Origin of the sequence: Chryseobacterium sp. SSA4.19 (genome assembly GCF_022601875.1) — a bacterium.
GTDB lineage: Bacteria > Bacteroidota > Bacteroidia > Flavobacteriales > Weeksellaceae > Chryseobacterium.
The window spans coordinates 128,947-186,617 of sequence record NZ_JAKVIP010000003.1; the positions used below are offsets into that span (position 1 = coordinate 128,947).

General features: G+C 39.3%; 38 protein-coding genes (2 of these 38 only partly in view). 18 read left to right on the forward strand and 20 right to left on the reverse strand.

What is annotated here, in order from left to right:
- The 14 genes from MKJ01_RS02990 to MKJ01_RS03055 form a co-directional block, all read right to left on the reverse strand.
- On the reverse strand, positions 1–544 hold the 5' end (the start) of the coding sequence (locus tag MKJ01_RS02990; protein WP_241611560.1) for a xanthine dehydrogenase family protein molybdopterin-binding subunit. Its footprint begins 1,694 nt before the window's first position; 544 of the gene's 2,238 nt are visible here — the first part of the coding sequence; the start codon lies at positions 542–544; its stop codon lies beyond the left edge, outside the window.
- A gap of 18 nt (positions 545–562) precedes the next feature.
- The gene (locus tag MKJ01_RS02995; protein WP_241611558.1) at positions 563–1,582 is read right to left on the reverse strand and encodes a xanthine dehydrogenase family protein subunit M; all 1,020 of its coding nucleotides are present in this window, start codon (positions 1,580–1,582) and stop codon (positions 563–565) included.
- Positions 1,575–2,057 carry a (2Fe-2S)-binding protein gene (locus MKJ01_RS03000; RefSeq protein ID WP_241632466.1) on the reverse strand — a complete coding sequence of 161 codons (483 nt, stop codon included), beginning with the start codon at positions 2,055–2,057 and terminating at the stop codon, positions 1,575–1,577. The genes MKJ01_RS02995 and MKJ01_RS03000 overlap by 8 nt, the downstream gene beginning before the upstream one ends.
- Before the next feature lie 118 nt (positions 2,058–2,175).
- The gene (gene glp / locus MKJ01_RS03005; RefSeq protein WP_241611556.1) at positions 2,176–3,375 is read right to left on the reverse strand and encodes a gephyrin-like molybdotransferase Glp; all 1,200 of its coding nucleotides are present in this window, start codon (positions 3,373–3,375) and stop codon (positions 2,176–2,178) included.
- Complete coding sequence (locus MKJ01_RS03010) at positions 3,332–3,937, reverse strand: NTP transferase domain-containing protein (RefSeq protein ID WP_241611554.1); 606 nt, start codon at positions 3,935–3,937, stop codon at positions 3,332–3,334. The genes glp and MKJ01_RS03010 overlap by 44 nt, the downstream gene beginning before the upstream one ends.
- Positions 3,937–4,917, reverse strand: coding sequence for a GTP 3',8-cyclase MoaA (gene moaA, locus MKJ01_RS03015; RefSeq protein ID WP_241611552.1), 981 nt, complete (start codon positions 4,915–4,917; stop codon positions 3,937–3,939). Before moaA ends, MKJ01_RS03010 begins: the two co-directional genes overlap by 1 nt.
- A gap of 1 nt (position 4,918) precedes the next feature.
- Positions 4,919–6,040, reverse strand: a complete 1,122-nt coding sequence (locus MKJ01_RS03020; RefSeq protein ID WP_241611550.1) for an XdhC family protein — start codon at positions 6,038–6,040, stop codon at positions 4,919–4,921.
- The gene (locus MKJ01_RS03025) at positions 6,037–8,232 is read right to left on the reverse strand and encodes a xanthine dehydrogenase family protein molybdopterin-binding subunit (protein ID WP_241611549.1); all 2,196 of its coding nucleotides are present in this window, start codon (positions 8,230–8,232) and stop codon (positions 6,037–6,039) included. Before MKJ01_RS03025 ends, MKJ01_RS03020 begins: the two co-directional genes overlap by 4 nt.
- A gap of 6 nt (positions 8,233–8,238) precedes the next feature.
- Positions 8,239–9,219: a xanthine dehydrogenase family protein subunit M gene (locus MKJ01_RS03030; RefSeq protein ID WP_241611547.1), complete on the reverse strand. Its 981-nt coding sequence runs from the start codon at positions 9,217–9,219 to the stop codon at positions 8,239–8,241.
- The gene (locus MKJ01_RS03035; RefSeq protein WP_241611545.1) at positions 9,216–9,836 is read right to left on the reverse strand and encodes a (2Fe-2S)-binding protein; all 621 of its coding nucleotides are present in this window, start codon (positions 9,834–9,836) and stop codon (positions 9,216–9,218) included. The genes MKJ01_RS03030 and MKJ01_RS03035 overlap by 4 nt, the downstream gene beginning before the upstream one ends.
- A 503-nt stretch (positions 9,837–10,339) precedes the next feature.
- Positions 10,340–11,176, reverse strand: a complete 837-nt coding sequence (locus tag MKJ01_RS03040; RefSeq protein ID WP_241611544.1) for a phosphatase PAP2 family protein — start codon at positions 11,174–11,176, stop codon at positions 10,340–10,342.
- A 299-nt stretch (positions 11,177–11,475) separates the two neighbouring features.
- A complete protein-coding gene (locus MKJ01_RS03045; RefSeq protein ID WP_241611543.1) occupies positions 11,476–12,471 on the reverse strand; it encodes a phosphotransferase in 996 nt (331 codons plus the stop codon).
- Between the two features lie 420 nt (positions 12,472–12,891).
- Positions 12,892–13,770: an NAD(P)H-binding protein gene (locus tag MKJ01_RS03050; protein WP_241611542.1), complete on the reverse strand. Its 879-nt coding sequence runs from the start codon at positions 13,768–13,770 to the stop codon at positions 12,892–12,894.
- 79 nt (positions 13,771–13,849) lie between these two features.
- Entirely contained in the window at positions 13,850–14,419 is a 570-nt protein-coding gene (locus MKJ01_RS03055; protein WP_241611541.1) for a Crp/Fnr family transcriptional regulator, read from the reverse strand.
- A gap of 483 nt (positions 14,420–14,902) precedes the next feature.
- On the opposite strand from MKJ01_RS03055, the gene MKJ01_RS03060 reads away from it, so the two are divergent.
- Together MKJ01_RS03060 and MKJ01_RS03065 are read left to right on the forward strand one after the other, a co-directional pair.
- Entirely contained in the window at positions 14,903–16,906 is a 2,004-nt protein-coding gene (locus MKJ01_RS03060) for a S9 family peptidase (protein ID WP_241611540.1), read from the forward strand.
- A gap of 311 nt (positions 16,907–17,217) precedes the next feature.
- Positions 17,218–17,523 (forward strand): hypothetical protein, encoded by a 306-nt coding sequence (locus tag MKJ01_RS03065; protein ID WP_241611539.1) that lies wholly within the window; start codon positions 17,218–17,220, stop codon positions 17,521–17,523.
- Positions 17,524–17,535: 12 nt separating this feature from the next.
- Here MKJ01_RS03065 and MKJ01_RS03070 read toward each other — a convergent pair whose 3' ends face one another.
- The 3 genes from MKJ01_RS03070 to MKJ01_RS03080 are packed head-to-tail and all read right to left on the reverse strand — an operon-like array spanning position 17,536 to position 20,206.
- Entirely contained in the window at positions 17,536–18,459 is a 924-nt protein-coding gene (locus MKJ01_RS03070) for an AraC family transcriptional regulator (protein ID WP_241611538.1), read from the reverse strand.
- A gap of 18 nt (positions 18,460–18,477) precedes the next feature.
- Positions 18,478–19,215, reverse strand: a complete 738-nt coding sequence (locus MKJ01_RS03075) for an SDR family oxidoreductase (protein WP_241611537.1) — start codon at positions 19,213–19,215, stop codon at positions 18,478–18,480.
- A gap of 13 nt (positions 19,216–19,228) precedes the next feature.
- Positions 19,229–20,206 carry an aldo/keto reductase gene (locus MKJ01_RS03080; protein ID WP_241611535.1) on the reverse strand — a complete coding sequence of 326 codons (978 nt, stop codon included), beginning with the start codon at positions 20,204–20,206 and terminating at the stop codon, positions 19,229–19,231.
- A 245-nt stretch (positions 20,207–20,451) separates the two neighbouring features.
- On the opposite strand from MKJ01_RS03080, the gene MKJ01_RS03085 reads away from it, so the two are divergent.
- The 4 genes from MKJ01_RS03085 (at position 20,452) to MKJ01_RS03100 (ending at position 25,344) form a co-directional block, all read left to right on the forward strand.
- Entirely contained in the window at positions 20,452–20,967 is a 516-nt protein-coding gene (locus MKJ01_RS03085) for a DUF2975 domain-containing protein (protein WP_241611533.1), read from the forward strand.
- 1 nt (position 20,968) lies between these two features.
- A complete protein-coding gene (locus MKJ01_RS03090; protein WP_241611531.1) occupies positions 20,969–21,175 on the forward strand; it encodes a helix-turn-helix transcriptional regulator in 207 nt (68 codons plus the stop codon).
- 117 nt (positions 21,176–21,292) lie between these two features.
- A complete protein-coding gene (locus tag MKJ01_RS03095) occupies positions 21,293–22,165 on the forward strand; it encodes an ABC transporter ATP-binding protein (RefSeq protein ID WP_241611529.1) in 873 nt (290 codons plus the stop codon).
- A 2-nt stretch (positions 22,166–22,167) separates the two neighbouring features.
- Positions 22,168–25,344 carry a M1 family aminopeptidase gene (locus tag MKJ01_RS03100; RefSeq protein WP_241611527.1) on the forward strand — a complete coding sequence of 1,059 codons (3,177 nt, stop codon included), beginning with the start codon at positions 22,168–22,170 and terminating at the stop codon, positions 25,342–25,344.
- A gap of 23 nt (positions 25,345–25,367) precedes the next feature.
- On the opposite strand, the gene MKJ01_RS03105 is transcribed toward MKJ01_RS03100, so the two are convergent.
- Entirely contained in the window at positions 25,368–27,713 is a 2,346-nt protein-coding gene (locus MKJ01_RS03105) for an outer membrane beta-barrel family protein (protein ID WP_241611524.1), read from the reverse strand.
- 124 nt (positions 27,714–27,837) lie between these two features.
- Entirely contained in the window at positions 27,838–30,153 is a 2,316-nt protein-coding gene (locus MKJ01_RS03110; RefSeq protein WP_241611522.1) for an outer membrane beta-barrel family protein, read from the reverse strand.
- A 192-nt stretch (positions 30,154–30,345) separates the two neighbouring features.
- Between MKJ01_RS03110 and MKJ01_RS03115 the strand changes: the two genes are divergently transcribed.
- Complete coding sequence (locus MKJ01_RS03115) at positions 30,346–32,040, forward strand: AraC family transcriptional regulator (protein ID WP_241611521.1); 1,695 nt, start codon at positions 30,346–30,348, stop codon at positions 32,038–32,040.
- Positions 32,041–32,145: 105 nt separating this feature from the next.
- Entirely contained in the window at positions 32,146–32,574 is a 429-nt protein-coding gene (locus MKJ01_RS03120) for a hypothetical protein (RefSeq protein ID WP_241611520.1), read from the forward strand.
- 116 nt (positions 32,575–32,690) lie between these two features.
- On the opposite strand, the gene MKJ01_RS18915 is transcribed toward MKJ01_RS03120, so the two are convergent.
- Positions 32,691–33,665 (reverse strand): AraC family transcriptional regulator, encoded by a 975-nt coding sequence (locus tag MKJ01_RS18915; RefSeq protein ID WP_241611518.1) that lies wholly within the window; start codon positions 33,663–33,665, stop codon positions 32,691–32,693.
- Positions 33,666–33,751: 86 nt separating this feature from the next.
- Between MKJ01_RS18915 and MKJ01_RS03130 the strand changes: the two genes are divergently transcribed.
- The 10 genes from MKJ01_RS03130 to MKJ01_RS03175 form a co-directional block, all read left to right on the forward strand.
- On the forward strand, positions 33,752–34,924 hold the full coding sequence (locus tag MKJ01_RS03130; protein WP_241611516.1) for an FAD-dependent monooxygenase: 1,173 nt from the start codon (positions 33,752–33,754) through the stop codon (positions 34,922–34,924).
- Positions 34,925–34,927: 3 nt separating this feature from the next.
- The gene (locus MKJ01_RS03135; protein WP_241611515.1) at positions 34,928–35,317 is read left to right on the forward strand and encodes a hypothetical protein; all 390 of its coding nucleotides are present in this window, start codon (positions 34,928–34,930) and stop codon (positions 35,315–35,317) included.
- A gap of 310 nt (positions 35,318–35,627) precedes the next feature.
- Positions 35,628–36,104: a hypothetical protein gene (locus MKJ01_RS03140; RefSeq protein WP_241611514.1), complete on the forward strand. Its 477-nt coding sequence runs from the start codon at positions 35,628–35,630 to the stop codon at positions 36,102–36,104.
- Positions 36,105–36,672: 568 nt separating this feature from the next.
- On the forward strand, positions 36,673–39,051 hold the full coding sequence (locus MKJ01_RS03145) for a PAS domain-containing sensor histidine kinase (protein ID WP_241611513.1): 2,379 nt from the start codon (positions 36,673–36,675) through the stop codon (positions 39,049–39,051).
- Positions 39,052–39,493: 442 nt separating this feature from the next.
- Entirely contained in the window at positions 39,494–39,850 is a 357-nt protein-coding gene (locus tag MKJ01_RS03150; protein ID WP_241611512.1) for a hypothetical protein, read from the forward strand.
- A gap of 55 nt (positions 39,851–39,905) precedes the next feature.
- Positions 39,906–40,232, forward strand: a complete 327-nt coding sequence (locus MKJ01_RS03155; RefSeq protein WP_241611511.1) for a hypothetical protein — start codon at positions 39,906–39,908, stop codon at positions 40,230–40,232.
- Between the two features lie 39 nt (positions 40,233–40,271).
- Positions 40,272–43,928, forward strand: a complete 3,657-nt coding sequence (locus MKJ01_RS03160) for a hypothetical protein (RefSeq protein WP_241611510.1) — start codon at positions 40,272–40,274, stop codon at positions 43,926–43,928.
- Between the two features lie 193 nt (positions 43,929–44,121).
- Positions 44,122–45,417 (forward strand): hypothetical protein, encoded by a 1,296-nt coding sequence (locus MKJ01_RS03165; RefSeq protein ID WP_241611509.1) that lies wholly within the window; start codon positions 44,122–44,124, stop codon positions 45,415–45,417.
- A gap of 13 nt (positions 45,418–45,430) precedes the next feature.
- Positions 45,431–56,371: a LysM domain-containing protein gene (locus MKJ01_RS03170; protein WP_241611508.1), complete on the forward strand. Its 10,941-nt coding sequence runs from the start codon at positions 45,431–45,433 to the stop codon at positions 56,369–56,371.
- Between the two features lie 561 nt (positions 56,372–56,932).
- Positions 56,933–57,671: the beginning of a hypothetical protein gene (locus MKJ01_RS03175; protein WP_241611506.1), read on the forward strand. Its footprint extends 1,190 nt past the window's final position; the window shows 739 of its 1,929 coding nt (coding positions 1–739); its start codon is at positions 56,933–56,935; its stop codon lies off the right edge, out of view.

The following is a 57,671-nucleotide window of genomic DNA, read 5'->3' on the forward strand; positions in this document are numbered from 1 at the left end:
TGTCGGTTTGTACAAATGAATTATTATATACCTTTTCAAAATCTCCGGTTGGTTTTGGCGGCGGCGGTTTCAGTAAAGAAGCAAGACCTTTTTTAGGATCCCTGGACTTGTCAAGGTTGTGTTTCAGATCTGTTTCAAACTCTTCGGTTTCGTACACCACTTTTATTTTGGCGGCAGCATAACGGGCCATTTCAAATGACTCAGCAACAACCAGCGCAATAGGCTGCCCATTATATTTGATCTCTCCGTCTTTAAGCGGTTTAAAAACAATTCCCGGAGGTGCGTCCATATCCGCATACTGAAAATCGAACCATGCGGTAGAAGGCCGGTTTTTATGGGTAAAAACTTTAATAATTCCATCCAGTTGTTCAACTTCTTTTATATCAATCGATTTTATCTTGCCTTTTGTAATGGTACTGTTGACGATGTAGCCGTAAAGAAGATCATCTGCTTCGTATTCACCTGCATATTTTGCGGCTCCGGTTACTTTAAGATGACCTTCCAGCCTGCTGACCGGTTTTCCTATGATGGGTGCGTTTTCCATACTTACATTTTTGTTAAATTATAAAGACGGTTTTGCACCGGGCCTTTGTGATTCGGGATAAAGAGCCATTACACAGTTTCTGATAATCGCTTTTTTTGCCAGACTAACTTTAAAACTGTTGTGTTCAAACCCAACGGCTCCGTTCAATATGATATCTGCAGCCTTACCGAAATTCTCTTTATTCGGCTCTTTTTCTTTAAGAAACTCTTCTGCGTCAATGACGCGCCAGGGCTTATGGGAAACACCTCCCAAAGCAATCCGGGCCTCTGTTATTATATTATTTTCAATCTTAAAAGCAGTGGCAACGGAAACCAGAGCAAAAGAATACGAATTTCTGTCCCTGAGTTTCAGATACGAGTAATTATCAGGAAAGCCTTTTTCAGGAAGATCGATTCCGGTAATCACTTCATTATTTTTAAGATTATTATCAATTTCCGGAGTATTGCCCGGAAGCCTGTGAAAATCTTTAAAATCAATTTTTCTGTCACCCTCCGGACCTGAGATATTGATTACCGCTTCAAGTGCTGCCAAAGCGACACACATATCTGAAGGAAACACGGCAATACACTGATCGCTATGTCCCAAAATAGCATGGATCCGGTTATATCCTTTCATTGCAGAGCATCCTGATCCTGGCTCTCGTTTGTTGCAAGGCGTTACAGGATCGTAAAAATAATAGCATCTTGTCTTCTGGAGTAGATTTCCGCCATTGGTTGCCATATTCCTGATCTGTGCTGACGCTCCCGCCAAAATTGCTTTTGATAACAGCGGATAATTTTTTTCAATTTCGGGATGATAGGCTGTTTCTGCATTGGTGAGCAAAGCCCCGATTCGTAAACCATTGTTATCAATCTTCATTACATCCCTCATTGCTGCAGTGGGATTGATATCAATAATGGTATCAGCTTCTGTAACAAAATATTTAAGGAGATCAACCAGATTTGTACCTCCGGCTATTATTTTATTTCCAGGGTTTTCCGTTAATAATGAAACGGTATCATCAACATTATGCGCCTTTTTGTAAGAAAAATTATTCATAAGAATCCTGTTTTACCGCCATAATAGCATTAATAATTCCTCTGTTGGCTCCGCAACGGCAAAGGTTACCGCTCATCAGCTCCTGAACTTCCTCCCTGGTTTTTGCTTTTCCTTCATTCAACATTCCCACTGCACTGCATATCTGTCCTGGTGTGCAGTATCCGCATTGAAAGGCATCATGTTCAATAAATGCTTTCTGTACAGGATGAAGCTCTTCGCCATTTGAAATTCCTTCAATGGTTGTAATTTCCGCACCGTCCTTCATCACGGCAAGGGTAAGACAGCTCAGGACCCGCTTTCCATCCACTAAAATCGTACAGGCGCCACATTGTCCGTGATCGCATCCTTTTTTCGTGCCTGTTAAATGGATATGTTCCCGCAGAGCATCTAAAAGAGAAACCCATGGCAACAACTGCAATTGCTGTTCCCGGCCATTCACTGTTAAAACGATGGATTGTTTTTCGCTGGTCATCATAAGCCTTTGATTTGGTATACCTACAGCGATACAAAAAAGGAACCGCAATTACATTTAAAAATTAAATATGGTACCTATATGCCTAATTAGTAATGGATATAAATAAGAAGTCTGAAAATTATACCGGTAAAAGATGAACCTTTACTTCCTCTCCTGTCTGGCATCCCATAGAATTTTCATCCAATACGATAAAGCAGTTAGCCTGGGCAAAAGAATGCAGCCGATATGACTCCTGGGCATGTAAAGGCATTACTTTTCCATGATCATAGAATCCTTTCAAAAAATGAGTAAAACCTGGAGGTTTTATATAGTCATTTGTCACAATTGCTGTTGTTTCTGTTAAAGAATTTCTTAAGCCCATGCACTTTTCCAGCGCAGGAAGAACATATTCATAGAAGCAGGTTAATGAGGATGACGGATTTCCGGGCAGGCCAAAAACAAGTTTTTCATCCTTTGTTCCAAAAAACAGCGGTTTCCCGGGTTTCTGCCTGATCTTATGAAATTGTTGTTTAATTTTGCATTTTTCCGCTGCCTGGGTTACAAAATCATAATCCCCAACACTTACGCCTCCATTCAAAAGAACCACGTCATTTTCCATCAGGGCTTTTTGTAAAACATTGTATAACAATTCAGGATGATCTTCCGCAGTATAAATATCGATATTCTGTATGCCTGTTTTTTTTAATGCAGCAGTCAGCTGAAAAGAATTTGCTTCATAGACCTGACCAAATTCCAATGGCTGACCGGGACTTTGCAATTCGTTTCCAGTGAGAATCAGCGCTACTCTCGGAGGTAGAAAGACAGGAACCTCAATACAGCCAATACCCGCAAGAAATCCAATGGTGGCAGGAGAAAGATAGGTATCCGAGTCCATTGCGGACACTCCGGATTTAATCTCAGAGCCTCTCGGCCGGACATTCAATCCAACCGATATCTTCTGATCCAATACGACCAAAATGCCATTTTCAACCCTAACTTTCTCCTGCATAACGACGGTATCTGCGCAGTCCGGTAAGGGTGCACCGGTAAATATTCTTGTTGCCTCCCCTTTTTTGATCTTTAGCGTCCGGGAACTTCCTGCAGCCATTTCTCCAACGATGCGGAGAGGCTGATCCCTATCTTCAAACCTGATAGCATAGCCATCCATTGAAGACTGTGCAAAATTCGGAATATCAACAGAAGCAAATATCTCATCAGCAGTCACAAATCCGGAGGCTTCTGAAATAGGCAAAATCCCTTTTCTCCTGGGCAGTAAAGTGTTGTGAATTATATTTTTAGCAACCTGTACTGATATCATGATGCTGGATAAGTTGTTCATAATCGTCTTTTGTATCAATATCAATACGGCCTTTTTCAAAATCAACAGCTCCTACATCCTGGGAAAACCGGAGTAATAATTTCTTTGCACCTTCATTACCGGAAAGTCCGGACAGTTGATCGAAATACTTCCTGTCAAAAAGTACCGGAGTCCCCAAGACACCGTCGTAAGAGGAGGCAATAATTTTTTTTTGACTTTCCCGGCTTCTTGTCATTAATTCAGAAAATACAGAAGAATCAATAAATGGCTGGTCACAAACAGCAATAATGAGGTTTCCGATGTTCGGAAATTCATGTAATATACTCTTGACACCTATTCGTATGGATGAGCCCATTCCCTCCTGCCAGTCAGGATTGTAAGCAGTGAACAATTGAAGATTTTTGATTTCATTTTCGATTGAAATCTTTTCAAAACCCGTTACGGCAATTACAGCATCAGTAACCTTTAACGCTTGTTGGGCAACATGATACAGCAAACTTTTCCCGCTGTACTTCAGCAATTGTTTTGGGGTTCCCAATCTGGAAGAATTGCCTGCCGCCAATATGATGATTCCTGTTTTCATTAGCCTCCTATCGTGATCATACTTCTGTTTTCCAATGTATTTACGTCAATATCATCAAAAACACCGCTGAATTGTCCCCCCAGTGCTTTAGCTTTGCCCATAATTGTCTGCCCGATTAACGGAAGAATATCTTCTCCTCTTCGTAAAGCTCCTAACAGATCTGTTTCTCCTTTAGAAAAAAGACAGTTCTTCAGTTTACCGTCAGCAGTCAGACGTATCCGGTTGCAGGTATCACAAAACGGGGCACTCATCGTACTGATCACGGCAAATGAACCTGTATGCCCGGGGATGGAATATCTTTTGGCGGTATCATTCGCTACCGGCTTCTGGGGAATGATCTCATATCGGCTTGAAATTTTCAATATGATTTCCTCGAGCGATAAGACCTGATTGCTCGTCCACCGGTTGCCGCTGAATGGCATAAATTCAATAAAACGTACTTCTATATTCTGATATTGGGTTAATGCGATAAAATCTACTATTTCATCGTCGTTAAGGCCTTTCATGACCACGACATTCAATTTTACCCGGATGTTATTTTTTACTGCCAGCTCTATATTACTTCGTACGCGTTGGAAAAGGTCTCTTCTGGTAATCCTGAAGAATTTATCCTGCTGCAGGGTATCGAGGCTGATATTGAGGGTTTTGATTTTTGCTGACTTTATTTCTTCGAGCATCTCATCAATCCTTACCCCATTTGTTGTCATGGCAAGTTCAATTCCCAGTTTCCCTAAAGACTGCAGTATTTTCGGCGCGTCTTTACGAACCAGCGGTTCACCACCGGTCAGCCGTATTTTTTTAACTCCGTTGTCAACGAAAAGCCTGGCTATGGTTTCAATTTCATCTGCCTGCATTAATTTGGAAACAGGTGCAAAAGCATATTTTTCTTCCGGCATGCAGTAAAAACAGCGCAGGTTGCAATGATCTGTCAATGAGATCCTGAGATAATCATGGACACGCCCGAAAGAATCTTTAATCATTTTAATTGTATATCGTAAATATTGAACGGTGTATTTTTTCTTTTTTATCGCGCAGTGAACTTCCATCCCTGTTTTCCATAATGGCTTTGATTTCTGCTACTACGGACAATGCAATTTCTTCAGAGGTTTCTGCTCCAATATCCAGACCAACGGGCCCGTAAATTTTATTTAATTGTTCATCAGTGAGCAACCGTCCGGCATTTTTTAAATCATCAAGCATCCGGTTGAGTTTCTTTTTTGGCCCTAAAACTCCAATGTACCTACAATTCTGAGTAACCATTTGTTTTAAAACTTCGAAATCATAGGTATAATTATGGGTCATCAGCACTACACAGGTCCGTGAATCTACTACAATATGGTTAATGAATTCTTCAGACTTTATGATAAGTATTTTTTTAGCTTCAGGAAATCTCTTTTGAGTAGCATGCGTCACCCTTCCTTCCGCAACCGTCACTTCCCAACCTAATAGATCAGCCATTTTAGAAAGAGGCTGGACATCATTTCCCGCACCGACAATGATAAGTGAAAGCGGAGGAGGGATATATTCTATCAAAACAGTCTGTTCTTCACCTTCTGTCTCCAAATTTGTAATTAATGATAATTTATCAAGAAAAGCCTGTCTTACCTTATTGATCAGACCCTTTTGGATATTGCCAGTGTTTTCATCACTATTGTAAACTGCTGAAGTACCGACCTGGACAGCGTTTCTTTTTAAAGAAAATACCGTCACAATCACATGATCATCACGGGAATTTTCAACTTTTTGAAGCAGTGCAACAGGATTTTCAGAATTTTCAGGATCAATATATTCAAAAAGAATATGAACGATGCCGTTACAGCCCAACTGGACACCAATTTCTACAGCGTCCTCATCACTGGTATCATACGTGACCAGTTTGTTTTGTTTTTGATGAATGGCGAGCAGGGCTTTACGCAGAGCATCCCCTTCAAGACATCCTCCGCTGATGGCTCCGGTTAATATCCCGTCTTCATTAACCAGCATCCGTGCTCCGGGCTGACGGTATGAGGAACCTTCAACTTTAACCACGGTGGCCAAAGCAGCCTGCTTCCCTTCTGAATTTGCCTGTCTGTAGGAGCTGATAATCTTGCTTAATTCCGTCATTTTTTAATCAATATTTTATCAAGCGTAATCGGCAGGTCCCTTACCCTGTTTCCTGTAGCATTAAAGACTGCATTGGCAATGGCCGGTGCCATTCCTACAAGGGCTGTTTCGCCAAGGCCTTTTGTACCCATAGGATTACTGTAGGGATCTTTCTTATTCACAAAGAAAACTTCCTGCTTAATAATATCGGCATTTACCGGTACATGGTAATCGGCTAAATTATTATTAATCGCCCTTCCAAAACGATGATCAAATTCCAGTGCTTCATGCAATGCCATTCCGATACCGCCAACAGCACCTCCATACATCTGGCCTGCAGAAGTTTTTTCGTTAATTACCGTACCGATATCTGCACAGGAGACAACGTGGGCAAGCTTGATTCTGCCAATAGCAGGATTAACGAGAACTTTTACGAAGTGTACAGAATAAGAATAGATGGAATATTTTTTAGCCTCTTCACTGTCTTTGGAATCCACCTCTGCTGTCAGTACGCTTAATCCGTTGTTGGAAAGCAATTGGGCTGAATTTAAACGCTTTGCTCCGTTACCATTAACAATTTCACCATTGGAAAATTTCAGTTGATCAGCAGGAACACTTTTGAAAACAGGATCTTTTGATGCCAGATTTAAAATACTCTCATTAAGCTTAGTACATGCTTCAAACACGGCTGAGCCTACTGATGAAGTAGTCGCAGATCCTCCCTGCGTGGGACCTTTCGGTAAACCGCTGCTTCCCATGGTAATAATGATCTTCTCGGCCGGTATTCCTGAAATTTCACTTCCGATTGCCGTCATCATCGTTGCCGTACCCGGCCCCATATCATTAACGCTGCATTCCAGTTCCAGCCTGCCATCCTGCAAAAGTTTCGCTCTGACAGAAGTTTTATTACGCCCCGATCCAAAGGTTCCGGTGCCCATGCCGTATCCTACCAGCCAGCCATCTTCCCTATTGGTGCCGGGCGTGTTCTTCCTGTTTTCCCATCCTATACGTCTCATTCCTTCCTCATAACATTCCAGGACATGCTTGCTGCTCCAGGGTTTATTTCTTTCCTGGTCTTTATCTGCGTGATTTCTTTTCCGGAACTCAATAGGATCTAAACCAAGCTTATGAGCCATTTCATCCATTGCCGATTCGAGAGCAAAAGCTCCGGTAGCTTCGCCGGGTCCACGCATCCAGATAGGCGATCCTACGTCGATAGGTGCAATTCTATACTTAGTGGCAACGTTGGCACAATCATATAAAAAACGTGACATGTTCACGGTTGCTTCGGTAAAATCTTCATATGTTGAAGTCTGACCTGTTGCTTCATGGCTCAGTCCGGTAAGTTTTCCGTCTTTTGTAGCACCAATTCCTATTTTTTGTATCGTGTAAGGCCTGAATCCTACATTGGTAAACATCTGTTCCCGATGAAGCACCAGTTTAACAGGTTTTTTCAGTTGTTTCGCGGCAACCAGCGCAGCAATCTCGTAAGGCCAGGTATGAAGTCCCATTCCAAAGGCACCACCTACAAATTCTGAATGAACAGTTACTTCTTCAGAATCGATTCCAAATACATTCCCTACACTCTTTCGGGTTCCTTCCACCCCCTGGCTTTTTGTATAAAGTACCGGCTTTTCATTTTCCCAAATGGCAATGATATTGGCCAGCTCCATGGGATTATGCACATCGGCAGGCATTACATATTCAAGCTCCAGACTGACTTCGGCATTTTTATAAGCTTCAGCATTACCGCGGGAATAATCCTTGGACTGCTCTCCCTCAGGCATTTTTCTTTTATCCAGTGCCTGGTGAAGGTCTGTAATATGTTTTTCCGCTGTATATTCTGCTTTAATAAGGCTTGCAGCGTAACGCATCCGTTCAAAAGAATCTGCAATGACAATGGCAATAGGCTGATCATAGTAGGCAATGGTCTCATCTTTTAAAATCTGCTGAGGCTGCCCAAAGTTCCGGGCCTCTTTCTGTTTTTGATACCCCGCAGGCTTGTCGATATTTTTATGAGTGATTACAGCCAATACGCCTGGTGCCTGCTCTGCTTTTTTTGTATCGATATTTTTGATTTTTCCCTTTGCGATGGTGCTGCCGACAAGGCATGCATAGGTGACACCGGGGATTTTATATTCGGCTGAATACGTAGCACTGCCAGTCACTTTGGCAAAGCCGTCCACCCTGTTTAAGTTTTGTGTTTTACTCATAGTAAATTATTTTGAGGCAGCAATGGTCAGTGCTTCAATTATAGAGTTGGGAGCTAAGGTAAGTTTAAAGTCATTGCCGCCATAGCTTTTAGCTCCTGTCATTGCAAGTTTTGCCGCTTCTTTGAAAGTTCCTGCATCAGCCTTTTTCCCTTTCAGAAATGTCTCAACCTCATTCAGCCTCCACGGCTTATGTGATACTCCTCCCATGGCGAGCCGTGAATCGGCAATTAATCCGTTTTGCATGTCTAATGCTACAGCCACGGATACCAGAGCAAACGCATAGCTGGTCCGGTCACGCACTTTAAGATAGTGTATATTTTTAGTAAAATTGTGATCCGGGATTTCAATCGCTGTGATCAGCTCATTATGTTCCAGTATCGTATCTTTTTCTGGTGAATTACCCGGCAACCGGTGAAAATCCACAAAATTGATCTGCCGGTTGCCTTTCGGCCCGTTGGTAAAAATAACGGCATCCAATGCTGCTAATGCGACACACATATCGCTGGGATGCACGGCAATGCAACTTTCAGAAGCTCCAAAGATAGCATGCATCCGGTTATACCCTTCTTTTGCACCACAGCCACTATCCTGTACCCGTTTATTACAAGGAAGATCGGTATTATAAAAATAAGAACACCGCGTGCGTTGCAGCATATTACCTCCAACAGTAGCCATATTGCGTATCTGTTGGGAAGCGCCCGCAGCAAGGGCCAGAGAAAGCAGCGGATGTTTACGCATGATGGTTTTATCTTCTGCCACATGGCTGTTTTTTGCCAGTGCTCCGATCCGGGTTTTCCCCTCTCCCTGTAAGATTTCTTTTAACTGAAGACCGTTAATGTCAATAAGTTTATCAGGCGTGGAAACATTTTTTTTCATCAGGTCTACGAGGTTGGTTCCTCCTGCTATGAACTGAGCATTCTGATCTTTCTTAATAGCCGCCACAGCAGATGCGGGACTGGTCACTTTAAGCAACTGGAAATTTCTCATACTTTCTCACCATTTTTTTTAACTTCCTGAATGGCATCCACAATATTGTGATAAGCACCACAACGGCAGATATTCCCACTCATATACTCACTGATTTCTTCCCTGCTGTTGGCATGCCCTTCCTTAATACAGGCAATGCCGCTCATGATCTGCCCTGAGGTACAGTAGCCACACTGGAAACCGTCATGTTTAATAAATGCTTTCTGCATGGGATGCAGCTTCCTGCCTTCTGCAAGACCTTCAATCGTTGTTACCTTTGTATTCTGCTGCATGGACGCAAGCGTAAGGCATGATAAAACACGCACACCGTCAACATGCACCGTACAAGCACCGCATTGACCATGATCACAGCCTTTTTTACTGCCTGTCAGCTGAAGGTCTTCCCTTAGGAGGTCCAGTAAAGTTTTGCGAGGTTCCACTTTCAGGGAATGTTTTTTCCCGTTAATTTCTATAATCAATTGAACCGTTTCAAAATATTCAGCCACTTTCTCATCCCATTTTTTGTCCAGTGCTGCCACCAGGGAAGTGGGAGTAAGGGCTAAAGCAGTCAGTACGCCTGATTTCTTCAAAAATTCCCGCCGGGAATTTTCGCTGTTTCGTTCTTTTTCTGGTTCCATATCAAATTTTGTTTATATATAACTGAGGGTCAGTAAATGTGCTAATGCCCATAACGGATCCTAATGTTCAATTTTTAGTCTCTTCAGATCAATAATTTTTTTTACCTGGTAATGATGATCTATATAAGATTATCAGGAAAAAAATGATTATTATGTATTGAGGAAAGCATGTATTCAATGCATGACTATAGATTGACCAGTGTTAAATATAAGGATAATTTCTTATAAAAAGATTGATTTGAATCTTGGAAAATTAATCATTTAAAATGGACCCTATCTTTAGAGATGATATTTCTTATATGTTGAAATCATAATTTATAACAAATGAAAACAACATTTATAATGGGCATCCTATTTCTTCAGGCATAAGAAAGGACATGAATAATGTTTCTCTGGTGGCTGTAACTTAGAAAGATAATATTTTCCCTATAAACGACTGTAAACGCATAAAGACCTCTATAAATAATGCCGGCCGTTTTTGAGAGTATGACCTTAACAAAACTTCAGATCTTAATTTTCCCCCGATTGACAAATATTTTGCTTTTTATCAAAACAAACAGAGATAAATTACTGCTGTTTTTCTGGTGATAATATCCGATGATAATTGCTATTAATGCAGGTAATAAAATTATTAATCCTTCAACACTCATATATTGATTCAGAAAAAGAGCAGCTGAAATGAAAATCCAGCCTAATAGAAAATAATAATTTGCCCACCGGAAATTTTGTTGTTCAGGATTATTTTTATGGTAAGGAATGATGATAAAGCTAACATGTGCAAGGGTGGCTCCGGTTAATACATCAATTACATGATGCTGATAAGTGGTCAAGGTTGAAATTCCAACAAGTACCAGAGAGATCATTAAGAAAATGCGCCACCTTGAAAGATCTCTGAATACCGACCAGAATATAAAGGCGAAAGCAATATGTAGTGATGGGGACTGGTTAAAAGGTGAATCAAATGTTTCTAAAAATGAAAAAGGGAGATTCAAAATAGTATTAGACACTTCAAGTTTTACAAATGAAAACCGTAAAGGAACTGTCACGAAAAATATTCCTGCTGCCATTGTTACAAAAAGCATTCTCCATGTTAATATTTTTAACTGTTTTTTATTCTTACATGAAAAAAACACGATGCAGAAAAAAAGCCCGCTTGCCATGTATGGAATAATTGATAAAGGCACGAATGGGATCAGTCTCTCGAAGTTAAAAGTAAATGATGGTACTTGATGTGCAGAAGAAGCATACCAAGTAGAAAGATTGTAAACAGCCATGAATACAATAGTACAGACGGTTAATGCAAATGCCTGCTGCCGGATTTTCAATTTCTTTTCAGTCATTCGCTTTTTTTTACTATAATGATTAATGATTGAAACAGAAGACCTGTTAGTGATTTATCATCCGCTTATCTATAAAAGAAGATGATAATTTTTATTCTTCATTTATTTTATTAATAATTTCCATGCCATTTAGAAGGCATTTTGATATTCGTTATATCAATCATTAACCATTTTCAGCTTGGCGAAGTGGCTGAAATCAATGTACAAATATTATGATGTATATAAAATTTAATTAAAACCGATTTATCTGTAATAGCTACTTACCTATCTTTTTTTAAGACTTTTAGCTTGTCAATTTGTTATTCCATCTCAATCTTGTTGTAAGCAATCCATCGTTTTAAATTCCCAACCATTCTTTTTAAATGGTCTTCATTCAGGAAAATATTGGTCCAATATTCAAATCTGTCACACTGAACACTTATATAATAGGTCATGATTGCTAAACAGGCGTAGGGCAAAAACTCCTTTTCATCATTACTCATTTCGGCTACAGTCTCATACCCTTTTATGAAGCCATCTGCTTTTGCCTGATATTCCTCTTCATTCAAATGAGTTGAAAATAACTGGAATAGGAAATAAGAAATATCAAAGCATAAATAGCCGTTGCCACAAAAATCGAAGTCAAAAAATGTTATTTCTTTTTCATCATCAATGTGTAAGTTGTCAAACCAAACGTCAAGATGAACCGCTCCATATCTCATTTTCTGTTTGTTAAGAGCTTCCATTTTCAGCGTTAAAAAAGCAGAAAGGGTTTCTAAAAATTGAGTTTCGTTACTATTTGTACTATAGAATTCCTTCGTTTTTAAAACAGAATCCTTAAACAAATTTTGAGCATTATAAGAAATTCGCCTCAGTTGAAGATCTTCTGTGGACTGATGTACTTTTGCCAATGCCTTCCCTATTAAAAAACTTGTCTGGTCAGAAAACTTTGCCGTTTTCACACCTTTAGCAAACGAAAATAAAACACCAAACCTTATTCCTTCCGGTGCTTCAATTTCCTGAATAAAAGTACCCGATTTATCTGCTATTGGGAAAGCAACTGGCCGGCCCGCCTCTTTTAGGAGCGTTAAAAGCCTTAATTCTTCTTTAATTTCCAACTTTGTCCGCCAATTATGCGTGTACACTCTAAAGACATATTTGTTTTCGCCATCATGAACAAGATATAAATGATTCATAGCAAGCCGAAATATTTGGCATTCCGTTTTGCTGGTGAATCCATATTTTCGCTGGATCATCTCAGCAAGTGCTATCGGTGAAAGTGTGCTATTTATTGCAGGAAATTTCTCTGTCATCATTTTTTAGTTCATAGTTGGTTATAAAATATATGTAATTCCGTCATCATTGTAGGATGAATACATCAAATCGTTTTTTAAGATCAATCTTTTTTGGAATCGCACATCTTGTTTTATTCCATATCTTTATCATCTATCTGACCGTTTTTGTCTTTTTAGACTTTCAAACTTCAGATCCTTACATCTAAAATATTTTATTCAGTAAATAACCTTTTAAATAGCATGTAAGTATTGATTATTCCGAGATTTAGATATCGTATTATTAAGGATTGCAGCTATGCAATGCCGGGACATTAAAGGAACAAACCTTCAAATTTACAACCTCTGTCCCAATATTGCAAAACTACTTTTTAATTGCCGCTTTGTTTCTGTGGGATTGTTTTATTTATTAACCTTTTACTTGTTTTGTGTCCCTGTTTAGCTTTAATTTATTTTAGAAATCAAATTTTCAATCATCCATTCTTTAATAGTTGTCGTGGTTGTAGTTGCCTCTGTTCTCGGTTCTATGGCATATAGACCACTACCAATTGCCTCCAGCATTTCTGTTAAAGAGTTTGCAAATGCTTTACTTGTGTGATGTTCTTCCAAAAGCGTTTTTATATAATCCTCTTTTGAAACTTGTTGAAAACGGATAGGTTTTCCTGCTACATCACTCATTTGCAGCGCAATTTCATTGTAACTTATGTCTGCCGGACCGTGAACTGCAAATCCTTCAACGCCTGTCCAGGTGTTATCAATTAAAAGTTCTACTGCTTTTGATGCAATGTCTCGTACTGCAATTTGTGGCGATTTGTAATTTCCGTCAATCGGCAAAAAGAACATTCCGGTTTTTTTCAGAGATACAATCTGATACAAAAGGGTTTCAAAAAATACCGGACAACGCAATGCTCTTACGGATGCTCCTGATTGGCTGATTATATCTTCGCTTTTGTGCAGCGCTGTTAAAAGTCCTGCCTGCAAATTACTTTCTTTGCCGCCACCGGATAAATAAATAACTCTTTTTGTACCCGCATTTCTAATTGCTTGTGAAGCCACTTTTGCAAAATCTTCATAATATGCATTTACATCTTCCTGGGTATTGCTTTGAGGTACACAAAAATAAAGGGTATCACAGCCCTGCAATGCTTCCGTAAATTCGTATTCATTAAGAAAGGAGCCTGTGGCAACTTCTACTTTCTCCAAAATTTCGGCTGGTATTTTTCTGGGATCTCTCAAAAAAATTCTAACCTGTTGCCCTTGCTCTATCAATTGTTGCAGAATCATTGAACCTGTATTGCCTGTCGGCGTTGTTACTAAAATCATAATTGAACTTTTTTATTATTTAATGAAGTACAAAGATGATAAGAGTAAATTTTTAAAACATTGTCCTATGTTCACGTTTTCAAATCTTTGATTTTAATCTGCTTAATGTCTGAGGAGTAAGCCCTAAATAAGATGCAATCATTTTATTTGATAGTCTTGTTAACCATCTTGCCTGGTTTGTCAAAACCCAACGAACTTTTTCTATTGCTTCCAAACCTTGAAAACAATAAATACGTTCTTGTGACTTAATAAAAGCCAATTCTAAGATTTGTCTGTAAACAAAACCAAACTGTGGAACCGTTTCAACCAAATTAAAGTAGTCGTCCCGGTTGATCACTAACAATTCCGAAGGTTCGATAGTCTGCATAAATTCAAATGACGCTTTCTGATTGATCAGACTTGGTAATGCAGTTCCAAAAGTATCTTCAAAATAAAAATATTTTGTTCCTTCTTCTTCTTTATTATTAACACTAAAAAGTCGTATGCACCCCTTATTTACAAAATAGTAATGTTTGCAAATTTCGCCTTCTTTCAGCAGAAATTCGTTTCGTTTGGTCTTTTTATATTTAAAATATGAAGAAATATAGGAAAGCGTCTTATCGTCGATTTCAGTTCTTGTTTTAAAATATTTTTCTAATTGTCTATACACTTTGAATTTTTTAGATTTTCGTTAGAATGGCAAATATTAATATTTGTTCAAATAAGTGTTTGGTTTGGAAATATGCTGCATAATTTAAGTCAGATATTGTATTTGCACGATTATTATAATTCCCCAATTTTTTATGTAGAGAATCTACATTTAAGAATTTAAAATCGTAAAATTTCACATTTCCCATGTCTTTTTTAGTATTATAGACAAGCTGCAAATTTAAGTATTGCTGTAATCCGATTACTATAACTTCGCAGAGCTCTGTGCGCTAATTTAAAATTTATATTATTCTTAAATTAGTAATTGATTTAAAATAACAAATATTTACTTTTGAGATTGAAGAGTATTTTGTTTTTTATTAAAACAAGTAGAGATAAAACAGTCTTTTCTTTGATAATGATAGCCGACAATAATCTTTTCCTGTAACAAAACACCGGTTTAAGGCGTCTTATCATAAAAATATTTTTCACCAAATTATGAGACATGAATATTAACGCTAAAATTTTCGGGATTACCACCATCGTGGTATCCTCCATTATGATGAACGCACAAACCCAGACCAATAAGCTTCCGGGAGATCCTACCCTTGTTTCTACAAAGGCCACTTTCGACCAATTGATTGCGTACGATAAAGGCAATTTCAAATACAAAGTGGAAGATTATTTTGCCAGGCCGAAAGCCTCACAATTTAAGATTTCACCGGATGGCCAGTACCTTTCCTACAAGGAAAAAGACAAGGACGGCAAAAACCACGTGTATGTCAAGAACATCAAAACCGGAAAAATCACCAAAGCACTTGAAGAAAAAGATGACCTCATCAGGAGTTATGGCTGGCTGGATAAAAAACGTTTGTTCTATACGCAGGACCGCGGCGGAAATGAAAACCTTCATCTGTATGCCGCCGACATTGATGGGAAGAACCTAAAGGACCTTACGCCTTTTGAAGGGATTACATTAAATACCGTGAGATCCATCAAAGATACGCCATTTGTGATCGTTACAATGAATAAAAACAACAAGCAGATTTTTGAACCGTATAAAATCAATTTCAATACTGGAGAAATGACGCAGTTGTACGAGAACAAAGACATCAACAGCCCGATTGACAATTATATTTTCGATAAGGACGGCAATCTTCGGGGATATGCGATCCTGGAAAACGGACTGACCACGAAGCTGTATTATAAAGATCTGCAGAGCGGAAAATTTAACCTCCTGAAATCCACAGACTGGAAAGATAATTTTTACATCATCAGCTTTAACGAAAACTCCGGGAACAAAGATGAAGCGTATGTGGTGACGGATCTTGACGGCGATAAATCGAGGATCGTACTCTATGATGTAAAGAAAGATGCCGTGATCAAAGAAGTATATTCCAACCCGGATTTTGATGTGAATTTCATCAGCCTTGCGGGTAAAAACAGGAATTATGAACTGGACTATATCAGCTATAATGGCATTAAAAACGAAACCATCCCGGTAAGCCCGTTTTATAAGGAGGTTCATGACCGACTGGCTTCGGAGTTCGGTGATAAGCAGTTTTCCGTAGTTTCGTCGGATGATAAAAATGAACAGCTGCTGGTAGTGGTTGACAGCGATAAGCTTTACGGAAAGTATTATGCCTACGATACCAAATCCAAAACCAGTAAGCTGCTTTTCGACCTGATGCCGCAGCTTAAAGAGGAAGATATGGCGGAAATGCGTCCGATAGAATTTAAAAGCAGGGACGGCGTAACGATCCACGGATACATTACCCTGCCGAAAGAAGCGCTACAGGGAAAAAAAGTACCGCTGATCGTCAATCCTCACGGCGGGCCACAGGGAATCCGTGATGACTGGGGCTTTAACCCGGAAACACAACTGTTTGCGAGCAGGGGCTATGCTACATTACAGGTGAATTTCAGAATTTCCGGAGGCTACGGCAAGGAATTCCAGAAGTCGGGCTACAAGCAGATCGGAAGGAAGGCCATGGATGATGTGGAAGACGGTGTAAAGTATGCCATTTCACAGGGCTGGATCAACAAAGACAAAGTAGCAATCTATGGCGGTAGCCACGGTGGCTACGCCACGCTGATGGGACTGATCAAAACACCCGATCTTTACACCTGCGGCGTTGATTACGTAGGCGTATCCAATATTTTCACTTTCTTCGATTCCTTCCCTGAATACTGGAAACCGTACAAAGAAATGGTAAAGCAGATATGGTACGACCTGGATAATCCTGAGGAAGCCAAAATTGCCAAGGAAGTGTCACCTGTGTTCCGGATTGATAAGATCAAGAAGCCGCTGTTTGTAGTCCAGGGAGCCAATGACCCGAGGGTCAATATCAACGAATCCGACCAGATCGTGAAAGCATTGAGAGCAAAAGGCTTTGAAGTGCCCTATATGGTAAAATATGACGAAGGCCACGGATTCGGGAAAGAACATAACCGCATTGAGTTCTACAAAACCATGCTTGGCTTCTTTGCCGAAAATTTCAATAAATAAAACGGTTGATTTTTATCGTTCGTAAAAAACAGGAACCCGAAAGCTTCCTGTTTTTGTTTTTCAATATCACATTTAACAGATCATTTATCAATACTTCCTCAGCTGAAACTGTGAAAGACAAAGTATTTACTGATATATTTTTCTTCTCCAAAAGGCACTTTACCACAGTAACCAATGCAGATGGCCGGATAATAACTTATGATGAATAATTGGCTGCAAAAACAGTACTTTATCTCACTTCTAATCCATTGGCTGAATCAAACTCAAAGAATGGTTTAAGGTTTGATGATGATTAAATTTAAAAATCAAGAATGACTAAAAAGCCTCATTTTAAAGCCATGCTGACCTATCTTCCTACAGAAGACGGAGGAATTGCAACACCGGTATCATCGGGTTTCAGAAGTGTGATCCGATTTCCGTTCGATCAGCAGGAATTTATTGCCAATCAGACATTTTTAGATACTGACCTCGCTTTTCCGGGCGATATCCTGAGTGCAGACATCCTGGTTTTAGATGCTAAAGATGTGTTGGGAAAAATATATGAGGGAATCGACTTTGAGCTTCTTATTAATTCAAATACGATCGGAAGCGGCGTAATCACTCAAATCTATCAATAAAACTATATTTATTTATAGCCCTTCATTAAACGACTGCCTGAACTCCAAAGGCGAAACACTGGTTTTGGCCTTGAACAGTTTACTGAACGACTGTGAATGTTCAAATCCCAATCCATAAGCAATTTCCGAAACGGAAAGATTTGTCGACGATAATTTTTCTTTGGCTTTTTCAATAATGACGTTCTGAATGTATTGTTGGGTGTTGAATCCCGTGAATGACCGCAACATATCGCTCAGATAACGCTGTGAAAGTTTTAATTCCGAACTGATATATTTTACGGACGGTAAACCGCTCTCCAAACCCTTCCCCTCATCAAAATAGGTATTTAATAATTGATCCAAAGATGTTATGATGTCATGATTCACTGCTTTCCTGGTAATAAATTGCCGGTTGTAAAAACGGTTGCTGTAATTCAGCAACAATTCCAGCTGTGACACCAGAACATCCTGACTGAAATGGTCAATATTGGTGTGGAGCTCGTTGGCTATAAAAGCAAATAGACCGGCTATGATCTCTTTTTCTTTTGCTGATAAAAATAAAGCTTCCGAAACATCATAAGAAAAAAAGCCATACTGACTGATTGTTTTTCCCAATGCATAATTTCTGATAAAGTCCGGATGGAAATACAGGGCAATCCCTTCATAGCTTGCGATATCTTCCGGCGGATAAACGATTTGTTTCGGTTTTAAAAATGCCAGCCCGCCTTCTTCAAAATCATAAAAGCCCTGTCCGTATTTTATCTGTCCTTTAAATGTATGTTTAAAGGAAATTTTATAAAAATCAAGGCTTATTTTCCGACCCTTAGGAAATGTTTCCATCGGTACATTGCTGTAATCCACCAACGCAATCAACGGGTGCAATGGTGCAGGAAGTTCCAATAGCCGCATCAGCTGCGATATACTTTGGATGTGATGGATGTCAGGTTGTGGCTGCATTTTCTTTTACGAATGTAATCAATTTTGTTTTGACGGACGAATTACAATTTCGCCAATTTCAACATCACCGGGTTGGTTTATAGCATATAACACCGCATTCGCAATGGCTACGGGATCAATGGCCATTTGTTCCATTCCCTGTTGAATAGTAATCTTCATTTCTTCGTTCCTGATATTGTCTGCAAAATCAGTATTTACGAATCCCGGTGAGATGCCCGTAATACGGATTTTTCCGTCCGACTCCTGGCGAAAAGCTTCCGAAATCGTACGAATGGCATTTTTTGTACCGGCATAAACACCCATCATAGGGGTAATTTTTAATCCTGCCGTTGAAATGATATTGACAATATGTCCCGTTTGCTTTTGTTTAAAAACAGGAATGGCAGCCGCCATTCCATACAATACCCCCTTAAGGTTGATATCGATCATTTCTTCCCAACCTTCGATATCCAGATCATCGATGCGGCTTAACTGGCTGACACCCGCGTTGTTTACCATTACATCCAGTTTCCCGTATTGTTCAATTGCCGTATTGACCAACTTTACCAGATCAGCTTTATTCTTTACATCCATTGTAATAAAAGAGGCTTCACCACCATTAGCTCGTATGTCTTCTGCCAGCTTTTGCAATAGTTCTGTCCGTCTTGCACCCAACACAACTTTTGCACCGTTTTTTGCCAATTCCAGAGCGATGGACTTCCCCATCCCACTGCTTGCCCCTGTAATGGCAACTACTTTTCCTTTAATATTTTCCATTGCTGTATATTTATTATTTATCAATTTGCTTTTCTAAAAATTCGGGATACCGGTCGCCAACCAGCGTAATTCCATTGACTGCGGTATCAATTTCTGTTAGTTCATCTGCTGTTAAAATAATATTTGTACTGACAATATTCTCTTCCAAACGATGCAGTTTTGTAGTTCCCGGAATCGGTACTATCCACGGCTTTTTTGCTAACAACCATGCTAAGGCCAATTGCCCCGTCGTCACATTTTTCTGCCGGGCAATTTCAGAAAGCGCATCCACTAAAACCAGGTTGGCTTTTATGTTTTCTTCGGTAAAACGAGGGAGGACATTTCTTCGGTCTACATCCTCTAATTTTGTATTGATAATGCCTGTAAGGAAACCTTTGCCCAAAGGACTGAAAGGAACGAAACCAATTCCTAGCTCTTCTAATGTGGGGATAATTTCATGCTCAGGTTCACGCCAGAATAATGAATATTCACTTTGTAATGCTGATACAGGTTGAATTGAGTGTGCTTTTCTAATTGTCTTAGCACTGGCTTCGGATAAGCCGAAATATTTTACCTTACCCTCCTGGATCAGGTCTTTTACTGTTCCTGCCACCTCTTCTATCGGCACATTAGGATCAACCCTGTGCTGATACAGCAGATCTATATAGTCAGTTTTTAATCTTTTCAGAGAGGCCTCGGTAACCGCTCTTATCGTTTCGGGCCTGCTGTCCAATCCTACTGCCGGACTGGCATCTTTACAGCCGAATTTTGTAGCAATCACGACATCTTTTCTACAATGCTTCAATGCGTCACCAACAAGTTCTTCGTTGGTGTAAGGTCCGTACGCTTCTGCCGTATCATAAAAGGTGATTCCTCTTTCAACGGCGTTGTGTAATAGTGTGACGGCTTCTTTTTTGTCCATTGCTTTTCCATCCAGAAAGTTTAACCCCATACAGCCAAAGCCTAAAGCAGACACTTCCAATCCGCTGTTTCCCAATTTTCTTTTTTGCATGATTCTTTTTTTATTTTTTTAACCCTACTTTATTTTCAATGACAAAGTTCCTGATTGCCGTGCTTTAAAAAGTAGTTCAATTGGTCATTGTTGTAGTCAGATTTTCAGATGTTCTTACAAAAAATATGAATTGTGCTACCATAATCCAAGAGTCCGGTAAACTTTAATTAAAAATATTTTTTAATTAATTAATGTTTTACAATAATTAATTATATATTTGCATTAATAAATTTATTAGATATCCTATGAATCAGAATAAAAACATTTCAAAGATCCTGTATTACCTATGCCTTTTATTATCTGCAGGTTATCTCCTTACGTTTACCTATTCGGTATTTTGCCTGCTGACGGGTTTTGCCGTAACCCCTTACAAAAATGATCTGTATCTGCATATCAATTATCCTTTTGCCGGGCAGCCATTTCTCAATATCGAAAACAACTATCCTTATATTATTCTTTCTTTTTTGTCAGTTTTATTGACGTACGGAATTTTCTTCTGGTTGTCAGCAAAAGTATTTAAGGTTTTTTTTCAGCCGAAATTGTTTACTGAAGGAAATATTGTACAGCTTAAAAGATTTTATAATTACAATATCTTCCTGCCTTTACCCATCGTTACTATAGCAAGCTTTTTTGTAGAAGTGGAAAACTTCATATGGGGATTGGTCTTTATCCATTTCATGCTGGGAATTTTCTGCTTTTTTCTTGCCAATATTTTTAAGCAGGGCTTACATTTACAAAACGAACAAGATTTATTTATATAAAATGCCAATTATCATCAACTTAGACGTCATGCTTGCCAAACGAAAAATGCAGAGTAAAGAATTGGCAGAGAAACTGGGAATCAGTGTGGTTAACCTTTCTGTTCTTAAAACGGGAAAAGCTAAAGGCGTGCGTTTCGATACGTTGGAAGCAATCTGTAAAGCCTTGGAATGCCAGCCCGGCGATATCCTGGAGTATAAAGAAGAATAATTAAATAAATCAAAAAGCTTTCGTAACCTTTAGTTAATTAAGCTTTTCCTTAACACTTTTACACAAATTAAAAGCAATGGAAACGTTGCCGGTAATCCTGCGACCTAAAATCACTCTATGAATACTTTAACAATTAACAATCTGAATCTCACCTATAAAAATGGTTTTCAAGCGATTAATGACATTTCTTTAAAAATAGAAACCGGAATGTTCGGTTTATTGGGATCTAACGGAGCCGGAAAGTCATCGTTGATGAAAACCATTGTAGGACTGCAGAAACCAAGTTCAGGAACGATCATCTTCAACGGAATTAATGTTTCGGAAAATCCGGGGCATATCAAACAAAATCTCGGATTCCTGCCTCAGGATTTTGGAGTTTATCCTAAAATATCTGCATATGACCTTTTACAGCATATTGCTCTGTTAAAAGGAATCAGCAACCATTCCGAGCGGAAAGACCAGATTTTAAACCTGTTGGAAAAAGTCAACCTTTCTGATTTTAGAAACAAGGAAGTCCACACATTTTCCGGTGGAATGAAACAGCGTTTCGGAGTTGCCCAGGCATTGCTGGGAAATCCTAAGATCATTATCGTTGACGAACCGACCGCCGGCCTTGATCCTGAAGAACGGAACCGTTTTAATTCTCTGCTTAACGAGATCAGCAATGATGTGATCGTGATCCTTTCTACGCATTTGGTGGAAGATGTCCGGAATCTGTGTTCAGAAGTAGCCATTATCAATCAGGGAAAGCTCCTTACAAAGGGAAAACCAAGCGAACTTATTGCCGGGCTGAAAAACAAGATCTGGTCAAAACCCATTGAAAAAAATCAGCTGGAAAATTATCAATCCAACTATAGGATGATCAGCCAGCAACTGATCGAAAGGGAATTATATATCACTGTTTTCTCCGAACAGCGGCTTCCAGATTTTACACCGGTACATCCATCGTTGGAACACGTCTATTTCAACACGCTTACCCCAAAACCATAATTATGAATATTTTATTTTTATTTGAGGTCCAACGTACAATCAAGCGTTGGCCCGCATATCTCATTGCCTTGATTCTACTATTGACCGGTATTTTTTGCGGGAAGCGGTTCAACCTTACCATTGGGGAAGGAATTTATTTAAATTCACCTTATACCATTGGTTTCATGACAGGATTGTTGAGTCTGGTCATTATCTTTTTTGCGATCATTTTTTCCATTCAGGGGCTTTTTAAAGATTGGGATTCTAAATTTGACATTCTTATTTTCTCGTATCCGTTTTCAAAACTAATTTATCTACAGGGAAAGTTCGTCAGTTTTTTTCTGCAGACTTTTCTAAGTTTCATTTTTTTAATAATCGGATTTGTAATTGGGCAGCACCTGCGTACCGGAAGCGAAATTCAACGCTTTTTTCATTTCTGGCATTATTTCTATCCTCTTCTGATCTTTGGAGGAATCAATTGCATTATAGTCTGCAGCTTTTTATTTTTCATTTCATTGACCACAAAGAAAAAACTTCTGGTTGTTGTCGGCGGGCTGTTTCTTTATGTTCTTTATATGATCATCCTGATCTTTTCCAACTCACCGTTTATGGCGGGAAGCTTACCTCAGTCACTGGAAACACAGCAATTATCCGCATTGGTTGACCCTTTCGGTATTTCATCCTATTTTTTTGAGGCAAGAACATTATCCGCTCAGCAAAAGAATGAACTGGTTGTACCGTTTTCCGGATATTTACTGATCAACAGAATTATTTTTCTGGTCATTTCAGTGCTGTTTTTACTATTGACCTACAGATTATTTTCATTTTCTTCATTTTCAAAAAACAAAACTAAAAACAAGAACAAAAAACAGATCACAACTGGATGTTTTCGTCATACTTCAGTACCATTTACCACCACAAAATCTGCTTTTGGATGTAATTCTAACATACAATCCGTTTTATCTTTTGCAAAAATCGATCTCATTTACCTTTTTAAAAGCATCACTATGGTAGCTTTTGCTATTTTACTCTTATTCTTTGTAGGAATGGAAATGTATGCTGAAATAGAAAAGGGAGTCCGCCTTCCCCAGCAATATGCAAGCTCAGGATTGATGTCGACCACTATTTCGGAAAATTTCCATCTGTTTGGAATGCTCATTGCCATTTATTTTATTAACGATCTTTATTGGAGAAGTCATTCTTCAGGATTTTCACTGATTGAAAAAAGCACCTGTTTCTCTAAAAATAAAATAAGCGGTCATTTTCTGTCCATCAGTATCTTATTTTTCTTTCTTACCGGTATTTTAATTGTTGAAGGATTGATATTTCAGTTTGTTTACAGCTATTTTCACATCGATTGGAATGCGTATTTAGGAACCGTTCTTTTTAATACCTTTCCACTGATCCTTTTCTCAGCATTTATTTTGCTCATCAACGATAATATAAAAAATCGATTTGTAGCACTAGGAGTTTCCGTGCTTGCAGGATTTATTTTTACCGGACCGGTTTCAAAAAAGATCATATCCTATCCGTTATTGAGAATATTTTCTGATTACAAAGGCGTTTACAGTGATTTTAACGGATATGGTCCCTATGCCTCAGCTTTTGCAGAACGACTGTTATTCGGCCTGGCTTTGATTGCTTGTTTTTGGCTGTTCAATGAGCGCATCAAAACAAAAAAATGGCATGTGAAACCATTTATTTTCATCATTATTACAGGAGCTGTCGGAGCTTTTGCCGGAAATCTTTTTATAAAGGGTTATATTCCTCAAAATGAAGATGAAAAAATGGTACAACTGGCCGGATATGAACAAAAATTCAAGCGCTATAAATATCTTGCACAACCGACTGTTACAGACGTAACCACTGAGATACAGCTGTATCCATCTGAAAGTTCTTATCATATCAACGGTACATACAGACTGCTTAATCCAACTGACAAACCTATTAATAAGATTCTGATTAATTTCAATTCTGACCTCAACATAAAATCTGCAGTTTTCCGCTCTGCTTCAGAATCAAAAAAAATTGATCAGACAGTTACTGAACTTTATCTTGAACACCCTTTACAGCCTGGAGAAACCGCTAGTCTGGATTTCAAAATTTATTATAAGTGGTCAGCGGTTAATGGTCACGATTCTTTCAATGCAATTATAGGAAACGGTTCTTTTATGAGAATCAGCAGGTATTTTCCTACTTTCGGATACCAGGCTAATAATGAAATTGAAGATGAAGGAAAACGGGCAGCATTCAAGCTGGGAAAACAACCGGAATTAAAAAAATTAGACGCTCCTGAAGTGTTTAGAAAAGATTTTATTAATCTGGATATGACCATTTCCACAGAAAAAGGCCAGGCAGCTGTTGGAACCGGAGATTTAATTCGACAGTATAGTAAAGATAACAGAAATTATTTCCACTATAGATCAAACGGCATTACGTTTCGCTTTGCAGTTTCTTCCGCCCGATACCAGGCAAAAAGTATCATACACAAAGGGATAAAGATTACTATTTTTTATAATAAAAAGCATTCGGAGAACGTAGACCATTTACTTGAAAATGCAAAAGTTACTTTGGATTACTGTACAGAAAATTTTGGAAAATATCCGTTCAAAACCATCAGCTTCGCTGAAGTTTCTTCTTTTACGAAAGGTTTTGCCGCTACTGCTTATCCGTCAGCCATCTTTATGACGGAAGATATGCTTTTCCATGCCAATATTCACGCAGACCAAAATCAGGATGTTATCAATGAACTCGCCGGACACGAACTTTCACATCTCTGGTGGGGAAACAGCCAGATCGATCCTGATGACAGAGAAGGTTCTGCCATGTTAACCGAAACCCTGGCCATGTATACCGAAATGATGATTTATAAAAAAATGCATGGAAGGGAAAAAATGCTGGAAAAATTAAAAGTGCATCAACAGATTTTTGATAATGAAAAAGGCTTATCTGAAAATCAGCCACTGTACAAAGTAAGCGGTAAAAGTACCCATATTTCGTATTCAAAAGGTGCCGTTGTTATGGTAACATTAAGTGAGCTGATTGGTGAAGAAAATGTTAATACAGCTCTTAGAAATTTTCTTACGAACAATCAATACCCTAAAAAACCGACCACTTTAGATTTGCTTAAAGAGTTTTATAAGGTAAGCCCAAATGAAAGAATTAAAAAGAAAATTTGTATTCTATTTAGCTCAAAATAGCTTTAATCAAAGACAATATCAAATCAGTTGGCTCTGCTTTTTTCATCGAATTTCACATTTCTTCCCTCTGTTTTAACTTTCTTATTTCCAAAGTTGTATGTCAGCGAAACCGAGAAGCTTCTGCCGTCATAATAATTATTAAAAAAATGGGTTGAATTCTGATAATAGATCTCTCCGTGACTTTTTGCTTGTCTGAACACGTCAGAAACATAAATATTCATCAGCAGGTTTTTGTCCATGAGGCTCAATTTTAATCCTGCTGTGAAATTTGCAACATAATATGAATAGGTATTTCCGATGCTTGAAGGCAGTCGAAACCAATAATTCATAAAAAACTGGATTGTTTTGTCTTTATTGAGTGCAAAATTATTCTGAAGATCAAAGCTGGTGCTGTTTCCTTTTCTGGAAGCGGCATCCGTTGCGAACACGTGGGTTTTCATATGAGAAAAATCCAGAGAGTAATTAGCTTCCCAAAATTTAAAAAAGGTGTCTGAATAATTCACAGTGATGCCTGTGCTGTTTTTATTGAAAAAATTATAAAAATTACTTGTTTTATTTTCGCCTTCCAGTATGACCAGTTGGCCGAATGCATTTAATTCTCTTTGAAAATACGTTGATGCAGACAGTTTGCCTTTGTAAACATAAGACAGTTCAAAATTGTCATTAACGGATGGATTAAGGGCAGGATTTCCTGAATAATAGGAATTGACATTTGTGTACCATCTGAATGGATTGAGGGCACGGAACCCTGGCCTGTTGATCCTTTTTGAATAATTGAGGTTAAAGGTATTGTTCTCATCAGCTTTGTAGGTAAGATATGCTGTAGGAAAAAATTTTCCATAGGAATTCTCTGTAACCTGACCGGAAGAAACAGAACTCCCATTGATTACCGAATATTCGTAGCGCAACCCTGCTTTTAATGACCATTTATTATCGATCTGCTTTTCCATGCTTACATATACTGCATAATTCTTCTCGTTATACTTGAAAAAATTACTTCTCTGAGGATCCGTAATATAAGTTCCACCAAGAAGATTCTGGTATTTAATGTCGGAATTATTGTCAAAATTCGTAAATTTTACGCCTGCTTCAGTTTTGGCAAATGTAAACGGAAGTGAAAGATCGGCCTGGCCGGAATAAATGCTGTAATTGAGCTCAGAAGGTGTTTTCACGCTGTATGAACCACCCGAAGCGTTATCTCTGGTGGTGAAATCAATAGTGCTTTTCGGCGTATTGGAGAAATAATTGCCTGTAATGCTCAGTTTGTTTGATCGCTTTCCGAAGTTGATATCATAATATGCACTTACTGTATTCTGCTCATTGTCATTACGATGTTCTGCATAAGTAGATAGCGTATTCGTGTAATTTTCGTTTTGAAAATAGTCTGAATCATTCGTAATATCCATGCCGGAATTTCCAAATCCGTAATCGAGCACAAAGCCAATACGGGATTGCTTATTAATCTCATAATCCGAACTAAAATTAAATCCCGCACCCTTCCAGAAATCTCTTCTGTTGTCCGTGCTATTCATCCCGTCCTGTCCTATGATCCTGTAATTTTCAGAAGAATGTTTCTGACTGTCGTACTGTCTCAGTTTTAAAGAAGTCCTTAGCTTTTCATTCTGATAATTGACTGTTGTAGAATTTGAAAATCCGGCATATGTAGTTTTCATAAAACTGGTGGTCAAACTTCCGTTCCAGCCAAGATTCTGGTTTTTCTTTAAAACGATATTGATAAGACCGCTGTTTCCCTGAGCTTCATATTTGGCCGGAGGTGCGGTAATCACTTCTATTTTTTCGATATTTTCAGATCTTAGGCTTTTAAGATAATTAATCAGTTCGGTTCCTGAAAGGTTCAGTAACCGGTCATTGATCATTACTGCGAGTCCGCTTTTTCCTACCATGGAAATTCCTGCATTTTCGTCTACTTTTATCTGTGGCGTTATGCTCAATGCCTGCACACCATCCATTCCCTGTGAGGCTATTGAACCGGAAATATTAAAGATCAGCCGGTCTGCTTTCCGTTCAATTATTTTTTTTCTTGCAGTGAATGTAATCCCTTCAATCTGCTTTTCATCTTTGTCTGAGATGATAAAATCATATGTTGTATTTCCTTTGACCAAAACTTCATCATGATAAAGTACTTTTCCACCATAAGCGCATTCTATTTTGTAAGTTCCGTTTTCAGGAAGCTTTACAGTATAATTGCCTTTTTCATCAGAGATGGTTGTCTGTTTGAGCTGATCTCTTATAATGGTGATTTCCGCATAGGAGACCTGATTTCCTGACTTTGTGATTTTTCCGTTGATTTGCTGTGAAAGCACAAAAACAGGTGCCAGTAAAAAAATAGAAATGGTGGACTTCAGCATAGTTATTATTTTAATAGTTACTATTAGGACAATTCTATACTATTTTTTATTACATCCTATACATCTCATCATTCCGACAATATAAATACTTATCTGGCCTATACACCTGCCTACATCTCTGCCGTTACAAACGGTCAGCACTCTCATTGACGATCTTTTCCTTGTAATTAGATTTGCTGACATTACCGATATTATATTTTACCGTTAAAGACACCGTAGGCGTATTGCCATAAAAGGAACCTGTAGATAAAATCTTTTTATAATTCAATGACTGGATGTAGTCCATTTGTCTAAAGACATCATTATATCTTGCAGTTAAATCAAATTGACCGAAACTTGCATTTAATCCTAAATTGACCAGACACATAGCATTATACTTAAAAATACCCTGAGTACGGTTTGTGATGTAGGAATAATCGAGTAAGAAACTAAGATTTTTCCTTACATGGTAACTGTTATTGGTTGAAAAATATAAGTAAGGCGTACTTTTCTGAGAAACGGCCATCGCATCTTCTATCCTGTCATAATTAAGACTCACGTTATTTTGCGATGTCCATTTCTTATAAATCAACTCGTAGTCTACCCCAAGGCTACTCCCGATTTCTTTATCAAAATTGACAATCGTAAATGTTGAAATATTTTTTGCTTCGTCAAATACCAAAGTGTTGCCCATTGGGTTTTTATCTTCATAGTAAGAAGCGGTAAGTGACCATTTCTTCAATTTGGCATTCAGTGTTATTGTATTTGAATAGCACGGCAACAACAATGGATTTCCTCTGTATTCCACGTAAGGGCTTCCATACAAACCTCCCGATGACAGATTGCCATAATTGGGTCGTGTGATGCTTCTCCGGTAATCCAGGCTGAAATTAAAATGCTCGTTAGGCTCAAAACTCAGCTGCGCAGAAGGAAACCAATCGTTATAAATCCTTGCGATGTCGTCCACACCGGTTGATGTATTATCACCTTTTGCAATTGTGTTCTCCATTCTGACACCTGCCTTCATTCCAAATTTTTTCATATTGAGATCCAGATTTGCATACATTGCCATATTCGATTCTTTAAACAGATATTCCAACCGGTCTGGCTCCTGAATGTTGGCCAATTGAATCGTATTGTCTGTAAAAGTTTCCGCACTGTTAAAACTTCCTCCCAATTGTACTTTAAATGGATCTGAGAACTTCTTCTCTATATCTATCCGCCCGGAGTAGATATTACCTGAATATAGCTGGTGCCGGAACTGTCTGAATTCGTAACCAGAAAAGTCTTTATTATCGTAGAAGTCATAATCAACATTATCACTCTCTCTTTTGTACTGGAAGCCTGTGAAAACACTGGCTTCTAATTTTGGGAGATTTTTATTGAAATTGAATATCGCATTCACTGTTGCACGATTCTTGTCCTGCCTGTTCAAAGTCTGGACGTTGGTAATAAGAGTATTTTCAGCATAGTTCGTAACTGTATTATTATTCCCTTTGTCAGGCCTCATATTGCTGTTGAGGGCCAAAGATATATAATCACCTTCCTCACCTAATTCCTGATAAAAATTGGCACCGAAGATCAATTGCGGCCGTTTGGTTACAGATTTTATAATATAATCGGAGGTTATTGATTTAGTGTCGACCTGATAATCAAAGCCGTTACTTTCCCAATGATTGACTTGATTATAGGAAGCGTTTAGCTTCCATTCGGTTTTGTTTTTCTTCGACTGGTAATTTCCAGAGAGATAATTGCTGTATTTTTTCTGGAAAACTCCCGTTTCGGTTAGGATTAATTTCTGATTGTCCTTTTTATTTTTCTTAATCGTGACCTTTATAACCGCTTTCCCTTCAGCTTCATATCTGATGCCTGGATTTCTGATCAGTTCTATCGACTGTATGTCATCCACGGAAAGTGCACTCATGACAGAAAAATCAACCCGCTGGTTATCGATGTACAATAAAGGTATGCCTTTGCCTACAAAGTAAAGATTTTCACCATTGGGATCAATTCTTATAAAAGGAAGCCTTGACAACAGATCGGTAACATTTGCTACTTTGCTTAGGACGGAATTGGCAATATCAATACTCAGATTACCGTTATCTACTTTTACCGCATTTCTATTTTTAACGATTTTTAATTCTTCCAGTTCTGTCACATCAGACCTGAAAATGATTTTGATCCTGTAGTCTGCATTTAAAGCAAAGGGCAATTCGTTCTGTATCCGGGAACGGTTTATGATCTGAATAAAATACGTATTGACATCAACCTCTTTGAATTCGAAAGTACCGTCCTGCGAAAAAACAGTTCTGATAATATGATCCTGCCCGTCAATTAAATTAACTTCAGACAGTTCCACCCTTTGGTTTTTCTGATTGAGAATCTCACCTGAAATACTGAAACGACTCTGAGCTGAAAGACGTATTGAAAACAAAAACAGAAGCGTTATGATGATTTTCATATGAACATTAAATTTTTGCCAAAAATAGCTCAAGGCAGAAAATTTCTAAAGCAGTATACGTCCCAATTGATGAATTGAGACCACTCTAATGTCCTGATCTGTCAATTTGTAGAATAGTTACGATCACATCACTCCTTTCACATGGACTTCCTTGGAAAAATAGTTTATTTTTGTGCGTATTAACTTTTAAAGATGAAATTATTCAACAAATTTCTGGTTTTATTTTCCTTTCTGGTGCTCGGCCTGGTTTGGGAAAAAGCGGTCCCGGAGAAAGATTATAATTCTTTGAGACAACAATATCTTTCTTTACAGGAAAATGACCGTGCAGCTTTTGATAATGGTCTGGATGCTTTTATTACGAAGGCAACAAAAGAGAAAAATTATGAAATGATGGCTCAGGGTTTTGATGATGCCCTGTTTTTCATCAACGACAAAAACCAAAAATTAAATTATGCCAATAAAGCGATAAAGACAGCCCTGCTTTCCAAAAACAAAGATACTATAGGAAACGCTTACCTCAGGAAAGGTATTGTCTATTATTATAATTTCAGACAATTTAAAAAAGCTCTTAATGAATATCTTTTGGCTTATAGATATCTGGAAGATTCAAAAAACAGAGTCTTGACCTATCAAAATCTCTATCATATTGCAGAGATGAAAGCCTATCTTGGTTATAATGAAGAGGCACTTCTCCTGTTTAAAAAATGTCTTGATTTCTTTGGTAATGATGATAAAAATGCAGAATCTTCCTCAAAAGATTACCTGAATAGCCTTCATCAGACCATAGTATGCCTTCAAAAACTGGATCGTTTTAAAGAGGCCGACACTTATCTCGACAAAGCACTTCATCTGATTGTAAAAAATCCGAGTCAGAAATTACAAAAAAGTTACTTTTTTAAATCCAAAGGTATATCAGAGCTGGAAAAAGGCCATTATAAAAAAACACAGGAATATTTCGAAGAAGCGCTTCCTGAATTAATACTGCATGATGATTTCATCAATATTTCTATCATTCATTTTTACCAAGGCCTTCTTTTTGAGAAATCGGATCGAAAAATTTTAGCTTTGGAATCTTTTAAAAAAGTAGATTCTATTTTTAACAAGCATCAGTTTGTTCTGCCCGAAGTCCGGCCTGCCTTCGAATATCTTTTGGAAAACGAGCAGAATAATATGGATGTGAAAAAGGAATTGTATTACACAAAACAGTTATTGAAAGCAGATGAAAATTTAAATGGGAATTTTCAATACCTGTCCGGTAAAATCCACAAAGAATACGATAAACATTCACTGGAAGTACAGCAACAGCTTTTGATACAAAAAGAGACAAGAACATTTTACGTATTTCTTTTTACTGTCATATTATTAGGGATCTCGGTCATATTCTGCATTTATAGATTGCTGGAGCACCGAAACTCCAAACGTGAGTATATTGCTTTAAACAATCAGTTGCAAAAGATGAAAAACGAACTTAATTCAATTAAGAATTCAGCTCCTGATACAAAGCCTAAACTCCATATACCCGATGAAGTTACACAACAGATCTTGCTGAGACTGGAAATATTCGAAAAAGAGAAAGGATTTTTACAAAAAGGCCTGACCCAACAAAAGTTGGCCTCTCAATTACAGACTAATGTCAATTATCTTTCACAGGTGATCAATGAGCATAAAGGAACCCATTTTAATAAATACCTCGGAACCCTGAGAATCAGCTACATCACAGACCAGCTTCACAACAACAAAGTATTTTTAAAGTACAGTGTCGAAACTCTGGCTCAGGAATGTGGTATTGCATCAAGACAAAATTTCTCAGATCTCTTCTTTGATATCAATGGTGTCAGGCCAACAGATTTTATCCGTACTCTTAAACAGCAATATCAGATCGTGTAATTTGCTGAAGACTTGTTAAATAGCGATTCTTAAGGTAAGAATGAAGCTAAATGGAAGATATTAATGGCATTTCTATTGTAGCAATTTATTTATTAATTTGATTCTATGAAAAAACTGACTTTACTAACAATTTGTCTGCTCGTACTGTCATCCTGCGAGAAACCTAAAACTACAGAGAATACCACTAAAAAAGAAAAACAGGTTGGTTCTGATAAAGATGATCACGGATGTATTGCCTCGGCAGGACAAACCTGGAGCGAATTGGAACAGGATTGCATCCAGGTATTCAACAAAGGTTTCCGACTGAATCCAATAGAAGTTAAAAAAGATGAAGCGGTTATCAGTGCTTTTGTTTTATCGAGTGACGATCAATCTAAACTTGAGCTCTTTTTGCCTGACAATACCGAACATCATACGATCATTCTGAACAAGGCCGATAAGGATACGTATCAAAATGGCCGATATAAATATGATTCCGATAAGTCTATTCTCTACGTCGATGGTGTAGAGAAATATAAAGGTAATGTAGAATAATTGATTATTATATATTCAAATTATAGAGTAAAAACTCTTTTTCGGGTCTTACTCTATATTTGATAAATCACGCAATTTATTAAAAAGGTTCATATTATAAATGAATAAAAAGAGACTTATTTGTCTTTCAATCGATGTTGTGCACTCCACTTCTTTGGCTTCATTCCAAAATGTTGCTCAAATAACCTCCCGAAATAGCTCAGATTAGTGAAACCTAACTGATATCCTGTTTCTGAGACCGAAAGATGTTTATCCCGTATCAGTCTTGCTGCCTCCTGCATCCTTAGGTATTGACTATATTCATAAATGCCCTTTCCAAAAACCTGCGTAAAAAGCTTTCTGAGTTTAAGAATATTCATACCACTTATTTTTACCAGATCCTCCTGTGTTAACGGCTGTTCGAGCGAAGATGAAATTACATCCCTGACACGGTAAAGACCTGCTATTTCATTGCTTCGGAGGCTCTGATGAATAACATGCTGCCGTTTGGAAAGGTTTTTAAAAAGCAGGTAAAGCAACTCCAATGATTTCAATTTGTAATACGCTTCGGAAAGTATGCCTAATATTGGAAATCCGGCAATCTCATTAACAAGATCAGCTACCTCCGGTGACATAAATTCTTCAATCAATAATGTTTTTTCATCATTAAAAAGATAACCGAATGCCTCCTGATCTTTCCCTATAAAACTTTTGAGAAAATCGAGTTCGATCAGTATCGTGATCTGGCTGATCGTAAATCCTTTCGGAAACACCACGTCACTTTCCAGATGAAAAGGCGTTATCCGGACGTGAGGTTGTGTTGGGAGGAATTTTTCATGATACGCATTCTCATTATGGTCTGAAGAATGGCTGAAAATGTTCTGGAAAGAGAAAAGCAGGCCTCTTTTAACAGCATCAATAGGTTTTCTTCTGTATGTAAATGTTTCTTGCGCTATAACAGACCGGATCATCAGCAGCATTTCCGGAAGCATATCAACGATATGAATCTCGTTGAGCCGCAAAAGATCCAGGGTATTGTTAAACTCAGATGCCGACATTCCCAATTTCTCTGCCAGAGCAAGCATCTGCCTCTTATTATCAATTAAATTCACTTTATGGACTATTTTTATTCCAAACAGGACTATTTTATCCTTAAATATAAAGCTAATTTTGTAATAAAGATTTAAAAATTATAAAAATGAAAAAGAAAATTTTAATATCAGGTGGAGGAATTGCAGGGTTGACCGCTGCAAAATTACTATCAGCACAAGGGCACAATGTTACGGTGATTGACAGAGCTTCATCGTTTACCAAGGCTGGTTTCCTGATTTCCCTGAAGAGTTTTGGTGTCCGGATCATGGAAGAACTCGGTTTGACGGAAGAACTGCAGGCAGCATCTTCTCCATCTGACTTTGTCAGCTTTTTGGAAAAAGATGATCAGGTTATTCAACATATCAGCTATGAAAAAATGAACGAAAATATAGAACGTTCAGTGCTGATTTCCCGCGGCGGACTTCATCATGTTTTGTATGATCATTTAAAAGACCAGGTAGAAATACTTTTCAACACCACCATTTCCGGAATTATTTCAGCAGGTGACAAGACCGGATTAACCTTCTCCGACGGACACAGGATGGAAGCTGATCTTGTTATTGTTTCTGAAGGCCTTCGTTCTTCAACAAGGGAACGTTATTTTACCGATTCAAAAATGGAAGATTTCAATACGCTGTATATGGGGGGAAGACTGCAAACGGAACATCCCTATCCTGTAGGCGCTTTTAAAATCTATATTGATGTGAATAAAATGCTCTCTATTTACCCAATCGCAAACAATGAAATTGCCATCCAGTGCTACATCCGTCATACCGGTGATCTTGCAACGATAAAGCAAAAATCGACGGAGCTGTTGCGCACTTCTTTCAGTCATTACAGTATAGAGGTTAACGATCTGCTCAACCGTTTTGCTGAAAAAGGCATGATGTTCGTCGATAAAATGGGGATGATAGAAGCACCTAACCTGGTCAATGGAAATATGGTTCTGCTGGGTGACGCAGGGTATTGTCCCACTGCCCTTTCAGGAATGGGAGCATCGCTTTCAATCTATGGAGCAAAGGCATTATCGCACTTTATCAGCAAAACACCCGACAATCTAACATCCGCCTGCAGCAGCTATAATCTATTGATGCAACCGATCATCCGTAAATTTCAAAGAAATGCCATAAATAATGTTTCATCCTTTATTCCTGCTGATGCGCAGCGGCTTGATCAGTTTGTCAGTACTTTCAGGGCAGCCTCTGATATCGAACTTAAGAAGATCATGACTGATCCGATCATTCTCACTGAAGAACAGTTAAATTTTAAAATCAGCTAAACGATGAACTTTAAAAAAATACTTTCTATCATCATTGGATTTGGCACCATTGGGCTTTTAAGTTCCGTATTTGCAACCATACAGGGCATCTTATTTCCAGCTTCTGTGCAGCTTTTTAATCAGGCTAGTTGGAGTTTTTACGATATTATTCAGCTTGTCGTCAAATTAATGTGCGTTTATCTTAGCTGTATTGCAGGAGGTATTGTAACATCGTTGTGTGGAGGAGAAAATAAGCAGCTGTACATTGTCGGAATATTAATTACACTGGTAATTATATGGTTATGGATAAGTACAGTACATGTTTTTTGGTTCTGGACATTACTCATAATAGGAAGTTTACCTTTTGTTTTTCTGGGAGCTAAAATCAAGCGGCAACTGTTTACTGAGCAGTAACCCTATGATTTTTTTAGAGAATTATACAAAGATAGCATGACAAGAACATACTAATATAGCCTGAAAAATAGATAAGGGATAATAAGAGCCTATACATAATCATTTAATTGATTCTTAATCGCAGTTGAAATAAGCCAGAGTAAATTTAAAGATAATTGTGAACTATGATTCAGTGGATAATATCGTTTTTTTAGAGAATATGGATATTTTCACGGGTAAAGATGCTCGCTGAATAAAGGGTATAAAGGCAAAAAAAGGCATCTTTCAAAAGAAAACACCAGATATTCCGTTTAATTCTTACATTTGGGCTATGCAAAAAAGTTTTTATCTCATCATTACCATTATATTATTTTCCCTTAACAGCTGCTATACGTATCAGGTGAAAAAAAAGGCAGATCCGGCTGTCGGAGACCAGCAGGCATCTAAAAAGAATACGGATGCTGTTAATGCCGCTTCTGCCCCAATAAAAAGTTCAGCCTCTGCCTCCCAAAACCTCAATGGGCCACAACCACCTGTTCAAATTGATATAAAAGAACAGCTTGTCCCCAATAAAAATGTTAAAATCGACGTTGACGGCAAATCTTATAAAATAATCATTGACCGGTGGGAAAATGACAGCCTGGTGGCACATCCGGTCCGGCAGCCTGAAAAAATCCTGAAATTCCACAAGAACCAGATCAATAGTGAGAAAATTGCGGAAAAACGCTTTTCACAGCCTATCGCTGATATTATTACCATAACAGTCTATGCCGGAATCGGCGTAGCCATCTGGTCACTTCTCCGTTGATTTTTAAAAATTTCCATTTTATTACAGGAATTATTTATTCTTAAAATTCATTCCGTCTTATCTTATAAAAGATTCCCTACTCTATGAAGTTTCCTGGAGCTGGATTCTGTGTACAATGTATTACAATTATATGAATCATTCATTTATTAAACATACCATTAATTCCAATCTCTAAACAGGAAAATAGTATCGTATTTTTCAATAGGAAAAGTAGTATTAATTATTTACAGGAAAGGTTTTTTATTTCAAAAACATCAATATTGTTAACGGAAAAAAAGTAAAATACAGCAATCGAAGAGATACCGATATATATATTAAATCCAATTAACAAACATCAACATTTTTAATTTTCATTAATTTAGAATACAATTCATTACATGAGAGATTTCATAGCGAATTAAAAAAAAGTCCGTGAATTTGCCTGTGATGATTGACTTTGTTGTACCTTTTCAGTGAGAAAATTAAAGTACTGAATTATTTTGGCCGTACGAAAGATCTGGTAATCTCTATTTGTAAACGGCTAAAACTTTAATTTGTTTGTTATCCAATATAATTCCAGCAGCAATTTATGAAAAACTCATCCGATAAATATATTTCTGAAAAACGAAGTGTTGCTGAAACAGAAGCTCGTCTGAAAGCTTTAATTGAAGCCACTTCTGATGTGGTTTACTCATTAAGCCCTGACTGGCAGGAGATGCGGGAGCTTGACGGCAGAGGCTTCCTGAAAGATGCCGATGCTCCTACCACAAATTGGAGATCCGATAATATATATCCTGATGATATGGATATAGTTAATGACAAGATAGAAGAATGCATCCGTGAGAAAAAAATATTTTTCATGGAACACCGTGTTTTACGGGCTGACGGAACACCGGGCTGGACTTCCTCCAAAGCAATACCTATTCTGTATGATCACGGGAATATTGTAGAGTGGTTCGGAATAGCACAGGATATTAGCCAGCGCAAAGAGGACGAAGAAGCGTTATTAAAAGCCAAAGCTGAAACTGATCAGCAAAAAAGGCTGTATGAAACCGTTACTTCATCAACACCGGACCTTTTGTATGTATTTGATCTCAACTACCGTTTTACTTATGCCAACCAGGCTTTGCTTAACATGTGGGGCAGAACATGGGAGGACTCAATCGGAAAAGGGCTTCTGGAAATAGGATATGAGCCCTGGCATGCAGAAATGCATGAGAGAGAAATTGACGAGATAAAAGAAAACAAACTTCCTATACGTGGAGAAGTATCATTTCCCCATGCAGTTCTGGGAAGCAGGATATATGATTATATTTTCACCCCGGTTTTCAATGAATATGGAGAAGTTGAAGCTATTGCCGGGGCCACAAGGGATGTAACAGAAAGGAAAAGATGGGAAGAAAGTCTGAAGACGAGTTCGGAAGCCCTCCAGGAACTTAATAAAGAACTGTCCAATACTAATCGGGAGCTTGAACTTACCCTTGAAGAAATAGCCAAAGTAAATGATGAATTAGTCAGAGCCCATGAAAAAATTGAAGAAGGACAGGTTGCTTTCCAGTTGGCTGTTAATGCTGCGAATTTCGGCACCTGGTTTGTGCATTCCATCACCAGGGAGTTCATTACCGATGCCCGTTCAAAAGAATTGTTCGGGTATTACGAATATGAAACATTATCAATTAAACAGGCCCTTGCACAGATAACGGATGAATACCGGCCTTTTGTCACTGAAAAACTGGAAAATGCCATTAATAACAACGGTGATTATGACGTGACCTATCCTGTTATCGGTTTCCATGATAAGCGTCTCCGCTGGCTGCGTGCCATTGGCAATCTTAAAGCAGACCCTTCCGGTACTTTTTCCGCCTTTACGGGCATCGTCATGGACATTACTGACCAATATATTGCCAGTGCAGAGATTAAACGTGCGGAAGAAAGTTTAAGAATGGCAGTAGATGCGGCAGGTTTAGGTACCTTCCAAATGAGTAAAGGCAACGGCAGTTTTACCGCTTCCCAAAAACTTAAAGAGTTTTACGGATTTTATCCTGACGAATTCATGTCATATGAGGCTGCAGCCAACCAGATCCATCCTGACTTTCGTACATCGGTAGCGGCTAATGTGGAACGTGCCTTTTCCGAAGGTGCCCGCTTTGATATGGAATACCCGATTATCGGCTTCCATGATGAAAAGCTTCGATGGGTACGTACCATAGGCGAGGTACAGCAAAAAGACGGCAAAAAATATTTTACAGGCGTCATCCATGAGATCACTGAAAAAAAGTTGGATGAAATCCGGAAAAATGATTTTATCGGAATGGTAAGTCATGAACTGAAAACACCGCTCACCTCAATAAAAGGTTACATTCAGCTGATGCAGCTTAAATTTTCAAAAACACAAGATGAATCTTTTTCTAACATCTTGGAAAAGGCTAATACACAGATCAACAAAATGACTTCCATGATTAATGGGTTTTTGGATATTTCAAGGCTTGAGTCGGGAAAAATACATATCAACAGGCAGTTCTTTGACCTGGCTCCGGTATTAAAAGAGGCGGAAGAAGAATGTATAGCTACGATCAACAGCCATGTAATCGTCTTCTCTCCTATTGAATCCGTAAAGATCAATGCTGATCGGGATAAAATTGGGCAGGTCATTCATAATCTGATCAGCAATGCCGTTAAATATTCCTCTCCGGGCACTACTATCCGTGTTTCATGCACTTCCGATAATGAGTTTGCCTACATCAGTGTTAAAGATCAGGGCAAAGGGATTAAGCCGGAGGATGCCGTGCATATTTTTGACCGCTATTACAGAGTGGAGGGCGAAGACATGCATTCGATTTCAGGTTTTGGGATCGGACTTTATCTGTGCTCGGAAATTATCAGCCACCATAAAGGCACAATTTCATTAGAGAGTGAAGTTGGCGTAGGTTCTGATTTTATTTTTTCCCTGCCTCTGAATATGGTGTAACGATAGGATAGCTGCACCTTTTAATTAGATGATGATGTTACTTACGGATAACCATGATTCTTGTCGGCATTTGTCGTTTTGTCCGGTTTTGTCCGGTTTTGTCCGGTTTCAGTTATAGCATATAAGCTGTATGTTTACATAAAGAGGAATATCAATCTTATATTCCGGAAATCACTGATATGCAACCGATTTTAAATTCACTTCTTAACTGATAATCAATTAAGTATAAACACGGAATTTAAAATTTAAGTATTTTCACTTAATAGTGTATTATTTTATTTTCTTTACTTTGAATTGTTCTTTAATAAGGTTTCTATTTTATCAGTAACGGCAATTTTGAAAAGCTGATTGGATATAAATAAACTTTGACATATCATTGAACATATCTGAAATACAATTAATTTTTTTTAAATAATTTTTTTTAACCCTAAAACTAATAATTATGGCATCACAAAACCCAGTAATCAATCAAAGTGGAAGTGCAAGTATTAAATCAGGACAATTTTGTACCTGGAATACAGCAAATGGTACAAACTCCACCATCACAATTGCTAACTCAAGCAGAAGCAATGTATTAAAATTCGCTATTTCAGGAGCACCTGGAAGCGGTATTTCTGTAGATAATGCAGGACAATCAACATCACCGTTTGATGGGATCTACTCTTTAAAACCTAATTCTCCAGACATCGTAGTTACTGCGTTTGGTGATTTTGGAGGTTCAACAGTTACCATCACCAATATTACCAATGCTCAAAATGACGCTGAGGCAGCTATTCAGTGCCAGACCAGCCAGTCGTAGCCGGAAACTACGCTTTCAGATCCTTTTATTATTTATTCTTGGTCATACCCTGGCAATGGCTCAGGGTATGATCAGGTCTAAAGCAGACACTGTTTGGCTTCACCGTTTTGAATTTGCACAAAAACAAACCAACAACGGAAGTGATTGTATCTGCTCGGTCACCAATACCAGTCAGGCCAATATCGCTACAATTGTACTCACCGGCGCACCTGATGCGAGTACTCTCCAGCTAGACGACGCGGTACCATTTAATGGTACGCATTATCTAAAACCAGGTCAACAGGCAATTGCTGTAGGCAACTTTGCCGGAAAAACAATTACAGTATTAAATCTGTCGCTGTTGAATGTTTTGATTGTAGTCATGCTATTCTGCCCTGGTTAAGAATTCATATTATTCCATTTCGATAAAATAATTATTCTTATGGCACAATCCGAAACAGAAATCATATTCAGCAATGAAAATTCCGGAAATCCTGCATTGTACATCTATAATCAGACAGGGCAACATTGGACTGCTTTACTGCTTCCTGAAGGATCTTCTTACAGCAACTCGGGCATCACTCTGCAGGTTGCGGTACAACAGCAGGTTTATTTCCTGTTTGCTTCAAAAGCTCCCGCGGATGTAAACGCGTTTATCGACAGTTACCGACCTTACCTGCTCGAGTTTCGGCAAAGTGGATATGCCAACCTCACACCAGCATGGCTAAACAATCCGGATAATACTCCTTCTTCCCAGAATACAACTGTTCTCAATTTTGTACAATATACCACTGGTAAACCTTTTGTGGTAGGACAGTCTTTTAACGTCACGATTGGTAATGGATTCGGTACGCTCACTATTCAGAACAATACCATAATGACGCTTCAGCCCGATGTTTCTCCAAATGCCTTACGGCTGACATGGACTCCGGGAAATCCCAACATGAGCTTCACCAATAAATCTTTTGGTACCAATTCTATATTCTCCAGCGACATTACGATTCCTTTCAGCGGCCCGGGTACTGGGTCTTTTCGTTTTTCACTGGGTCTGAATATGAACCTTGATTTCAAAGGATATGGTTTGCAAAATAATTATTATTACGGCGACAGCACGGCACCTTCTTATTTTGCCTATCCTTTACTGCAAACAGGCAATACCAATGATTTTCTTCTTACCCAGGCTGAAATCGATCTTCTTGATATAGCAAATGCTGAAGGGCTGAATACTTATTTCGCCATCACCGGTAAGATCTACAATGTGATTACAAGCCAGACAAGATCAGCTTCCCTGCCTAGTTATTATGCCATTAATACCGGCTATCCTATTACCTTATGGCCTTTCGTAAATATGGTGGATTCAGGAGCACCGGTGAACAATTTATTTCCGGAAGACAATAGTGCACGCTTTGTCATATCGCCGCAGGATGCTGCAGAAACCCAGCCATACTACCTTTCGCCCGAGGGTGATTTTTATCTGGATCCCGGTGCCTCACAGGCTGCCTTTGCCGATGAAAACGGACAATACAGTTTACTTCCGGGGCTTTCCGGTACAGAAATAATTACATTTTCCCCCTATAAAAATAATGGAGGAACCATTACCGGCGATACCCTGCGATTTACATCAAAACAGGCTGCCTTCGCTGCCAATTTTCCCGGACAGGAAGTTTCCCTGGCCGATCCAGGCACGGATAATCCTATACTTGAAAGCACTTATCTTACATCCTGGGCCAACATCGTAACCGCCAACCCGGGCAATGTACAATATGCTTCACAACCACAGGGTGCTTCTTTATTTGCCAAAAATCATGGTGTAGCATCGCCCGGCAATAACATTACAGAATTTCTGGGTTTTTATGAACCTTCAGTAGATATGCCGCAAACCAACGGTTTTGCAGTACCTATGGCGCCTTATCTTGGCGTAAATCCCGTACCACCGCCCAGTGCCGAAGGTATTGATACTTTTGAATCCAAGGTATTGAGTGCTGAAAGAAAAACATTGATTTCAGCGGCTTTCACTACGCCACGTGCTAGTAAAAGTCAGGCAAAGAGAGCCATGACAGAAACAGGAGCTATAGAATACACAGCCTCTGCAACACCGCAGGGTATGGTAGCGAATGTGAATAATAATGGGAGCTGGAGCCTATTGAACCTGGCGCAAAATACTGTAAACAATGGCTTGCCTGAATATCTTAACCCGGAAGGCCAAATCCCGGCAACACCTCCGCAATACCAGCTCAGCTTTATTAATCTGATGCCGCAAATGCAAAGTGCTTTTCTCACCAATCAGCAATTTCTGGTGGTAACCAATAATCAATATCTCGGCAATTTATTTTCAACGATGAATACACCTGGCGGTGGTGCCAGCAGTGAATCTGTGTTCAACAATAAAATGTCCATCGAAGACTGGCCGTTCGATCTGAATGTAGGAACAAGTAACACTTATGCCGACTACAATAATGTTCTGATCTTCAAATTTTGTAAAGGTACCATCATCGACAGGGTAAAAAATCCGAAAGAATGGACACAGGCCAATGCATTTAATATTGATAAAGAAAACACTGATCCGGGCACTGCCTACAACCAACTGGTTGCAGTTTCATCGTGGCTGCAGGATTATTTACAAGCGGCTGAAGACGCGTACAATACAGCACTGACAGATCCCGCATCCGGGCAGCTGGAATATTATCAGAAGTTTCACTCCATCATCAATGATCCCAATTGGAATGGTATTCTGGCTCTGAAAGCAACGATCGATTTACAGGAATTTCCTCAGCAATTAAAAGGTTTGATCAGCGGTATTAATCTTAAAAATTTCTACGCCCATCATTTCGGCATAGAGTTGAATCGGGTAGATGCCAGTGATGTGGTAACCATGGATCCGGTCAGTTCTTTATTTGGATTGATCAACTATGTTGATCCTGCTTATGCTCAGCAAATCTCACAGGGCTTAAATCCCAATAAGCCGGTACAGCCTGCGGCAGGAGCTACTTATGATTTTAAAGTACTTTTCCTTCAGGTATTGTTTGAAAATACAGCTATCAAGGATTTTGCCAGCAAGATTCAGCTGACTATGAACAACCTGTTTTCCGATAAAGTGACCGGAACAAATAATCCTTACGGTTCAGGCGGTTTAAATACGGTAGTATTGAATGGTACTTACCAGGATCATAACGGCACACCGGTTTATGTTTTCGACAATAAAGACGATAATCTTTTCTTTTTTGACAGCAATCTCCTGACCAATGTAGAGATCACCAAGATACAGTTTAATACGTTGACGACTGATCCTTCAGCATTAGATATACAATCAAGATTTACGATGTGGGGCTTTCTGAATTTTGGTAAAATGATTACTCCTTCTGCAACCCAAGAAGATCCCTCTTACCCAATGGATGCATTCTCGTTCGGCTTACCGACAGGATCAGAAGATTTATTACAGTTTGGATTGAATTACAGCAATTTATATGTGAATATGGCATTTAATCTCAACACACCGACAGCTACTAGCTATTCTTTTGATGCAAGCCAGATAGCATTCAACTCTTCACAGAGCAATGCAAGAGAAAATAGCCTATACCCAAATTTTGCACTGCAAATCAATAAATTACTTAGTGGAAATGATGATTCGCCGCCTTCTACCCAGGGTTATTTATCACTTAGTTTACCAGACGTAAATACTAATGGGCTTTCAGATAACTGGTATGGGCTACAGATGACACTTAACCTAGGTTCTCCCGGTGAATTGGCCAGCAATCTTGGTTTCAATGCCAGTCTCTTGGCAGCGTGGAGTCCCGGATCTAAAACTGCAGATCCCGGATATAATGCTTTTATAGGCATTAAATTACCAGGTACGTCAAGTAATGCCAAACTATTGAGCCTGCAGGGTGTACTGAAATTAGCTATAGATAAATTAAGCCTGCAATATGTTGTAGATCAGAACTCCTATCTGCTCACATTGTCCAATATAGCCCTTAAGCTACTAGGCATTTTAAAACTGCCACCAGGTGGCAATACCAATTTTCTGTTATTCGGCAATCCAAATCCTGGAGCTACGGCTAAGAGTTTGGGCTGGTATGCCGCTTACAATAAAGATATATAATTACTGTAGAATTAAAAACAAAACTGCCATGACAAGGATAATGTATTGGAACATTAATAATTTTGGAAATGAACGTTTTTTTTGCGCTCAATATCGTAAGGCGAAGCGCCGTAAACTGAATCAGGGGGGCATGTCGGATATTGATGCGGCTTCAACCAGATTAGATTGTTTATGTGATAATATCATACAAAACTTGCCTGATATACTGGTTATTGTAGAAGTAACAACAGGTACGGATGGTCTGCCGGAAGGAGAAGTCATCGATGAAAGATCAAGTTACGATTTAATGATGGAGATAAGACAGCGAACCGGTAATAATAACTGGTATCTGGTACCGCCTCTTGTATCCGGTACCCATGGCCGGGCAGAAGGCATTGCCGTTTTTTATAATTCAGCCTATCTAATATTTACCGGTCCCTGGAGATGGCCCGGAGGCTACGGACCGGCAGGTTCTGCAGCTGATATTCCCGACAACCAAATGCGTTTTTATAACCAGCCTTATACCTGGAGACAAAATCCTGATGCCAATCCGGGTCCCGGCAATCTTCCCAATCCTGCTGATCCGGATAACTCATTGCCCAACCGGACAATTCCTAATGACAGTGCCATTAATCCTGGCAGATTTGAATATCAGGTAGCCGGACAGTGGGATTACTATACAGGAGGAAATCCTCTGAATGCTCAATTGAACTTCCCCGCAGACGGTAACAGAAGACCCTTTCTGACAACATTTTATGATACATCTGTGGCTGTAAATGGCTCTACACATCGGGAAATACGATTAATGTCATTCCATGCATCTCCCTATCAGTTTCAGACAAACCCTATAACCGGCCTTCGAGAAGCCGGACCTGCAGCTACGGGCACAGCCGAAATTGCCAATATTTTTGAAATGAACCAGGCGTTAGCTCCTAATCAGGTCAATGTGATTGTAGGAGATTTCAATGTACCACTTTGGAATTACGGCGGAGTAATGCTGCCTACAGTGGCCTACACTCCTATTACAACACTGGGTTACCAGCAACAATTACAGCAGGTGCCTAATAATTTTCCGGATAAAGCCTATCGAATTACCCATATAAAGCATGCCGACAATTCAACTCCTTATGACGATAATGGATATCCTGCATTTGGATACATGACCGAACCTGAAGTATTGGGCCGTTATGATGCTATAGATAATATTTTTGTCCGATATCCAGCTGCGCCTAATAATGCAGGTGGACCGGCTGCTAATATGACGATTGTCAACAGAATAGCAGGCTCACCATATGTAGGAATAGGTTTGCCTGCTTTACCTGTAGGAGTAGCTGCAGGTACAGGAGGAGTATTGGCATATCCTCAGTACTTAAATAATGCTTACTGTATGCCTGTTCCTAATGGAGTGGCTGCTCCCAATATTGGCATTAAAAACACGTTTCAGGGGTGGTACAACTATCGCCGCATAAGAAGCACCAGTGACCATCTCGCTTTAATTATTGACATTTAATACCATTTCAGTTATGAGTCTTACCACGTTAGCCGATATTTTTCGCACGCAAGCAGCTTCGTCAGATGGATATATTACTCTTGACAGTACAGTCCTGACAAATGCCGGTTTTTTACCACAAGACAATCTGGATGCTTTGCTTACAGCCTCTTTTTGCTTAGAAAACAATGCTGATTTTAAAATAAATACCAGTGGACAAAGCATTCCCGATCCCGTAGGTAATACACTCACCATTACCGGTACAATTAGTATCAGTAAAATTTCTATTACCGAAGCCAATACATCCGTAACGGCTGTTTTTACAGAAGCGGATACTACAATTTCATTTGTGGTGCAAACAAAGCTGATTAACTGGCAATTCACCACCAGCTTTCCTTACATGAATGGCTACCCTTTCTCTACTCTACCTTATACAGATCCTTATTTTGTATTTACTACAGAAGATACAGCAGACTATTCGTGGAATACTCAAAAAATATATCTAAAAGAAGGACAAAACTTTGCGTCTAATCTTACCCTCACCAGTTATTTGCAGCCTGTCATTTCTTTTTTAGCACCGGGATGGAGCAGCAGTACAAAAATACCTTTTTTTGGTCCCGTTACATTGAATGAGGTAGATAATGAAGTGATTTTACTCCCTGATATTGACTGGAAAGGAATTATTGACTGGAAAATGCAGCCTCTCTCTTTTCTAACGGTAGGAAGTCCTTTTTTGCGATTGGTAGTAGAAACTTTAAAAGATGATGGAACCACTGAATATTTTGATGAATATGAAGTAAAACAGCTTCGTGACACAGACCCTAGCAAAGAAGAACCCGATGAAAATACAGACAATAATAATGAAAATGATGAACCTGCCATAGAACAGACACCGAATCTCTATTTTGGTATGTCATTAACGGCAGGTACTGATATACAACTTGACTTTTCAACAATATGGTCAAACAACAACAATACGCTTACTATTGCCACTACTTCATCCCCCGATAAACCGTTAACAGCCATGAACCTTATCAATCTCATGGCGGGGCAAAACTATCTGGCATTCATTCCTCCCACATTACAGCAGTTTTTACAGGTATTTACATTTAAGGTTTTTACAACCACTCTTTCATTGAAAGACATGAGCATCAAGCGACTAAATGCTACCATTGGCTCAACAGGCACCTGGCAACTATTTTCAGATTTTACCATCAATGAATTTAATTTTGTATGGACACTTAATAACCCGAGTAGCCTGAATGGCTCACTGTATTACTTCGAAAGTGAGTTTGAGTTTTTTCCTACTGTATTTAAAAATGCCGACGGTACACCGGGACTTTTTTATATTAAAATCAATAACCAGCTTCAGTTCTGGGGAAATTATGAGGGATCTGTATTACTAAATGATTTGGTTTCCGGTATCACAAATGGTGCCATAGAGATACCTACCGATATAGCCAGTGTGGCATTTTCCAATTTTTTCCTCTATATGGATGTTCCCAACAAAACCTACCGTTTAGGAGCCACCACAGATATAGAATTGAATATCATTACCAATATTGCTATTAAAAATACCACCTTTACAATCAGCAGCTCAGCAACTGCCGATGGCAAAGGACCTTCAAAATTTGCAGCCAATATTGCAGGAACCTTTATGCTTGCACAGTTTTATCTGGATGTGAAAGTAGATTATACTTCTACTGATAATGATTCTTTATGGAACCTCAGTGTATCAACCTTACCTGGGCAGATCATCAGATTGGGTGATCTTATGAAGCAGATGTTTCAAGCCATCAGCCTTCCCACAAGTTTCTTACCGGATACCCTTAATATTACACAATTCTCTACTACCGCTATCATCCCCAGCGGTAATAAATCAAGTACTTATGAGGTAAAAACAGGTCTGCAGTGGGAATTTACCTTTCCGATTATTAACCAGCCGATCAATATACTGGCCGATCTTCGCATTAAATATGAAAGTTCTGCCACGCCTGGTGGTGCCGGCAAATATTCCGGCGGTGTGCTGGGCAGTGTAACCTTAGAATATTTTAATGCGACGGTTTACATCAGCTATAATTTCGCAGAAAACAATCAGCAGCTGGCCATCACCTGGGAAGGTTTTACCGCTATGTATGACGTAAGCGGACAAAGCCGTACGATCGTTTTCTCCATCAAAAACTGGACATTGGGCGGACTGATTACTTCTTTTATGAAGATGTTGTTTAATCCGACATTTGAACTCGATGCTCCTTGGGATATACTCAACAAAATAAGTCTGGACGGTTTCTCCGTTACATACAACCTCGACACAAAAGATATTAAGGTTACCTACAAATTACCTAAAACATTAGACCTCATATTCATCAATATCAATGGGATTAACCTTACCAAAAATCAGAAAGGGGTATTTATTACATTTGATGGAAATTCCGTTGTGCCTTCAATTAACGAAAGTAATTTATTTAAACCTGAAAGTGGCGGACAGGACATTCAGAAAATGCCGGAGGTTCCGGGACAAGGTACCCAGTATTTTGATTTGCGCCTGCTGGCAATGGGCCAGCACGTAGAATTGGTAAATCCTGCTCAGTATAATTCTATCAAGGATGTGACTACGGCTATGCAGGAGGCTTTTATCGAACCAAAACCAGATACTTTACCGATAGGTCCCGGTTCAGGAAATGAGTTGCTTAAATTCAACGAAGACAGCAACTGGCTCATCGCCACCAATTTCGGTGTACTCAATGCAGGAACCAAAGACAAACCTGTATGGACACTGGATATGCAGGTGGTATTTAATGATCCTAACCTGTATGGGCTTCGTATTGCTATGGCAGGCGGTAAAGCTAAAATCTTTGAAGGACTCGATTTTGAGATCATGTATAAAAAGATCTCCGATTCCATTGGTGTCTATCAAATGGATCTTACCCTGCCTAATGCACTGCGTTACCTGCAGTTTGGTGCCGTCAATATCACTTTACCTTCCATCGGTATTGAAATTTACACCAATGGCGATTTTATGGTGGATATCGGCTTCCCTTATAACATGGATTTCTCCCGTTCGTTTACCGTGCAGGCCATTGTTCCTCCCGGTATCCCAGCCATGGGTTCAGGAGGAATATATTTCGGTAAGCTCAGCAGTGCTACCACCAATAAAGTTCCTAAAACTAACTATGGAAACTTTAACCCGGTGATTGTATTTGGTATCGGCTTGCAGGTAGGTGTAGGATACAGCGTGAATTATGGTGTACTCAGCGCAGGCTTCAGTATTACGGTGTTTGGTATCATTGAGGGCGTCATAGCAGCTTATTATCCTTACAGCGGCACATTGCAGGAAAGCAATAAAGAACAGGTAGAAACCTCATATTACTATTATCTGCAAGGAACCATTGGGATTATCGGTAAATTATATGGTTCTATAGATTTCGGTATCATATCGGCGAGTGTAAATATTACCGTAATGGTGTATGCACAGGCAACCTTTGAAGCCTATAACAAAATACCGCTGGCTATTGTAGCTTCGGTGGATGTAAGAGTTTCTGCTAAATTAAATTTAGGAATCTTTTCCATTACCATTCATTTTACCTTCACTGCCAAAATCCGCTTTGATCTTACCATTGGTACAGACCAGACCGCCAAAGCACCGTGGAATAACAATCTTTCGGCACCAAACGCTGCATCACGTATATCTTCACCGGCAGCGACAGTACGTATCGCTCCTGCCCGTACGGCAACACCGCTTGAAGGTGCCAGGTCTGTTGCCTTTGCAACGATAGACTCATTTGAGACAACAGATCAAATCGCATCTGATGAGGTAATGGTCATTCGCCGTTCGCCAAACATACCTATAAATTACAGTTCTGTATTGATGACAACGGCTTCAGACAGTCTCCCTACATTGAACCTTTATTTTGTGCCGCATTTAACCGTGGCCGGGCCTGAAAACGGCAATCTGCAAGACCAGGCAGCACAATATGTCGCTACTTTATTCATTGATGCTCCCGACCCATCCGGTAATGGTAATGGAACCACCACCTCTTTTGAATATTTGTGCGCCGACTTCTTCCGTTGGCTAGTACTGAACTATATTGACCATACCCCTTCGCAATCCTCTCGTGCAGAAATAGGAACCGAAGGTATTTCAAAAGCGGATCTCGATGCATTAATTGCATTCCTGTCCAGCGAAGAAAATCCTTTCCCTATTCCTACCAATGATTTGCTGAGCTTCCTGCAAAACAATTTTCAGGCATTAAACGTACAGGTTTTACAAGAAGACCTTGCGGCAGCCGCCATCTTCCCGATGTTTTTTGATCTTGAATTAAAAGTGCCGGATATAGGATTGGATATTCAGTTTAATAATTATAACATGGCTTCACAGGAATACCTGTCGGCCGTAAAAGAATGGTTTAATGAACTTGCCGTAAAAGTACAGGAAGAAAAAGCTTCTGCTGCCCGATTTGCCACTGTGAACGATCCTCATCAATGGAGTATGTCGACCTTTGTATTTGAAGACTACTTTGTTCTTATTGGTAAGCAATTGGCAGGCTATGCTTCGGATGCCATGGATAATTTCACTTATCGTCTCAGCAATGGTAATAGCTTGTCGGCTATGGTAATATGGGCCAACAACATTAGCGTCGATGGATCCGCCAACAAAGTAAATATGCAGGATATTGCTACGGCTAATCAGACTCATCCGCTAAACGGCAACAATCCGGTAGCTATTACAGGGGTAATGTACAACATTTTGGACGGTGATACCTTTACTTCAATAGCTGCTATATATGCCATCACGGCTTCAATGCTTATTACAGAGAACGCAGCCGTTCCTGCTTTGTTGGCTCCGCAAACGCTTACCTATAATGGTAATACCTATAATGTACAGCCTACAGATACCATCAATGCAGTCGCTACAGGCTTAAAAACCACATTGAGTGATCTCGCGGCTGATAGCAATTTCCAGAATACAGCAGTTCTCACCACAGGTAACTGGCTGATTATCGGAGCGGCAATTTATACGGCTAAAAACGAAGATACCTTTAACAGCATCAGCACGATCATTTATAACAATCTTGATGTAAGTGCTTTACTGATGCAGAACCAAATAACTCCCGGCCTTTTCATTGCAGGCAACAGCTTTGAATATAATAGTGTTGAATACGTAATCGTACTTGGTGACACGCTTACCAGCATGGCAACAGCTATTTCAGCATTGGCAGGGACTACAGTTACACCGCAGGATCTTGCAGGCAATGCTCAGGTACAGGCACAGCAAGTACAACCGCTCGGTCAGGTATTGATCCAGCCTTTCATACACACAACTGTTGCATTTACCGATCCGGCAAGCGCAGATACGCTGGATACATTGGCGCAAAAATATAATACAACAGCAGCCTTATTGGCAACCAATTATTCCAACCAGCAGCAAAATAACTTATTTTACAATGGCGAAGGATTCACAAATGCCAATATTCCGGGTCTGCAATATTTAACCGTGGGAAGCATTCTAGAATATTTTACCGATAACAATTCTTACGGGCAGCTATCCGGTATGGCATCGCGTTATCAGTTACATGGCATGCGTCTGCCTACCAATTTGCCGGGGCTTACGATTTCTGCAAATTCACCTTGCACAGGAAACAATTGCGCCCTGTACGCACTTACCGGTCAGGAATTTGCGTTGCCGGCTACGATACCTGCTGATTTCTCTATACAACTCATCAATAATTCGTTAAGCTGGCTTCAGTTTAACGGAAAATCAATGCAGGAAGGCGGTAATATATTAGATATAAAACTAACGCCTGATGATCTTAACCAGATCAGTAACCTGCTTAGTTATGCACAAACAAACGGTATAAAACCAGACGTATTGGAGCTTGCACCTATGCAGCCTTTCAATCTGCAACCTGTACAATACACCTTCCAGACGACCATACAATGGCAAACGTCCGGAGCATTGAATCTACCTTATGGCTCTCCCGGCGGTCAAAGTAATATATCGCCACTTATCTGGCAGTTCCCTTCAGGATTGCTCAACCAGCTGGCATTGCCTAAAGAAGAAGGTTCTGCATTCAGCATACAGATAGGTCAATATGATGCAGCCAAAGGTATTATGGATTACTGGCCATCTTCTTATTACGGCTGGAGTACCATGGTAGATATTGAACTCAAACTTCTTGATACCGATTCCACAGCTCCTGTCAATGCCTACAGCTATGAATTGTTAGGCGCAGGCGAAGCAGGTGCTAATATTCTGCAAAGATTGTTATTAGCATTAGATCCAAAATCTGCCAACAACAATCTGGATAAAATTGTCGATATACAGTGGTTGTATGAAGGTTCAGACGGTTTGCTGTCCGTAGGCATGGAACACATGAAAACCTTTATCGTTCAGGCTAATCTTTCCACAGAAACAAATCCTGATACTTCAGCCATGAGAATGATGGCCTTGGAAGTAACAGAAGAAACGCCCAATACAGGAGTGCTGAACAGTATTTATGATTTTATACGCATGTTATGGGAGTGCAGCATTACCCGTTCAGGAGGCTATTACCTTATGTATAATGAAATGGAAAGCAATACAGGCTTCCCTTCCAGTATATTTGGTAAAGGCGATAACGCCAATGTACGTCTGCTCGTTACCTATAGCAGCCAGTACAATAACAAGCCTACCGATTACATGAACTGCGCAGTGACCGGTGATAAGATTGACGCTAATTCCTGTGTAGTTTATGCGCAAAGTGAAATGCAGAAGGGATTATCCTACTATGTAAGTTCACCGAATGATACCATTGATACCATAACTGCACGCTTCAACATATTGCCTGCCGAACTAGTAGATCTGAATAAAAAAGTAACACTCAACATCAAGGCAGATGCAACTGATCCTGCAAAATATCCTGCTCCGACTATCACCTTTGATGGATTGGTATGCGAAGTTGGAGCTAACGGTCCGGGAAATACGCTGACCTCTATTGCGGCTTATTATAATGTGGACGCAACCGCAATACAACAGCTCAACCCGAACATCACCAACTGGAACAATCTGCCGCTCTGGCAGCTGGTACTATTGCCGCAGGTGCAATATACCATCAGTACGGAAGGTAAAGCAGGCCTTACATTTGAAACTATAGCAGCTTATTATTTTATAGATATGGCTGCCATGGCCTGGGCTGCGAGAGATGTTGTAAACATTTTTGTAATTCCGACCACTCTTACTGTTAACGATCAGATTTTGCATAAAGTAACGGCTGTTCAACAAGGCACCGCAGGTTTCGATCTGAACAGAACCAATCCAAATCCTGATCCCAACAATCAGCCTAAAATTTCTGATCCTGATTATGCTGAGGTATATCTCAACAACATGTACAATCTTCTTAGTTATCAGATTGTGGAAAACAGCTGGTTTACAGAAAGTGTGGTTGGTTTGCCTGCAGGACCTGCAAAACCACAAACACAGGATGATGTACTGGGCAAAACAGACAACAGCGACGCTCAGGATGACCTGATATGGTATTACAACCAGGTCGTACCTATTGCCAAATTTGCCAAACCCAATTCATTTATGACCTATCCGGAAGATTATCCGCAGGAAGATGACAATCCGTACCGTGGCATCGGCAATCAGGTACAGGTGCATTTTGATTGGGTAGATTATTATGGTAACGTAACAGTAACTCCATTCAGCGATCCGCAATTGGATCCTTCTACACCGGTGAACAATCCGGCGATACAAACCGGCTATGTAGACGAGTTGAAAGGATTGGGTAAATGGCCAAGTGTGGAATTAAGTTATTTATTTGACCTTGATACCAATAATCAACCGGAACTTAAATTAGAATTTAACTTTAATATTCAGCGTTATAATGAACTGCCTGATGTACCGGCAGACCAGCAGCAGGACTGGAAACAGAATGCCGCCAATGACCTGATTACATATACCAACATCTATTATCAATTAACACAATTAAATCCGGTAGATGGTAATAATACTTTAACCATTACCCTCAGCACATCTCTTACTCCGGGCAAAACGACTGATCTTTCCGGTGAACAATTTAACCAGATGTTGCAGTTTGTAAAAGACATTTATACTTATCTATCAGCACGCAGCCAGGGCAATGAGGCTACAGCACCTGTCATGAATCCTCTTACCAGTACGGTTAATGTCGCTGACATCGATACCCATTCTATCCTGCAACTCACTGTAAATATCGATTTTTACCGTGATCTGCAATATGTTAATACCGATTTTAAAGACAGCAACCTGGTAACCCGTGCTCTTACTCAGGTAAAACCAAAAACAATGTCTACAATAGCACAGAACGGCACAGATCCGCAATACAGCCTGAATGAGTTTGCAACCTTATTTGAAGCTGCTTTCTTAAGTGTTGGAAACTATGAACTGAAAATTGCCATTGGTACCAATGCTGTAACGGCAGGTGGTGTCAATAATCAGGCAGTATTTGTTGTACGGATGGGCTTAAAATCCGGCCAAGGTATTTACTGGCAGGTAAACCAGGCAGGCACTTATCAGTTAACTGAAGAATCCATTTCCCAACTGACAGCAGATGGTGTACCGGTGGACGTTACCACAGCCATCAATAGTTTAGTAGGCACCCTGTATAAAAGCAGGAATCAGTTTGACGCTGCGTTGCAACAAAAACTAACCGAAACACAGTTTACCCAATACCGTATCAGCATTTATACTTACAGCTTGCTCAATGCCGTATTCTATGCACCTAAACCATTGGCTACAAGCCTTGTTTCTAAAAGCGGAGTACCTATATGTAAATATATAACGGGCCAGGGTCTCGATTGCAGCAAAGGAGAAGTACAGACGTTTACCGGCATAGATATGGATACCTGGGGAGCGCAGTCTCTTAATGCTATTGATGTATTCCTGAGCGCAGACTATGCGATACCTGCTTTCCTCGTGGATCAATTGAACGCTGAGGAAGAAAAAGAATGGCTGGCAGCACAGGGTATTGACGCCACCACTTATTTACAGGCTATCACTAACGCTAAAACGACACTCGCCGAAGCCATCGCTTCAGAAGTTGAACCTGTACTTAAAGCGCCTTATGTTTCGCATGAAACAGGTGACAATACCAGTCTCGGCAATGCCAAGGAAAAATTTGAGCAACAATTGCTCAACCAATTAGGCAATGCTTACACCGTAAATGCTTTAGTTCAGTTTGAAGTAACAGCCGAATCTGACTTTACGGCATCCGGCAACTACAATACGCCGCCACGTCTCTATGGAACACCAATGATCAAAAACAAAGCAGACGGTGATGCAAAAGAATACAGCATTTCTACCTCGAAGATACAGCTGAACGAAAAAGATGCAACCAATAACGATTCCTTCTTGACTTTCAGCTTTACTACTAAAAATGCAAAAGAATATACCAGTGTGGATCTGGATATGACTTATGTAGTAACACATGTGGAATGCGATATCAGTGAGGTGGAAGGTATTAAAGGTTATCAGGGTTCCAACTGGCTTACCTTTATTATACCGGCCGACGTAAGCAGCAACACAGCGGTCGGGGCCTCTTTGCAGCAAAGCTTAGGCACAGTGGATATACCGGTAGTATTGCGGAATTACCCTACACCGCCTACATTGACTACCCAGACAGGCCAAGGTGTAGCCGTATCGGGAGATACTACCAAAACACGGCTGGCAAAAGCCTCTGAATGGAATTTCATGTACTCCTACACCGAAGATCAGGCTGCACAGGATAAGATATTCTCTGATATTGAGTTTAATATGGTACCTAATCTTTCTGCAAGAATGCTCGGAGCTCCTAGCCGTGATCTGTTCAGTGACCTTGCTCAGTTTGTGAATGTATGGCCGCAGGTACTTGATGATTTCAACCGTTATTTAAAACTGATTACCGCTCAGTCAGATAGCAGTGATCCCAATCTTACCAATGCCTACTATGCATTGCAGACCATGGTAACCTTAACGAATAACCTTGCTATTGCCTGGAGCCAGTTTAATGGACTGCTTTTTAACAATCCTAATGACAATGGTACTGCGCGCACTTATGATTTCATTATCCAGCAGACAGACGATACCAATTTCAATAATCGTCTGCTCATAACCATTGTGCCGGCAGCTGATATGTCTTCCGATGATCTGTCGCTTTACCGTGGAAATAAAGATGTATTGGAAGCAGAATTGCCGCAAACACCTTACGTGACGATTGATAATTACACAAAAGTGAATGCCACCGATAAAAATGGTACGACTATTCCTAATTCGTATTGGTATCAGGCGGCGGATAAAACCTATCTGTCATGGGAAGAATCCTTCAATATTCCATCCCGTAATGTCAATGTAGATTCGTTGAATGTTCTACAGTTCCAGTATGCCTGGGCAGGTTTATCCGTAATCCGTAACGAAGACCTCGTTTCCTACAACCCGACCGTGAATGATTTTATTTACCGTACACCATTGGTGAGATTCTCTAATAAACTGATTCCGTTGCTGAGCAGCGACGATACTTTCGATATTGCCAAGATTAATAACGAAACAGGTGTCAATCTGCCGCTCGCACAGCAATTAGCCAATTTCTTCAGCACTTTCTTCACTTATGATGAACTTGCAGAACAATTGATAAAACTAAGCGTATCATGGAATTATCCTTTATTAGCCACAGCCGGTAATCTTTTGCCTGCTATAGAATTGCCGGTTTTACTGGCAACACCATTTACATTTGAAATACCGTCAGACTTTGAGATCCCTTCCGGAGGATGTCAGCCATCTTTCAGCGAATCCGATCCGTTTGTTTGCCGTCTTTCCAATGCTCTTAAAACTTGGTATAGCCAGCATAATCCTGTAAACAATGGTGCCTGGTTCCAGATTGACATAGCGGTATTTTCATCGCTCAGCGAAAGCAAGCTGCCGTTAATAGAGCTTAAAAATATACTCTTGTATTACAAAAATATCACAGATATGAATGCATGATAAGAAATTTTGCGGCTTCATTCGGATTTATTTTCAAAGGAATAATCCTGCTGAGCTTATTTTTAAGAATTATATTTTATAATATTTAAAATAGAAATTAAAATCTACTTTATTGAAGTATACTTCAATTGTATTGGCTATCCTGGCATTTTTAAATTAAATGCCAGGATAGCTGTTTTTAATATACAGATATTTATCACTTCCCCCCTTATTCTCTGGTTTCCATTATTTCATCAAAATTTCGTAATGTAACCTAAGTTGACAATTACGTTAAAGCTTCAAAATAATAAGTGCTTTTCCGGAAGAGCTCCTCTATCATCACATCACAGGATAATTCTTATTCAAAACCAATAATAACATTTAATTTTTTAAAAGTACCCAAAAGTAGTATTGCAGGCCGCCCACATCAGTTATAATTTTACCTGAAAGTTAGCAGGCAAAAAATCTTCAGTGATCATGTTTATTATAACATCCTATTTTGAATTCGTACTGTTTAATAAAATAATCAAAATCTTCTCAAACAGAGCATCTAAAAATTTATAAATATAAAAAACCAAAACCATGAAAAATGTATCACCCTTTATTCTGCTGCTGTGCGCTGCTATTTTACTCCACAGCTGTACATCGGTCCGAACCCTGATTAACAATCAATTCCCACCAATTTCAACAACTGATCAGCAATACAATTCTGTAGAGACCAATCTGGAAGGACTCAAAGGCTTCAATCCACATATCGGCTGCAGTATTGATAAAGATTTAGTTTTGGAACACGTACCCAAAGAAATAAAGAAAGAAGCTGAAAGCTATAACGACGAGAATTTTAAAATTCAAAACCTTGAATTGCCAAAGATCTTTTTTGACCGGCAGGGAATATTCAGTGAAGCAGATTTCACTATTATCAGCACAAAATATGATCTGGAAATAAAAGGCAGATTCAGTGGTGTTACGGCTGTTTCTACAAAATCAGACTCGCTATACCTGAGAAACGCATTGAGTTCTTTAAAGATCAAAAGCATCCATATTATAAAAAAACCGGAGATCCCGAAAAAAGCATTAGCTAAGATGATCACACCGATATTAAAAAATTATATTGAAAACTTAAACGGCCATCTTTTCAAAAAACCAACCGTAATACATGCTGGCTGGGGAGACACCTATAAACTGAATTTCAAGAAAATGTTTAAGGATCCGAACAGTGAAATCATTGCAGATTCAACGGATATATCCCGGTTTACAAAAAAATCTTCAATCCGGATAAAGCCAAACGGCATCTCAATAATGGTGGAACTCTCAAAAGAGA

Bases quoted from the DNA above. Each gene is read 5' to 3' on its own strand.
- MKJ01_RS02995 (WP_241611558.1), bottom strand. From the start codon at position 1,582: ATGAATAATTTTTCTTACAAAAAGGCGCATAATGTTGATGATACCGTT.
- MKJ01_RS03000 (WP_241632466.1), bottom strand. From the start codon at position 2,057: ATGATGACCAGCGAAAAACAATCCATCGTTTTAACAGTGAATGGCCGG.
- glp (WP_241611556.1), bottom strand. From the start codon at position 3,375: ATGAACAACTTATCCAGCATCATGATATCAGTACAGGTTGCTAAAAAT.
- MKJ01_RS03010 (WP_241611554.1), bottom strand. From the start codon at position 3,937: ATGAAAACAGGAATCATCATATTGGCGGCAGGCAATTCTTCCAGATTG.
- moaA (WP_241611552.1), bottom strand. From the start codon at position 4,917: ATGATTAAAGATTCTTTCGGGCGTGTCCATGATTATCTCAGGATCTCA.
- MKJ01_RS03020 (WP_241611550.1), bottom strand. From the start codon at position 6,040: ATGACGGAATTAAGCAAGATTATCAGCTCCTACAGACAGGCAAATTCA.
- MKJ01_RS03025 (WP_241611549.1), bottom strand. From the start codon at position 8,232: ATGAGTAAAACACAAAACTTAAACAGGGTGGACGGCTTTGCCAAAGTG.
- MKJ01_RS03030 (WP_241611547.1), bottom strand. From the start codon at position 9,219: ATGAGAAATTTCCAGTTGCTTAAAGTGACCAGTCCCGCATCTGCTGTG.
- MKJ01_RS03035 (WP_241611545.1), bottom strand. From the start codon at position 9,836: ATGGAACCAGAAAAAGAACGAAACAGCGAAAATTCCCGGCGGGAATTT.
- MKJ01_RS03040 (WP_241611544.1), bottom strand. From the start codon at position 11,176: ATGACTGAAAAGAAATTGAAAATCCGGCAGCAGGCATTTGCATTAACC.
- MKJ01_RS03045 (WP_241611543.1), bottom strand. From the start codon at position 12,471: ATGATGACAGAGAAATTTCCTGCAATAAATAGCACACTTTCACCGATA.
- MKJ01_RS03050 (WP_241611542.1), bottom strand. From the start codon at position 13,770: ATGATTTTAGTAACAACGCCGACAGGCAATACAGGTTCAATGATTCTG.
- MKJ01_RS03060 (WP_241611540.1), top strand. From the start codon at position 14,903: ATGAATATTAACGCTAAAATTTTCGGGATTACCACCATCGTGGTATCC.
- MKJ01_RS03065 (WP_241611539.1), top strand. From the start codon at position 17,218: ATGACTAAAAAGCCTCATTTTAAAGCCATGCTGACCTATCTTCCTACA.
- MKJ01_RS03070 (WP_241611538.1), bottom strand. From the start codon at position 18,459: ATGCAGCCACAACCTGACATCCATCACATCCAAAGTATATCGCAGCTG.
- MKJ01_RS03075 (WP_241611537.1), bottom strand. From the start codon at position 19,215: ATGGAAAATATTAAAGGAAAAGTAGTTGCCATTACAGGGGCAAGCAGT.
- MKJ01_RS03080 (WP_241611535.1), bottom strand. From the start codon at position 20,206: ATGCAAAAAAGAAAATTGGGAAACAGCGGATTGGAAGTGTCTGCTTTA.
- MKJ01_RS03085 (WP_241611533.1), top strand. From the start codon at position 20,452: ATGAATCAGAATAAAAACATTTCAAAGATCCTGTATTACCTATGCCTT.
- MKJ01_RS03090 (WP_241611531.1), top strand. From the start codon at position 20,969: ATGCCAATTATCATCAACTTAGACGTCATGCTTGCCAAACGAAAAATG.
- MKJ01_RS03095 (WP_241611529.1), top strand. From the start codon at position 21,293: ATGAATACTTTAACAATTAACAATCTGAATCTCACCTATAAAAATGGT.
- MKJ01_RS03100 (WP_241611527.1), top strand. From the start codon at position 22,168: ATGAATATTTTATTTTTATTTGAGGTCCAACGTACAATCAAGCGTTGG.
- MKJ01_RS03105 (WP_241611524.1), bottom strand. From the start codon at position 27,713: ATGCTGAAGTCCACCATTTCTATTTTTTTACTGGCACCTGTTTTTGTG.
- MKJ01_RS03110 (WP_241611522.1), bottom strand. From the start codon at position 30,153: ATGAAAATCATCATAACGCTTCTGTTTTTGTTTTCAATACGTCTTTCA.
- MKJ01_RS03115 (WP_241611521.1), top strand. From the start codon at position 30,346: ATGAAATTATTCAACAAATTTCTGGTTTTATTTTCCTTTCTGGTGCTC.
- MKJ01_RS03120 (WP_241611520.1), top strand. From the start codon at position 32,146: ATGAAAAAACTGACTTTACTAACAATTTGTCTGCTCGTACTGTCATCC.
- MKJ01_RS03130 (WP_241611516.1), top strand. From the start codon at position 33,752: ATGAAAAAGAAAATTTTAATATCAGGTGGAGGAATTGCAGGGTTGACC.
- MKJ01_RS03135 (WP_241611515.1), top strand. From the start codon at position 34,928: ATGAACTTTAAAAAAATACTTTCTATCATCATTGGATTTGGCACCATT.
- MKJ01_RS03140 (WP_241611514.1), top strand. From the start codon at position 35,628: ATGCAAAAAAGTTTTTATCTCATCATTACCATTATATTATTTTCCCTT.
- MKJ01_RS03145 (WP_241611513.1), top strand. From the start codon at position 36,673: ATGAAAAACTCATCCGATAAATATATTTCTGAAAAACGAAGTGTTGCT.
- MKJ01_RS03150 (WP_241611512.1), top strand. From the start codon at position 39,494: ATGGCATCACAAAACCCAGTAATCAATCAAAGTGGAAGTGCAAGTATT.
- MKJ01_RS03155 (WP_241611511.1), top strand. From the start codon at position 39,906: ATGGCTCAGGGTATGATCAGGTCTAAAGCAGACACTGTTTGGCTTCAC.
- MKJ01_RS03160 (WP_241611510.1), top strand. From the start codon at position 40,272: ATGGCACAATCCGAAACAGAAATCATATTCAGCAATGAAAATTCCGGA.
- MKJ01_RS03170 (WP_241611508.1), top strand. From the start codon at position 45,431: ATGAGTCTTACCACGTTAGCCGATATTTTTCGCACGCAAGCAGCTTCG.